Annotated in this window: 48 protein-coding genes (1 of these 48 only partly in view); 22 read left to right on the top strand and 26 right to left on the bottom strand. The window is 64.1% G+C overall.

The genetic code is table 11. The features are described 5' to 3' along the window. On the top strand, nucleotides 1–710 hold the 3' portion of the coding sequence (gene queC, locus TSA1_RS17540) for a 7-cyano-7-deazaguanine synthase QueC (RefSeq protein WP_100177454.1). 4 nt of this gene lie to the left of the window's left edge; only the last 710 of its 714 coding nucleotides appear in the window; its start codon lies off the left edge, out of view; the stop codon is at nucleotides 708–710. Nucleotides 711–808: 98 nt separating this feature from the next. Here queC and TSA1_RS17535 read toward each other — a convergent pair whose 3' ends face one another. The 4 genes from TSA1_RS17535 to nthA all read right to left on the bottom strand — a co-directional run bounded on the left by TSA1_RS17535 (nucleotide 809) and on the right by nthA (nucleotide 4,316). Beyond that, nucleotides 809–2,533: a hypothetical protein gene (locus TSA1_RS17535; RefSeq protein ID WP_100177453.1), complete on the bottom strand. Its 1,725-nt coding sequence runs from the start codon at nucleotides 2,531–2,533 to the stop codon at nucleotides 809–811. A gap of 123 nt (nucleotides 2,534–2,656) precedes the next feature. Beyond that, nucleotides 2,657–3,034 (bottom strand): nitrile hydratase accessory protein, encoded by a 378-nt coding sequence (locus TSA1_RS17530; RefSeq protein ID WP_174718943.1) that lies wholly within the window; start codon nucleotides 3,032–3,034, stop codon nucleotides 2,657–2,659. Then, nucleotides 3,034–3,693: a nitrile hydratase subunit beta gene (gene nthB, locus TSA1_RS17525; RefSeq protein WP_100177451.1), complete on the bottom strand. Its 660-nt coding sequence runs from the start codon at nucleotides 3,691–3,693 to the stop codon at nucleotides 3,034–3,036. The genes TSA1_RS17530 and nthB overlap by 1 nt, the downstream gene beginning before the upstream one ends. Then, the gene (gene nthA, locus TSA1_RS17520; RefSeq protein ID WP_100177450.1) at nucleotides 3,690–4,316 is read right to left on the bottom strand and encodes a nitrile hydratase subunit alpha; all 627 of its coding nucleotides are present in this window, start codon (nucleotides 4,314–4,316) and stop codon (nucleotides 3,690–3,692) included. Before nthA ends, nthB begins: the two co-directional genes overlap by 4 nt. 62 nt (nucleotides 4,317–4,378) lie before the next feature. Here nthA and TSA1_RS17515 point away from each other — a divergent pair, with 62 nt between their 5' ends. The 9 genes from TSA1_RS17515 (at nucleotide 4,379) to TSA1_RS17475 (ending at nucleotide 15,880) form a co-directional block, all read left to right on the top strand. Beyond that, entirely contained in the window at nucleotides 4,379–5,137 is a 759-nt protein-coding gene (locus TSA1_RS17515) for a hypothetical protein (RefSeq protein WP_100177449.1), read from the top strand. Between the two features lie 30 nt (nucleotides 5,138–5,167). After that, nucleotides 5,168–5,974, top strand: coding sequence for an enoyl-CoA hydratase/isomerase family protein (locus tag TSA1_RS17510; RefSeq protein WP_100177448.1), 807 nt, complete (start codon nucleotides 5,168–5,170; stop codon nucleotides 5,972–5,974). Between the two features lie 127 nt (nucleotides 5,975–6,101). Continuing rightward, nucleotides 6,102–7,574, top strand: coding sequence for a DASS family sodium-coupled anion symporter (locus TSA1_RS17505; protein WP_100177447.1), 1,473 nt, complete (start codon nucleotides 6,102–6,104; stop codon nucleotides 7,572–7,574). Between the two features lie 239 nt (nucleotides 7,575–7,813). Continuing rightward, a complete protein-coding gene (locus TSA1_RS17500) occupies nucleotides 7,814–8,953 on the top strand; it encodes a methionine ABC transporter ATP-binding protein (RefSeq protein WP_174718942.1) in 1,140 nt (379 codons plus the stop codon). After that, the gene (locus tag TSA1_RS17495) at nucleotides 8,943–9,608 is read left to right on the top strand and encodes a methionine ABC transporter permease (protein ID WP_100177446.1); all 666 of its coding nucleotides are present in this window, start codon (nucleotides 8,943–8,945) and stop codon (nucleotides 9,606–9,608) included. Before TSA1_RS17500 ends, TSA1_RS17495 begins: the two co-directional genes overlap by 11 nt. Nucleotides 9,609–9,852: 244 nt before the next feature. Continuing rightward, on the top strand, nucleotides 9,853–10,917 hold the full coding sequence (locus TSA1_RS17490; RefSeq protein WP_100177445.1) for a hypothetical protein: 1,065 nt from the start codon (nucleotides 9,853–9,855) through the stop codon (nucleotides 10,915–10,917). A 721-nt stretch (nucleotides 10,918–11,638) separates the two neighbouring features. Further along, on the top strand, nucleotides 11,639–13,630 hold the full coding sequence (locus TSA1_RS17485; protein ID WP_174718941.1) for a TonB-dependent siderophore receptor: 1,992 nt from the start codon (nucleotides 11,639–11,641) through the stop codon (nucleotides 13,628–13,630). A gap of 58 nt (nucleotides 13,631–13,688) precedes the next feature. After that, complete coding sequence (gene fsrB / locus TSA1_RS17480; RefSeq protein ID WP_100177443.1) at nucleotides 13,689–14,978, top strand: siderophore utilization protein FsrB; 1,290 nt, start codon at nucleotides 13,689–13,691, stop codon at nucleotides 14,976–14,978. A gap of 86 nt (nucleotides 14,979–15,064) precedes the next feature. Continuing rightward, nucleotides 15,065–15,880 carry a hypothetical protein gene (locus tag TSA1_RS17475; RefSeq protein WP_100177442.1) on the top strand — a complete coding sequence of 272 codons (816 nt, stop codon included), beginning with the start codon at nucleotides 15,065–15,067 and terminating at the stop codon, nucleotides 15,878–15,880. Between the two features lie 41 nt (nucleotides 15,881–15,921). Here TSA1_RS17475 and TSA1_RS17470 read toward each other — a convergent pair whose 3' ends face one another. The 7 genes from TSA1_RS17470 to TSA1_RS17440 are packed head-to-tail and all read right to left on the bottom strand — an operon-like array spanning nucleotide 15,922 to nucleotide 24,878. Next, a complete protein-coding gene (locus tag TSA1_RS17470) occupies nucleotides 15,922–16,917 on the bottom strand; it encodes an FAD:protein FMN transferase (protein WP_100177441.1) in 996 nt (331 codons plus the stop codon). Beyond that, nucleotides 16,914–17,483, bottom strand: a complete 570-nt coding sequence (locus TSA1_RS17465; RefSeq protein WP_100177440.1) for a nitrous oxide reductase accessory protein NosL — start codon at nucleotides 17,481–17,483, stop codon at nucleotides 16,914–16,916. The genes TSA1_RS17470 and TSA1_RS17465 overlap by 4 nt, the downstream gene beginning before the upstream one ends. Then, on the bottom strand, nucleotides 17,480–18,307 hold the full coding sequence (locus TSA1_RS17460; RefSeq protein WP_100177439.1) for an ABC transporter permease: 828 nt from the start codon (nucleotides 18,305–18,307) through the stop codon (nucleotides 17,480–17,482). The genes TSA1_RS17465 and TSA1_RS17460 overlap by 4 nt, the downstream gene beginning before the upstream one ends. Next, a complete protein-coding gene (locus tag TSA1_RS17455; RefSeq protein ID WP_100177438.1) occupies nucleotides 18,304–19,224 on the bottom strand; it encodes an ABC transporter ATP-binding protein in 921 nt (306 codons plus the stop codon). The genes TSA1_RS17460 and TSA1_RS17455 overlap by 4 nt, the downstream gene beginning before the upstream one ends. Continuing rightward, nucleotides 19,221–20,579 (bottom strand): nitrous oxide reductase family maturation protein NosD, encoded by a 1,359-nt coding sequence (locus TSA1_RS17450; protein ID WP_100177437.1) that lies wholly within the window; start codon nucleotides 20,577–20,579, stop codon nucleotides 19,221–19,223. Before TSA1_RS17450 ends, TSA1_RS17455 begins: the two co-directional genes overlap by 4 nt. Nucleotides 20,580–20,614: 35 nt before the next feature. Continuing rightward, on the bottom strand, nucleotides 20,615–22,561 hold the full coding sequence (gene nosZ, locus TSA1_RS17445; RefSeq protein WP_100177436.1) for a TAT-dependent nitrous-oxide reductase: 1,947 nt from the start codon (nucleotides 22,559–22,561) through the stop codon (nucleotides 20,615–20,617). A gap of 22 nt (nucleotides 22,562–22,583) precedes the next feature. Then, nucleotides 22,584–24,878, bottom strand: coding sequence for a NosR/NirI family protein (locus tag TSA1_RS17440; protein WP_100177435.1), 2,295 nt, complete (start codon nucleotides 24,876–24,878; stop codon nucleotides 22,584–22,586). Nucleotides 24,879–25,055: 177 nt separating this feature from the next. On the opposite strand from TSA1_RS17440, the gene TSA1_RS17435 reads away from it, so the two are divergent. Together TSA1_RS17435 and TSA1_RS17430 are read left to right on the top strand one after the other, a co-directional pair. Further along, a complete protein-coding gene (locus tag TSA1_RS17435; protein ID WP_100177434.1) occupies nucleotides 25,056–25,934 on the top strand; it encodes a ferritin-like domain-containing protein in 879 nt (292 codons plus the stop codon). 53 nt (nucleotides 25,935–25,987) lie between these two features. Next, nucleotides 25,988–26,683 (top strand): VIT1/CCC1 transporter family protein, encoded by a 696-nt coding sequence (locus TSA1_RS17430; RefSeq protein WP_100177433.1) that lies wholly within the window; start codon nucleotides 25,988–25,990, stop codon nucleotides 26,681–26,683. A gap of 269 nt (nucleotides 26,684–26,952) precedes the next feature. Here the strand turns inward: TSA1_RS17430 and TSA1_RS17425 are convergent, their stop codons facing one another. Then, nucleotides 26,953–27,855, bottom strand: a complete 903-nt coding sequence (locus TSA1_RS17425; RefSeq protein WP_283814403.1) for an AraC family transcriptional regulator — start codon at nucleotides 27,853–27,855, stop codon at nucleotides 26,953–26,955. A 109-nt stretch (nucleotides 27,856–27,964) separates the two neighbouring features. Here TSA1_RS17425 and TSA1_RS17420 point away from each other — a divergent pair, with 109 nt between their 5' ends. The 8 genes from TSA1_RS17420 to TSA1_RS17385 all read left to right on the top strand — a co-directional run bounded on the left by TSA1_RS17420 (nucleotide 27,965) and on the right by TSA1_RS17385 (nucleotide 40,083). Next, nucleotides 27,965–28,951: an amidohydrolase family protein gene (locus TSA1_RS17420; RefSeq protein ID WP_100177431.1), complete on the top strand. Its 987-nt coding sequence runs from the start codon at nucleotides 27,965–27,967 to the stop codon at nucleotides 28,949–28,951. Nucleotides 28,952–29,003: 52 nt separating this feature from the next. Further along, on the top strand, nucleotides 29,004–30,506 hold the full coding sequence (locus TSA1_RS17415; RefSeq protein ID WP_100177430.1) for an amidase: 1,503 nt from the start codon (nucleotides 29,004–29,006) through the stop codon (nucleotides 30,504–30,506). A gap of 49 nt (nucleotides 30,507–30,555) precedes the next feature. Further along, the gene (locus tag TSA1_RS17410; RefSeq protein WP_100177429.1) at nucleotides 30,556–31,866 is read left to right on the top strand and encodes an MFS transporter; all 1,311 of its coding nucleotides are present in this window, start codon (nucleotides 30,556–30,558) and stop codon (nucleotides 31,864–31,866) included. Nucleotides 31,867–31,985: 119 nt separating this feature from the next. Further along, on the top strand, nucleotides 31,986–33,143 hold the full coding sequence (locus tag TSA1_RS17405) for a serine hydrolase domain-containing protein (RefSeq protein WP_245448319.1): 1,158 nt from the start codon (nucleotides 31,986–31,988) through the stop codon (nucleotides 33,141–33,143). 716 nt (nucleotides 33,144–33,859) lie between these two features. Beyond that, nucleotides 33,860–34,891 (top strand): TRAP transporter substrate-binding protein, encoded by a 1,032-nt coding sequence (locus tag TSA1_RS17400; protein WP_100177427.1) that lies wholly within the window; start codon nucleotides 33,860–33,862, stop codon nucleotides 34,889–34,891. A gap of 30 nt (nucleotides 34,892–34,921) precedes the next feature. Then, on the top strand, nucleotides 34,922–36,811 hold the full coding sequence (locus TSA1_RS17395) for a TRAP transporter large permease (protein ID WP_100177426.1): 1,890 nt from the start codon (nucleotides 34,922–34,924) through the stop codon (nucleotides 36,809–36,811). A 22-nt stretch (nucleotides 36,812–36,833) separates the two neighbouring features. Further along, nucleotides 36,834–38,483 (top strand): acyl-CoA synthetase, encoded by a 1,650-nt coding sequence (locus tag TSA1_RS17390; RefSeq protein ID WP_174718940.1) that lies wholly within the window; start codon nucleotides 36,834–36,836, stop codon nucleotides 38,481–38,483. 250 nt (nucleotides 38,484–38,733) lie between these two features. Further along, nucleotides 38,734–40,083 (top strand): autotransporter outer membrane beta-barrel domain-containing protein, encoded by a 1,350-nt coding sequence (locus TSA1_RS17385; protein WP_145984329.1) that lies wholly within the window; start codon nucleotides 38,734–38,736, stop codon nucleotides 40,081–40,083. Nucleotides 40,084–40,123: 40 nt separating this feature from the next. Here TSA1_RS17385 and TSA1_RS17380 read toward each other — a convergent pair whose 3' ends face one another. From TSA1_RS17380 to TSA1_RS17335, 10 genes are all read right to left on the bottom strand, one after another. After that, on the bottom strand, nucleotides 40,124–41,101 hold the full coding sequence (locus TSA1_RS17380) for a TRAP transporter substrate-binding protein (protein WP_100177423.1): 978 nt from the start codon (nucleotides 41,099–41,101) through the stop codon (nucleotides 40,124–40,126). 32 nt (nucleotides 41,102–41,133) lie between these two features. Continuing rightward, nucleotides 41,134–42,447, bottom strand: a complete 1,314-nt coding sequence (locus TSA1_RS17375) for a TRAP transporter large permease (RefSeq protein ID WP_100177422.1) — start codon at nucleotides 42,445–42,447, stop codon at nucleotides 41,134–41,136. A 2-nt stretch (nucleotides 42,448–42,449) separates the two neighbouring features. Then, entirely contained in the window at nucleotides 42,450–43,082 is a 633-nt protein-coding gene (locus TSA1_RS17370) for a TRAP transporter small permease (RefSeq protein ID WP_100177421.1), read from the bottom strand. Between the two features lie 128 nt (nucleotides 43,083–43,210). Beyond that, nucleotides 43,211–44,008 carry an MBL fold metallo-hydrolase gene (locus TSA1_RS17365; protein ID WP_100177420.1) on the bottom strand — a complete coding sequence of 266 codons (798 nt, stop codon included), beginning with the start codon at nucleotides 44,006–44,008 and terminating at the stop codon, nucleotides 43,211–43,213. Between the two features lie 13 nt (nucleotides 44,009–44,021). After that, nucleotides 44,022–44,798: a TatD family hydrolase gene (locus TSA1_RS17360; RefSeq protein WP_100177419.1), complete on the bottom strand. Its 777-nt coding sequence runs from the start codon at nucleotides 44,796–44,798 to the stop codon at nucleotides 44,022–44,024. A 185-nt stretch (nucleotides 44,799–44,983) separates the two neighbouring features. Then, nucleotides 44,984–46,900 carry a hybrid sensor histidine kinase/response regulator gene (locus tag TSA1_RS17355; RefSeq protein ID WP_161497240.1) on the bottom strand — a complete coding sequence of 639 codons (1,917 nt, stop codon included), beginning with the start codon at nucleotides 46,898–46,900 and terminating at the stop codon, nucleotides 44,984–44,986. 361 nt (nucleotides 46,901–47,261) lie between these two features. After that, entirely contained in the window at nucleotides 47,262–49,262 is a 2,001-nt protein-coding gene (metG, locus tag TSA1_RS17350) for a methionine--tRNA ligase (RefSeq protein WP_100177417.1), read from the bottom strand. A gap of 110 nt (nucleotides 49,263–49,372) precedes the next feature. Continuing rightward, the gene (locus tag TSA1_RS17345; protein ID WP_100177416.1) at nucleotides 49,373–50,419 is read right to left on the bottom strand and encodes a DNA polymerase III subunit delta'; all 1,047 of its coding nucleotides are present in this window, start codon (nucleotides 50,417–50,419) and stop codon (nucleotides 49,373–49,375) included. Beyond that, nucleotides 50,416–51,102 carry a dTMP kinase gene (tmk, locus tag TSA1_RS17340; protein ID WP_100177415.1) on the bottom strand — a complete coding sequence of 229 codons (687 nt, stop codon included), beginning with the start codon at nucleotides 51,100–51,102 and terminating at the stop codon, nucleotides 50,416–50,418. The genes TSA1_RS17345 and tmk overlap by 4 nt, the downstream gene beginning before the upstream one ends. Before the next feature lie 2 nt (nucleotides 51,103–51,104). Beyond that, nucleotides 51,105–52,367: a D-alanyl-D-alanine carboxypeptidase family protein gene (locus TSA1_RS17335; RefSeq protein ID WP_100177414.1), complete on the bottom strand. Its 1,263-nt coding sequence runs from the start codon at nucleotides 52,365–52,367 to the stop codon at nucleotides 51,105–51,107. Nucleotides 52,368–52,520: 153 nt separating this feature from the next. On the opposite strand from TSA1_RS17335, the gene TSA1_RS17330 reads away from it, so the two are divergent. Next, nucleotides 52,521–53,477, top strand: coding sequence for an alpha/beta fold hydrolase (locus TSA1_RS17330; protein ID WP_100177413.1), 957 nt, complete (start codon nucleotides 52,521–52,523; stop codon nucleotides 53,475–53,477). On the opposite strand, the gene TSA1_RS17325 is transcribed toward TSA1_RS17330, so the two are convergent. From TSA1_RS17325 to TSA1_RS17310, 4 genes are all read right to left on the bottom strand, one after another. After that, nucleotides 53,474–53,992, bottom strand: a complete 519-nt coding sequence (locus tag TSA1_RS17325) for a GNAT family N-acetyltransferase (protein WP_174718939.1) — start codon at nucleotides 53,990–53,992, stop codon at nucleotides 53,474–53,476. The genes TSA1_RS17330 and TSA1_RS17325 overlap by 4 nt on opposite strands. A 9-nt stretch (nucleotides 53,993–54,001) precedes the next feature. Then, on the bottom strand, nucleotides 54,002–54,544 hold the full coding sequence (locus TSA1_RS17320; RefSeq protein ID WP_100177412.1) for a phage tail protein: 543 nt from the start codon (nucleotides 54,542–54,544) through the stop codon (nucleotides 54,002–54,004). A gap of 37 nt (nucleotides 54,545–54,581) precedes the next feature. Next, nucleotides 54,582–55,109: a phage tail protein gene (locus TSA1_RS17315; RefSeq protein WP_100177411.1), complete on the bottom strand. Its 528-nt coding sequence runs from the start codon at nucleotides 55,107–55,109 to the stop codon at nucleotides 54,582–54,584. 119 nt (nucleotides 55,110–55,228) lie between these two features. Then, the gene (locus TSA1_RS17310; RefSeq protein WP_100177410.1) at nucleotides 55,229–55,765 is read right to left on the bottom strand and encodes a phage tail protein; all 537 of its coding nucleotides are present in this window, start codon (nucleotides 55,763–55,765) and stop codon (nucleotides 55,229–55,231) included. 519 nt (nucleotides 55,766–56,284) lie between these two features. Between TSA1_RS17310 and TSA1_RS17305 the strand changes: the two genes are divergently transcribed. Continuing rightward, nucleotides 56,285–57,671, top strand: a 1,387-nt coding sequence (locus TSA1_RS17305; RefSeq protein WP_174719312.1) for an IPT/TIG domain-containing protein, incomplete at its 3' end; no start/stop codon positions are given.

The raw sequence follows: 57,671 nt of genomic DNA, 5'->3' as shown, positions 1-57,671 counted from the left end.
GTGACGCATTTTCATCACAAACCGCGCTGGTGCTGTTCTCCGGCGGCCAGGATTCCACCACCTGCCTGGCCTGGGCGCTGAGCCGCTTTGCCCGCGTGGAGACGCTGGGGTTCGACTACGGCCAGCGCCATGCCATCGAACTTGCCTGCCGCGACCGGCTGTTCGCCGGCGTCAAGGCGCTGCGCTCCGATTGGGCCGCAAAGCTCGGTGAGAGCCATACGCTGTCGATCCCGACGCTGGCAGCCGTGTCCGAGACCGCGCTGACCCGCGACGTTGCGATCGCGATGGGCGCCGACGGCCTGCCCAACACCTTCGTGCCTGGCCGCAATCTGGTGTTCCTGACCTTTGCCGCCGCGCTGGCCTATCGGCGCGGCATCACCCATATCGTCGGCGGCATGTGCGAGACCGACTATTCCGGCTATCCCGACTGCCGCGACGAGACCATCCGCGCCATGCAGGCCGCGCTCTCGCTGGGGATGGCGAGGAAGTTCGAGCTGCATACGCCGCTGATGTGGATCGACAAGGCCGCGACGTGGAAGCTGGCGCAGGACCTCGGCGGCGACGGCCTCGTCGACCTCATCCGCGAGCACTCCCACACCTGCTATCTCGGCGAACGCGGCGCGCAGCACGATTGGGGCTATGGCTGCGGCGAGTGCCCGGCGTGCAGCCTGCGGGCGAAGGGGTGGCGGGAGTTTGCGGCGGGGCGCTAGCGTCACCCCCGTCATGCATCGCAAGCGACGGGTCGATCGCGGCTTACGGGACCGATCCTTGCTGAGGGCTTCACCTCACTTGCCCAAGGGCATGGACATCAGCCGAACGGCGGCGTCCGAGACACCAAGCTGGTCTTGATCTCCTCCCAGGGCTTCCACGGATCCGAACGGTCACCACAGCCTGATTTGTAGGCTGACGAGACGGCAGCCAGGCTCGCCGCGGTCGGTTTCTCGATCAACATATTCCCGACCAGAAGTCCGTCGACATTGGTCGCTTTAGGGTCCGTGAAGCCCACAATGAGATTGACGAGTCTCCGGTTACCACCTCCGGAATCGAGCAAGACCAGCATCTGGGCCGAATATTTTGTGAGTAGTTGCTTGTCCGGCGCAAGGAAACATCCATACCGGATCGACGCACCGATCGGCCAGGCAGCGATCTTCGCCGCGAGAGAATCCCTGAGGACCCCGGTGCTGGGCGGCAGGAGATCAGGCGCGTCGAATGACTCAGTTGCGACCCTTGCATCGAAGTAGGGCGCCAGCTTTTTGGCACGAGCTTCAGGCGAGAGGTTCGCCGCGGGAATCGAACTGAGCGCGCGACCAAATTCGTTGAGAAACTCCCTGATCGCGCTCCAGCGGATCGGATCCGTAGCATCCTTCGCCGGATCTCGCGGGAGATCGCTGTTCTCCTGCGGCGCGGCGCGGGCGGCGAGGGGGTCTGCCAGTCCCATCGTCTTGAGAGCTTCACGTTCGATCGCCCTGAAGCAAGGATCCTTCAGATCCTTAACTGTATTGTCTCCGAACCTGTCGAACTCCTTGGCGAGAATGACGATCATCTCTTCCTTTGTGAAGAGGTATCCCAGCGCCTCGCGAATCTTGCCGCATCCTGTCCTCGACGTGTCGACATCCTTGCTGATGACCATCGTGTCCCAGTTGCCGGCCTTGGTCGTCAGATAGGCCGCAATATCGATCCCGGTCTTCTCTGATATGAGCTTCTGGAGGGGAGCGCCCGGCGCATTCAGTTTCGGGCCGTCGAACGTCAGGAAGGCAGAGCGTTTGCCGATTCGAGATATCGTGAATTTCGAGCTGTCGGAAAGAAGGAGCGTCACGCTCTTTTCGTTGACGTCGAACGTCGCCATGGGCTGTTGCGTGTTGACCTCGTCGAACGCCTTGACGATTTCGTCGATATCGCTCTTGTTGTCCTTGATGGCGTCGCTGATCTTCGTCGCTTCTCCTGCAATCGCGGCGCCACCGGGACCGGCGAACACGAAGCCAAGCACTTTCGAAACGATGCGGATGGCACTGTAAGTCGACGGATTGACGGTCGTCGTCTTCGATTGCAGCAGCTTGAATTTCAGCCTCAGCGTCGAATTGAACGAGATGTTCGTTGCAAGAAAATTGTCGCAGCCGGTCACCGTGGTATTCCCGCCGGCATCGCGCTTGATTTGCGCGATCAGATAAGTGAGCGGCTTGGGTGGATCGGCGGCGTTCCTGCTGATCTGCTCGATGTCGGCCGAAAGAGCGAATTCGCGATTTTCCGACAGCAGACCGACGGACCAGGCGCGATCGACAAACTGCCGTGCGAAGCGCTCGAGCCCTGCCGAATTGCAGTCTATCTTGATGTCCGCGTAGCTGAAGTCGCCGACCTCGCCAGGCTTGTAGAGAACCGAAGAACGGTCCGCGACGATCTGCTGAAGATTGGTGTCCTTCCGAGGTGTCTTGTCCAGACAAAGCCACTCAGGAACGTTGCAAGCCGCTCGGCTCGGAGTCGGAAAAGCGGAAATGGCGGCAAGCAGCAACAGAAAGGTCGCGATTCTTGCGAACATGATGCCTCCCAATACGCAATTCCTGATTGAAATGAGCCGCTCGCGTACGCCGCGATATTACAACCGCCGATATGAATTTGAAGGGTCTTTTTGTCAGCGATCCGAAATAGCCGGGCTTGCCCGTCAGCCAAAATCCTCCGGCCGCAGCTCGATTGGCTTGCCGTGCGGCGTGCGATCAGCCGCGTGGTCCCAGGCGTCGCGATAGCGGTGCAGCGTGTCCATCGAGGCAACGCCCTTGCGCGCGACCAATCCCTCCAGCGTGGCGAGCCAGTGCAGGTAATAGGTCTCACCCGTGTCAGGGTCGCCGGCGGCCTGCGCGCGCTTGATCTCGGCGGCCAGGGCCGCTGCCCATTCCGGCCAGGTGAACACGCCGCGCTCGTGCAGCGTCAGAGCCATCGCAAAGGCATGCGCCTCCCAGGGCGCGCGGAACACCGGGCCGTCTTCATCGCGGGGAATGCTCGGGATGGCCGCCGTCGCGGCCGCAGCAGCGCTAGCACTCATCACGCAGGATCCAGATAGGGCTCGAAGGCGTCGATCGAGACCTTTAGCGTGGGATCGCCATCCTCGCCCCAGAGATCGCGGCCCTCGAACACGACGGTGTAAAGCCATTGCGGATGTTCGCCGCGCTCCATCGCTGCGGTGTCCGGAAACACGTGGCAGCCATGGTTGAGCTCGACGACACCGACATGGCCGCGCACGTAACGCGGTAGCCGCGTGTGCGTCACCGGATGGATGTTCTTGGCCCGCACGCGATCGCCGATGTCGAATTTCGCCGGTGCCGGAGCAGGGCGGGCGAACTTGCCGCGCACCATGATGCGCTCGACCTGGGTGAGATCGAACTTGCCGTGCTTGAGCGCCTTGCCGGGCTGCATCGCGTGGCCGGCAGCGACCTCCTCACGCGTGAGGTAGCCCTTCTCGATCAGCATCTCCTCGAGCCCGAGAAACCATTTCTTGTAGTAGGAGCTCGACAGATAGACGTGCGGCGGCAGCGTCTCGCGATAGAAGCGCGAGGTGTCGATGTTGAAGGCGCCGGCCGCGCCCATCGCGCGCACCATCGCCAGCACGCGCTCTTCCCAATGCGCGTGAAACACCGGCTCGTTCGGCTCGGGCTCGACCTTGCCGAACCCATCCATGCCGCCCATGTCGTGCACGCCGTTCATGACGGCGCTCCCGGCGTCCTGGGGAATCCGGTGCCGATCATGGAATCGCGCGTGACGAGCTCGGCGAGCTGCTCCTCGCTCCAGCCCTCGGTGCCCGCGGGGCGCATCGGCAGCACCAGGAAGCGGGTCTCCGCAGTCGAGTCCCAGACCCGGATCTCCATGTCCTTTGGCAGGGTGACGTCGAAATCGGCGAGCACGCCGCGCGGATCCTTCACGGCGCGGGAGCGATAGGGCGCAGCCTTGTACCAGACCGGCGGCAGCCCCAGCATCTCCCAGGGGTAGCAGGAGCACAGCGTGCACACGACCATGTTGTGCCGCTCCGGCGTGTTCTCGACGACGACGAGGTGGTCGCCGACGCGGCTGACATGGCCGAGCGTGCCGATCGCCTTGGAGCCGTCCTCCAGCAGCGCCTTCTTGAACGCCGGATCGGTCCAGGCCTTGGCGACGACGCGCGCGCCGTTATGCGGGCCGATCTTGGTCTCATAGGCCTGGATGATGGCATCGAGCGCGGCGGGCTCGACATAGCCTTTTTCGGTCAAGATCGTCTCGAGCGCGCGCACGCGCAGCTCGGTCTCGGACAGCTCGGAATGGTCGTGATCGTGGTCGTGATGATGTTCACTCATGGCGCGAAGATAGTCCCAGAATCCGGGCCTTGTCGAGGCGAAGACTCTGCTAACATCGCCCCATGGGCCGGGCTTCGCAAACCGCAATAACCGCCGCAATCGCGGCTCTTGCCGCATTGGCGGCGCAGGATGCGCGCGCCGCGAATGGCGCCTATGCAGTCGATGCCGCCGACATCTCCGAGGTCGGGTCCTGCAAGGTCGAGAGCTGGATGTCGGCGGCGACCAACACGGATGTCCTGGCGGTTGCCAATCCCTCCTGCGTCGTCGATCCCTTCAGGCCGGTCGAGCTCAGCATGCAGACCGTCCGCGCCCGCAGCGACGGCGACTGGAGCACGACGGTGGCCCCGAAGGCCAAGACCAATTTCATCCCGACCGGAATCGGACGCTGGGGATTATCCGCCTATGGCGGCGGATCGTTCGACGTCATGACCGGCGAGGCGCTGTCCGCCTTCGCGGTGATCCCCGCGACCTTCCGCCTGTCGGAGACGATGCGCATCAACGTCAATGGCGGATGGCTGTGGGATCGCACCGTGGATCGCCATTACCTGACTTATGGCGTCGGCTTCGATTGGAAGTTCACCGACACGCTGCAATGGACGATAGAGGCTTATGGCCAGGCCGGCGCGTCCGAGGTCGCGAGCGTCGTACAACCGCGCCTGCAGACCGGTTTGCGCTACCGGCCGAACGAGATATTTTCCGTCGACGTGATCTACGGCCGCAACATCACCGGAGAGAACGCCAACTGGATCACCATCGGGACCACGATTCGATTTCCGGTCCGCGGCAGTGAGCCGGAGCACCGGCGCACCGGGCATCTGTGATCAAGAGCAACAAGAACAGGGGGACTTCCGTTGACCAATTATGTGACGATCGAGAAGGGGCTCGGGCCCGAGGGACGGATCGCGGTGGTGCGCTTCGACCGCGGCGACGGCATCAACGCACTCTCGCCCGAGGCGCTGCGGCAGCTCACCGCGGCGGCCCGCAGTTTCGAGGATGACGCGACGACCTCCGTCGTGGTGCTGACCGGCAGCACCAGCGCCTTCAGCGCGGGCTTCGACCTGAAGGACGCCGAGGGCCGCTCGCGCAAGGAGATGGATCTCGGCACCTTGCGCCGGCACCTCAAGCTCGGGCCGCGCCTCACCCACGCCTGGCAGGAGATGGAGCAGGTCACGATCGGGGCGATCGAGGGATTTTGTGTCGGCGGCGGCGTCGCGCTCGCCGTGGCGCTCGACTTCCGCGTGATGGGGCACGACGCCCATCTGCGCGTGCCCGAGATCGGGCTCGGCATGAACATGAGCTGGCAAAGCATCCCGCGCATGCTGCACCTGATCGGACCTGCCCGCACCAAGCAGGCGGTGATCCTCGCCGACCAGCGCATCAGCGCGGACGAGGCCTATGAATGGGGCCTGGTCGAGCAGGTGACCGACCCCGGCCATGCCTTCGACGCCGCCATGGATCTCGCGCGCAAGATCGCCGCGCAGCCGCCGCTCTCGGTTGCGATGACGAAGCTGACCGTCAACCGGCTCGCGCACGCGCTCGACGATCTAGCCAGCCACATGGACGTCGACCAGTTCGCGCTCGCGAGCTTCAGCGAGGATCACAAGGAGGGCGTCGAGGCGTTCCTGGGCCGCCGCAAGCCACGCTTCAGGGGGCAGTAGACCGATGCCAGGACATTTGATGCCAGGCCATTGATCGCACTTCCGACAGTCCGTATACGCCGCACAGGGACACGAGCAGGCTCGGCCAACGGGCCGCACGAGGCGACGATATCAGAGGGGAGGGCCCATGACCGTCAGTTCGCAGGCGCCTGAGGCAAGCGGATTTCGCTGGAAACTGGTCGCACCGCTCGCGGTGTGGCTGGGGATCTATCTGTGGCCGGCGCCCTCCGGGCTCAACGTCAATCAGTGGCACTATTTCGCGGTGTTCGCGGCCGTCATCACCGGGCTCATCCTGGAGTCGATGCCGGTCGGAGCGGTCGGCTTCATCGGCCTGACCGTAGCGGGCGTTGCCGGCTATATCGATCCCGATCCCGGCAAGTCGCTGCGCTGGATGCTGGCAGGCTTTGCCGAGAGCACGGTCTGGCTGATCGTCGGCGCCTTCGTGTTCTCGATCGGCTATCGCAAGAGCCAGCTCGGACGGCGCATCGCGCTGGTGCTGGTGCAGCGCCTCGGCCGCAACACGCTCGGCCTCGGCTATGCCGTGGCGATGTCGGACTTCCTGCTCGCGCCGGCAACGCCGTCGAACACCGCGCGCAGCGGCGGCATCGTCTATCCCATCATCTCCAACATCCCGCGCATCTACGGCTCCGAGCCGGGCCCGACCGCCGGCAGGATCGGCACCTATGTGATGTGGACGGCGTTCGCCGCGACCGCGATCACGAGCTCGCTGTTCTTCACCGCCCTCGCGCCCAATGCGGCGGCACTGGCGATTGCCAAGAAGACCGTCGGGGTCGAGGTGAGCTGGGGGCAATGGTTCATCGGCTTCGCGCCGCTCGGCCTCCTGCTGATGATCGTGGTGCCGCTGCTCAGCTATCTGGTCTGCCGCCCCGAGGTGAAACGCAGCCCGGAGATTTCCGAATGGGCGGCGAAGGAGCTCACCGCGATGGGCCCGATGTCGCGCAACGAATGGATCATGCTCGGCCTGATCGTGCTTGCGATGTTCCTGTGGATCGCGGGCTCGAGCCCGGACATCCACGTGCCCGTGCTCGGCTCCAATTTCGTCAACGCCACCACCGTCGTGTTCATCGTGATCTCATTGATGCTGGTGACCGGCGTGATCGAGTTCGCCGACATCGTCAGCGAGAAGAGCGCCTGGGAGGTGTTCTTCTATTTCACCTCGCTGCTGACGCTGGCCTCCGGCCTCAACGAGATCGGCTTCATCAAATGGTTCGCGACCGAATACGCAAAGCCGCTCGCCGGGCTGGCGCCGTCGACCGCGATGCTGCTGCTGGTCGCGCTGTTCTTCTGGATCCACTATTTCTTCTCGAGCATCACCTCGCACGCCGCCGCCGTGCTGCCGGTGGTGCTTGCGGTCGGATCGGGCATCCCCGGTCTGCCGGTCACCACGCTCGCCATGCTCTGCATGTATTCGCTTGGCCTGATGGGCGTGATCTCGCCTTACGCGACGGGGCCGGCGCCGATGTATTTCGGCAGCGGCTATATCGGGAAGGGCCAGTTCTGGGGTTTTGGCCTCATCTTCGGGCTGCTGTACTTCGCCGGGCTGCTGCTGATCGTGTTGCCCTGGTTGCAGATGGGATGAGCCGGGCAGGCGGTTGATACCCCCGGCGAAGGAATATTCTTCTCCGGGGAGGGATTGGGGAATCTTCGTCCATCTCCTCGCAAATATCTGACATTGCAACAAAGACCGGAAAAGGCGAAGGTGTGTGCTGCGGTGCAGCGCGTGCCCTTTTTGAGGCGTTTGTTGCTGTTCCGCCTTCCAGTCGCTGATGCGACCCGGCTCTCGTTTGCCTTTTCGGGCGGGCGAGAGAACTATTGTGCATGAAGGCCGTCTCCATGAACGCCCACCAATCGCTCGCCGTCGGACAGCCGATTGCGCCGCCCGAAGCGATGTCACCTGCCGCGGCCGCGCCGGACGCCATGGTCCGCTTCGAAAGCATCTCGAAGACCTATCCGGCCTATCGCGGCAAGCCCGGCGTCAATGCGCTGCAGGACATCGACTTCGCGATTCCCCGTGGTTCCATCACCGGCGTGATCGGCCGTTCCGGCGCCGGCAAGTCGAGCCTGGTGCGGCTGATCAACGGGCTGGAGAAGCCGACCACGGGCCGCGTGATCGTGGACAACAGCGATATTTCGGCGCTGGTGGGCCGCGAACTGCGCCTCGCGCAACGCTCGATCGGCATGATCTTCCAGCACTTCAACCTGCTGTCGTCGCGCACCGCGGCCGACAACATCGCGCTGCCGCTCGAGATCGCCGGCTGGACCAGGGCCGACATCAAGGCCCGCGTCGCCGAGCTGCTCGCGCTCGTCGGCATCGCCGACAAGCACGACCGCTATCCCTCGGAACTCTCCGGCGGCCAGAAGCAGCGTGTCGGCATTGCCCGTGCGCTGGCGACGCGGCCGAGCGTGCTCTTGTCGGACGAGGCGACCTCGGCGCTCGATCCGCAGACCACGCGCGCGATCCTCGATCTGCTCGCCAGCATCAACCGCGAGCTCGGCGTCACCATCGTGCTGATCACCCACGAGATGTCCGTGGTGCGCCAGCTTGCCAGGGAAGTGGTGGTGCTTGATGCCGGCCGCGTCGTCGAGAGCGGCCATGTCGCCGACATCTTCACGCACCCGAAACATCCGATCACGCAGTCCTTCCTTGCGGAAGTCATCGGCGACAGCCTGCCGGTCTCGCTGGCGAGCCGGATCGTGGCAGAGCCGCCTGTCGGCGGGCAGGCCGTGATCCGCGTCCAGGTGCGCGGGGCAGGGGCCGGCGACACCGTGGTGGCACGGCTCGCCCGCGAGCTCGGCCTCGACGTGGCGCTGCTGTCGGCCCGCATCGACGAGATCGGCGGCCAGCATGTCGGCTCGCTCGTTCTGGGCATACCCGGCCGCGAGGATGCGCAGGCGCGGGTTATGGCCTGGCTCTCTCAATACCAATTCCCGGCGGAGCATCTCGGCTATGTCGCCTGAACTCATCAACCTGATCATCCAGGCCACGGGCGAGAGCCTGTACATGGTCGGCATCGCCGCGCTGCTCGGCACCGTCTTCGGCCTGCCGCTCGGCGTCTTCCTCGCAACCAGCCGGAAGGGCGAGCTGTTCGCGGCTCCGCTCGTCAACCGCGTGCTGGGCGCCATCGTCAATGCGACGCGCTCGACGCCCTTCATCATCCTGGTGGTCGCCATCATCCCGTTCACCCGGTTTGTCGCGGGCACCTCGATCGGCTCGACCGCGGCGATCGTGCCGCTGACAATCGCATCGGCGCCGTTCATCGCCCGCCTGGTCGAAGCGGCCATTCGCGAGGTCGACGGCGGCCTGATCGAGACCGCATCCTCGTTCGGCGCATCGCCCTTGCAGATCGTGCTCAAGGTGCTGATCCCCGAAGCGCTGCCCGGCCTGCTGCTGGCGCTGACGCTCGCGGTGGTCAGCCTGCTCGGCTATTCCGCCATGGTCGGCGCGGTCGGCGGCGGCGGCCTTGGCGACCTCGGTATCCGCTACGGCTATCAGCGTTTCATGCCGGAGATGATGCTGGCCGTCGTGGTCGTGCTGATCGCCTTGGTGCAGCTCGTGCAAAGCGCGGGCGATTATCTGGCGCGGCGGGTCAATCGCCGGCTGCGGCATCGCTGAACCAATTGTCCTGGCGCGCCACGGCAACGTGTTCGATCCCACGAGGCGGGTGCCGTCGCGCGAGCGCGACGCAGCGGCGGTAGGGACGAGCTTGACGCGGTGGAGGTAAAGCTCTGCCGGATGGAACGACGCTGCCCGGCGCTCTTGCACGCCCGGCATTGATCGAAATCAACGCAAAATTGTGCGCATCTCACGATACTCGTTTTCGCGAGGCGCACTCGGCGCGCCCTTCGGGGAGGCACACATGGCACGAATTGCGGCCTATTTCACGACCACCGATGAAGGTCACGACGTTTATCACAATCAGGATGATTGCCCGACCGGCTCGAAGATTTTCACGGAGAACAGGAGCAGCGGTGACATCGGCAGCCGGTCGCTCTGTGCGCAATGCGCCAAGCACGGTTACGGCCACTATGAGACCTGGCTCTCCGAACAGGAGGCACAGGGCGAAGCGGCGTTCAAGAAGGAGGCCGAAGCGCTGCAGAAGCTCAGCGACAAGCGCGACGCTGCCCGCAAGCGGGAGGATGCCTATCAGTCTTTGAACACGCAGTTTGAAGAGATCGCAAACGAGCGCAAGGCTCTGGAAAGCAACAAGAACCGCACCGCGGAGGAGAGTGAAAAGCTCGCGTCGCTCAAGGTCCAGTATAACGATCTCTATCGGACGCTCCAGTCGATGGCTGCGCAGCACAAGACCGACAGCGACGATCTCGTGCGTCTCGAGGGTGGCAAGAAAGACAAAAGCGGCAAGCTGGACGAAGGTCAGATCAAGAGGCACAAGAAGGCGTTGGACGGGCTCGAGAGCAACAAGGCGCGCTACGGGGAGGCTGCGTCCAGACTGGCGGCGGCCCACGCGGCCGCCGTTGCGGGACGGAGTGACCCCGAGAAGGTGGAGCTGATTGCCGACGTCGTCATGAACGAAGCCAGGGGAGAGGACCCCTACATCAAGAAGTGCCTCGCCTACGCCTACCTCAATTTGACAAAGGGAGACCTGCGGCCTCCACGAGGAGCCGAGATCAGCAATTTCACGCGGAGCGAGAAGCGCTTCGATGATCCCGACGAAGGCGATCAGGTCAAGTACATCAGGAGCGTGGCCGACAGCCTGGAGGCCGTTCGCGCGCGTCTGGATGAACCGAAGAGCGATCCGACCCACGGTGCCAACCACTGGGCCAGCCCGAAGAACTTGAGCAAGAAGAGGCGTGCCGAGTACGAGAGCAAGAGCGGCGAATATGAGTGGCTCAATCGCGCCGTCAAAATTCCGATGAAAGACATTCCGGACGAGACTTTCACGTTCTGGAAGACCGACGATTGAGAGAACGCCACCGATTCCCGAGCGTGCCGCCGACCAGCGCTTGGCGTGTTGAAGCCGGAGCCTGGGTCATGCTGCCACGAGGCTGGCGGAGCAGGGCGCCGACGCACCAGACGGCGCTGGATCCGCGCCGGATCATCCCGCCACCAGTATAGCCACGCACTTCGCGTGCGCGGGCGGCTTGGCGGGCGGCTTGCGTGTCACTGGTGCTCGCGCCTCGTCGGCTGACCATCCTCGTTCAGAATGATTCCAAATCTGCGCGCCTCTCGCCGCGGCTGAGTGCATTCGCCGCATGTGCTGCGCACAGGTCTGGAGAAGTTCTAACCCGGTTCCTATCGCGCTCCGAAATTGCCTGCGTTAGGGCGGGGCATCAAGAACGATACCGGCGAAGCCGGCAGTGCGTGGGGCCTCGAAAGACGTGAGCGACTTACAATTTTCTTCGTGTGGCGACACGCGTCGTCGACAGATTCGGGTGTTCTTCCTCGGGGCGGTCAGCACATTCTCTCTCGTCATTCCCTTCGCTTCCGTGGAGGCGCAGACGCAAATTCCTGCGGTCACCGTCGAGGCGCCGGCGCAGCGCACTCGTCCAGCGGCGACTGTGTCGTCGCGGCGGGCTGCAGCGACGCGAACCGCACGCGCCAATCGCCGCTCGCCGGCGCAACAGGCTGCGCCAACCCAGTCGGCATCATCGAATGGCGCCACAGGCGAACGCGCCAATGGTCCAGTGCGCGGTTTCGTCGCCACGCGAAGCGGCACCGCGACCAAGACCGATACGCCCTTGATCGAAACGCCGCAGTCGGTCTCGGTGATCACGACCGACCAGGTCAGGAACCAGGGCGCGGTCTCGATCGGCGAGGCGCTGCGCTACACCGCCGGCGTCAGCGGCGACGTCAATGGCGGCTCCGACACCCGCTTCGGCGGCCTCCAGATCCGCGGCTTCGACATGACTATGCCCGGCCTCTATGTCGACGGCCTGCGCATTCCCTCCAGCAATTACGTGCATTTCAACGGCCTCGACCCCTACGGCGCCGAGCGCATCGAGGTGCTGAAGGGGCCGTCCTCGGCGATGTATGGCGGCAGCGGCACCGGCGGCCTGCTCAACTACGTGACGAAGCTGCCGACCGCGCAGCAGTTCGGCGAGGTCTCGATCTCCGGCGGCAGCTTCAACCGTTATCAGGGCCAGTTCGACATGGGCGGCCCCGCCAACAAGGAAGGCACCGTGCTGTGGCGCCTGACCGGCGTCGTGCGCGACGGCGAGACCCAGGTCGACTTCACCAAGGACAATCGCGTCTTCATCGCGCCGGCCGTCACCTTCAAGCCGAATGAAGACACCACGCTCACGATCCTCGCCAATTATCAGCGCGACCGGGCGGGGTGGGGCCTCCAGTTCTTGCCGGCCTCGGGCACGGTCTGGCCGAACAATGGCCGCACCATCCCGGTTTCTTTCTTCGCGGGCGTCCCGAGCTTCGATGCGTTCAACACGGAGCTTGCGACCGCCGGCTACCAGTTCTCTCACAACTTCACCGATAACATCACGTTCCGGCAGAACCTGCGTTATGCCTACCAGCACAACGAGGAGAAGGTCTTCTACGGCGCCGGCTACACCAACGAAGCCGCCGGCGACTATGCCCGCGTCGGCAGTTACAGCAATTCGTACATCAACTCGTTTGCGGTGGACAATCAGCTGCAGGGCAAGTTCGCGACCGGCTTCCTGCAGCACACCGTGCTCGCCGGTATCGATTATCGCAACACCAGTTTCCGCGACACCGCCTTCGGCGTGACGACCTCGTCTCCCACGGTCAACGTCTTCAACCCCGTGTACAGCTACGACTACGCCGTGGACACCACGCCGAGCGACAAGACCGGCGTCAAGCAATCGCAGACCGGCCTTTACCTGCAGGATCAGATCAAGCTCGGACGGCTGTCCTTCCAGCTCGGCGGCCGCCAGGACTTCGTGACAACGCAGGTCGACAACGGCATCGCCAACAATTCGATCTCGAAGGATGCATCGGCCTTCACCGGCCGCGCTGCCGTGATGTACAATTTCGACAGCGGCATCGCGCCTTACGTGAGCTACTCGGAATCGTTCCTGCCGGTGCTCGCGACGGCCAGCGGCCAGCTGCTCAATCCTGAAACCGGCGTGCAGTACGAGGTCGGCGTCAAGTACCAGCCGCTCGGCTGGAACGCGCTGTTCACCTTCGCGGCCTTCGACCTGACGCGCGACAACGTCGTCGTCTATGCGCCGCCGACCTATACGGCCTCGCAGCTCGGCCAGGTCAAATCGCGCGGCATCGAGCTCGAGGGCACGATGTCGCTCGCCGACGGCTGGAACCTGCGCGCCGCCTACGCCTATGTCGATGCCGAGCTGTCGCGGGATCCGGTCAATCTCGGCAAGGCGCCGACGACGGTGCCGCTCAACCGCGCTTCGCTGTGGAGCGACTACACGCTGCAGAGCGGCCAGCTCGCCGGGCTGCAATTCGGCGGCGGCATCCGCTATGTCGGCGCGACCTGGGGCGATGACGCCAACACTTTCAAGGTGCCGTCCGCAACCGTGCTGGATGCGCTGCTCGCCTATAGCAGGGACAATTGGCGGCTGTCGCTGAACGTCACCAATCTGACCGACCTGCGCTATGTCGCCGCCTGCTACGGCGCTGCCTCGGGTTGCTTCTACGCCGAGGGACGCAAGGCCATCGGCAAGCTGACGTATCGCTGGTGAGATCGACGTAACGACGGTCCGGCCACGGGAGCCGGACCTTTGAAGTGAGACTTGAGCGATGAGAGCGATATTCGGCAGGCTGCATCGCTGGGCGGGACTGCTCACGGCCGGATTCCTGTTCTTCTCCGGCATCACCGGCGCCATCATCTCCTGGGACCATGAGATCGACGACGTCCTGAACAGTCATCTGTTCGACGTCTCGACAAAGGGGCCGGCCATTCCCTCGATCGAGCTCGCCAGGATGATCGAGCAGCGCGATCCCCATGCGCGCGTCGTCTATCTCTTCATGACGCCGGAGCAGGGTCACTCGCTATGGTTCTTCGTGATGCCGCGGATCGATCCGGCGACCGGCAAGCGCTATCCGCTCGACTACAATCAGGTCTTCCTCGATCCCAACACCGGCGTTGAGCTCGGCCGCCGCTACTGGGGCGCGGTCTGGCCGGTGACGCGGGAGAATTTCGTCTCCTTCCTCTACAAGCTGCACTATACCATGCACATTCCCGAATTCTGGGGCAGCGACCGCTGGGGCATGCGCGTGCTCGGCGTGATCGCCATCATCTGGACCATCGACTGCTTCGTCGGCTTTTACCTCACGCTGCCGTCGCGCCGCCGCGCCAAGGCGGCGCGGGCGCCAGCCGTCGTGCGCCAGCTCGAACGCGGCTTCTGGGCGCGCTGGGCGCCGGCCTGGACCATCAAGACGTCCGGCAGCGCCTACCGGATCAATTTCGACATCCATCGCGCCTTCAGCCTGTGGACCTGGGGCGTGCTGTTCGTCATCGCCTTCACGGCGTTCTCGCTGAACCTCTATTTCGAGGTGTTCTCGCCGCTGATGAAGATGGTGTCGAACTACACGCCGACGCCGTATGAGCAGCGGCCTTATCGCGATCTCGACGATCCCATCGAGCCCAAGATGACGTTCGCCGAGATCGCCGAGCGCGCCGCCGCCGACGGCAAGGCGCGCGGCTGGACCGTTCCGGTCGGCTCGATCAATTACGGCCCGGCCCATGGCGTCTATGCCGCCGCCTTCTTCCACCCCGGCGACGACCACGGTGCGGGCGGCGTCGGCCCGGCGCAGCTCTATTACGACAGCGAGGACGGCCGCCCCATCGGCGAGCGGTTGCCCTGGGTCGGCACCGCCGCCGACATCTTCGTCCAGGCGCAATTCCCGCTGCATTCGGGCCGCATCGTCGGCCTGTTCGGCCGCATCCTCATCTCGATCATGGGGCTCGTGGTGGCCGCGCTCTCCGTCACCGGCGTCGTGATCTGGTGGCGCAAGCGCCGTGCCCGGGTGCGCGTGCGCGAGACCGCGGCGCTGCGCCTGAGCCGGCAGCTCACGCCGGCGGAGTAGGGCCGGCGCACCGGACCTTGCTGATGAACCTCGCCGCAAGGTAAGGGCACAAAGAAGGGAGGTTGCTCCCCGATTCCGGAAATCTGATGAAATCGCTTGCCTTGCTCTGCCTGCTCGTCCTGGCGACGCCCGTCCATGCCGCCACGCCCGAGCAGTCCTATCTCGACCTGCGCGATCGCTACATCGCCAAGTTCTCGAAGGCCAAGGAGGGCGAGGAGATCTACAAGCAGCATGATGCCGACCTGAAGGAGCTGGCAGGCGTGTTGCGCGGCCTGGTCGGACCGGTCGCGATCAAGGGGCTTCCCGCCGAAGGCAAGTCGAACGCTGACACGCTCTTCAAGGGCGATTCGGGCTTCGGCCATCTCGACGGGCTCGGTTTCGCCTCGGTGGGCGACAAGAGGCAGGCCGTGGTGACCACCACGGGACTGCTCAAGCACTGGCTGCGCGAGCATCGCGAGGGCGGCATGCCGCAGGAGATCGGCGCGGCCTTCAAGTCCGACCGCTTCTATTATCAGGCGATCCAGGACTCCGCCTTCGCCAAATATGCCGAGCTGCCGATCGCCAAGCCCGCCTCCGCGAGCACTGTCGCTGCCGTGCTGGGGGTGCGCGGCAATGGCGACCTGAAGGGAGCGCCGCACGAGATCGACGTCGTCGCGATCCAGGGCGACAAGGTCTTCTTCCTCGCCGACACCGATGCCGTGAAGACGGCAGAGATCCCGGCCTGCGAAAAGGTCTGGAAGCAGATGATGGCGAAGAAAGTGCCAGAGGATGCCATGGCCAAGGAAGACCTGGCGATGGACGCCTACACCAAGTGCTTCGCCAAGGAAGCACCGAACCAGGGCTGGTACCCAGCGGTCGTGAAGAAGGCGCAGAGCCAGTTGGAGCTGCTGCTATCGCGATAGCGCGACCCCGGCGCTGTTTTCTCCGCGCCAGCGTGGAGCCACTACACGGACAATTCGACCGACCTGCCGGCCGCGTCGATCAGATGCACGCGGTCGATGTCGGCACCCGGCAGCAACGATCTGATCTGGTCTTCCGGCATCAGGCTGAACGCCGTCGACAATGCGTCCGCGGCGGTCGCGCAGCGGGACACGGTCGTCACGCTGCGATAGCGCTGCGCGCAGAGGCCTGATCGCGGATCGAACAGGTGGTTGAAGCGCGCCGCGGGATCGAACTGGCAGCCGTAGCCGCCCGAGGTGGACACGGCGCGGTCGATGATCGGCAGCACCGCCTTCGTGCGGCCTACAAGGTCGGGATCGGCGATGCCGACATCCCAGGGACGTCCGTCCGGACGCGACCCGATCGCGCGGGCCTCGCCCATGTCGACCAGGCTGTGAGAGATGCCGTTCGCCCGCAACAGCTCGACCACCTTGTCCGTGACGTAGCCTTGCGCGATGCCGTTCAGGGTGACCGCCATGCCCTTGGGCATCACGATCCGGTCGCGGCTGATCGACAGCCGGCTGCTGCCGACACGCGCGCGCGCGGCCTCGATCGCGGCGGCCGCAGGGCCGGCCGGATCTGCGTCATCGCGCGCGAAATGGCCGGCATAGAGCTGCCACAGCGGCTGCACGGTGACGTCGAACAGGCCGCCCGTCAGCGTGGAATAGCGCTGCGAGGCCGAGAGCAGGTCGACCATCTCGACGGCGGGATCAAGCAGGATACCGGTCCGGTTCAGCGCGACCAGGGCGGAATCGTCGAGGTAAAGACTGAACAGCCGCTCGAGCCGCCGCGCCTCGGCGCAGGCCAGCGCGATCAGCCGCTCCGCCCGGCTGCGATCCTCGTCGTGGATCTCCATCGTCGCGACCGCGCCCAGCATCGTGCCACGCCAGGTCGCCGGCGCGATCTCGGCACGAACGGGATAGCCTGGAGACAACACGCCAAGGCCAGCTGCCGCCGCGCTAATCCGGATGAAGCGTCGGCGCGTCAGGGTTCGCGTCATGGCGTCCTCCTTCCTCGTTCGCCCGGCGGGGTTTCCGCCTCGTCCGCCGCCACGGCAGCGCCGGCGTTCGCCGACGACAAGACGTAGTCCCGGGGTACCTCGTTGAAGCCGACGATCCTGCCGCCGTTCTGCGCGGCGAACTTCTCCGCCGCCGCCCGGTCCGAGAACGGAACGGCCTCGTCGCCGCCCATGCCGCTCTTGACCCGGCTTTCGATCACGAACAACGCCTTGCGCGCCTCGATCCAGTTGTCGGCGCCGGGCTTGTCCCAGTCGGGCGCCTTGCCCATGTCGGAGACGTAGATCGCCTGGATGTCCTTGGGCTCGTCCGGGAGCATGGTGAAGGCGATGGTGTCACGCACCGAGGAGAACCACACTGGCTCCATCAGGCTCGCGGCGAAGATATGGCCCTTCGGTCCCGGATGCTCCAGCACGTTCATGCCGCAGTAGTGGCCGATGTCTTCGGCGGTCATCCGGTGCGGTGAGGGGATCTTCGCGGCCTGCTTCTCGTTGCAGCCCGCGAGCGCGAGCGGCACGAGCAGGGCGAGCAGGAACGTTCGGCGCCTCATAGCTCCCTCCGCGAGAAGGCGAGCGCGGCGAGCCCCAGCGGCAGCAGCGTCCAGCCGAGCAGGGCGCTCAGCAGGACCGGGATGGTCAGGGACGAGGTTTGGGCAAGGCCAGCCATGCCGGCGAAGGTGCTGACATTGGCAAAGCCGGTCAAATTGATCAGCCGATAGGCGTCGGTCGGGTTCGCCAGCAGCATGGCGTTGAGGGCGGCGGCCGAGATGCTGCGTCCCTGATCGAGCGCAAGCACGCCCAGCAGCGCCATGTCGTAGATCAGCACCAGCAACAGCCACAAGCCGATACATATGCCGGCGGCCGTTCCGCGGTCGCGCACGAGCGCGCTGATCAGATAGCCGATCGCGACGAACGCGGCGCCGAGCAGCACCGAGGAGCCCACCATCGCCGCGAAGGCCAGGAAACTATCGCTATCGATCTGGCTGCCCGTCGCGGCCAGCGCACCGACCGCCGCGCCGTAGCCGAGGCAGGTCGCAAAGGCGAGGACGGCGAGATGGCCCAGGAATTTGCCGAGCAGCACCTGCCATCGGGCCACCGGATAGCTCAGCAGCAACAGCATCGTCCCGCGTTCCATCTCGCCGACGATGGCGTCATGGGAGATCAGAAGCGCAATCAGCGGAACGAGGAAGATCGTCAGGCTCGACAGGCTGACGACGACCACGTCCAGCGTGCGAACGCCGACATTGCCGGTCGGCGCACTGCCGAGAAAGGTCAGCGACAGTGCCAGCCCGGCGAGCAGGAGCGTCGCGGCGAGCACCCAGCGATTGCGGATGGCCTGGTGGATTTCCTTGGCGGCGATGATCAGGATGTTCATGGCGCCTGCTCCGATTGCCGGAGGAAATGAGCATAGAGCTCGTCGAGGGTCGGCGGAACGACGTCGACGTCCTCGACCGCATTGCCGGCGGCCGTGGCGCGGTGCAGCAGCTCGATCTTCCGCTCCGGCGCGGCATCGATCTCGACGATGTGACCGTTCAGGCGGCGGCAGGTCGCGTCTGCGGGAGCCCAGGGCGGCATCTCGCTCGGCGCGAGGCCAGCCACTTTGAGGCGGATCCTGGTGGGCAGCCGGGCGAGACGACGCAGCTCGTCGATCGACCCGTCCGCGACCTTGATGCCGCGATTCATGATGATGACCCGGCCGGCGCGCTCCTCGAGCTCGGTCAGCGCATGCGACGACAGCAGCACGGTGGTGCCCGCAGCGGCGAGCCGTGCGATGATGTCGTAGAAGGTCTGGCGTAATTCCGGATCGAGCCCGGTGGTGGGCTCGTCCAGCAGCAGCACGCGCGGTGCGCCAAGCAGCGCCTGGGCAAGGCCGAGGCGCTGACGCATGCCCTTGGAATAGGTGCTCACCCGGCGGCGGCTGGCGGCTCCGAGCCCGACGGCGTCGAGCAGATCGAGGGCCTTGGCGACAGGCTCCCGCTTCAGCCTGGCATAGAAGGCCTGGGTCTCGCGGCCGGTGAGGGCAGGGTCGAAGGAGACGTTTTCGGGGAGGTAGCCGAGCTGTCGTCGCCCCGCGAACTCGCCGGCGGCAGGATTGTCGCCGAGAACCTCGATGGCGCCGCTGGTCGGCCGGATCAATCCCAGCATGAGCTTCATCAGCGTGGTCTTGCCGGCCCCGTTGTGGCCGATCAAGGCGACCAGCTCGCCCTGGCCAAGCGCGAATGACGCGCCGCGCACGGCCTCGACGCGGCCATAGGCCTTGGTGACGTCGCTGACGCGTACCGTGCTGGTCATCGCGTCTCCTTCGGCGCAGGAATGCGCGGCGGCGACACCAGCGGATGGCTGTCGACCACACCGCCCGGCAGCAGCGCCGGAAACTGCGCCTGCGCCCAGCGGATCACCTGGACAGCTGGGCTATTGATCAGGACCTTCGCGGCGGGTGCCGTCCACAACACGCGGTCGATGAGGTCGTTCGGCCGGTACGCCGTGTCGGCGATGCCGTCTCCGTTCAGGTCGAATGCCGGATTGTCGCTCCAGTAGTTGCCGCGGCCGCCGGTCGACCAGTCGAGGTGGCGGGTGCCGACATATTTCACCTGGTTGGCGTTGCTGACGAAGGCGTTGCCGGTGATCTCGTTGCCTTCGGAGCCGGCCGTGAAGTGCACGCCGATGGCGCAGCGCTCGAACCAGTTGTCGCGGAACTTGTTGTGATTGGTGTTGTAGATGAACACGCATTTCTCCGGGCCGCTCTTGAGCGTGCTCTCCCGTTTCGCCTGCGGGAGCATGCCTCGCTCGTCGTCGGGACTGTCCTGCGTGCCCTGTATCGTCGAGCTCAGGGGGCCGCCGATTACCCGGTTGTCCTCGATCTGGGCATAGTTCGCGTAGTTGAAGAGGAATCCATAGTCGCGGTCGTGGTCGGAGGAATTGCCGCGGATCACCAGGCGGTTCGAATACATGATGGCATATCCGACATGGTTGCCGACCGAGACGTTGCCGCTGATTTCGCTGTCGTTGGTGTACATGTAGTGGACCGCGAAGCGGACCTGCTCGAAGCGGTTGTCGACGAAGCGGTCCTTGCTGCTGGAGATCGAGAAGATGCCGTCGCGGCCGTAGCGGAACATGTTGTTGGCGATGGTGACGTCGGGCGCGTTCCACAGCGAGACGCCGTTGCCGGCCTCACTGAGACGGACCCCGTGCAGGCCCTCGATCTCGTTGCGGACGACGCGGGATCCCCTGGCGCCGTGCACATAGACGCCGAACAAATTGCCCACCAGGCGGTTGCCCTCGACCGTCGCGCGTTCGGCCGTCTTCTGCAGGAAGATTCCGGAATTCATGGCCTGAAGATCGCGGCCGGAGGCCCGGATCGTCAGGCCGCGAACGGTGACGTCGGGCGCGGTGACAGTGATGACGTTGCCGGAGCCGTCTCCATCAAGCACCGCCTCGCGGCTCCCGATCAGTTGCAGGGGACGGTCGATCCGGATCGAGCCGTGATATTCGCCGGGCGCGAGCGCGATGACGTCGCCGGCGCGCGCACCGTCCAGCATGGCTTGCAGCGACTGGCCGGGCGCAGCCGTCAACGTCGCCGCATGGGCGAAGCCGGACAATCCGGCGGCGACGAGCGCCGCCGGACACATGCGTAACGGTAGACCCATGAGGTCGCTCCGATCAGACCGGCTTCAAGCCGGCGTCAAACTGACTTGGGCTCGACGAACATCCGGCCTTTCATCTCCATGTGCATGGCGTGGCAGAACCAGGAGCAATAGTACCAATAGACGCCCGGCTTGTCGGCCTTGAACGAGACGGAGGCGGTGGCCATCGGTGCCACTTCCATCTGGATGCCGTAGTTCACGATGCAGAAGCCGTGCGTGAGATCCTCGACTGCGTCGATGTTCGTCACGAAGACGGTCACTTCGTCGCCTTGCTTGACCTGGAACTGTTCGAGGCCGAACGCCGGCGCGGTGGACGTCATGTAGACGCGCACCTTGTTGCCGTCGCGAATGACCTTCGAGTCCGCTTCCAGATTGATGCCGTCCGCCTTGGCCTGCTTGACCGCATCCGCAAACATCGGATCCGCGCGGTCCCAGATCGAGATCGGATTGATCTTGGAGCGGTGGACGATGGTCGCGTCGTGCGGCTCGGCGAAGCTCGGGCCGTCATGCACCAGCTTCATCTGGTCGCCCGAAATGTCGATCAGCTGATCGTTCTCCGGCTTGAGCGGCCCGACGTTCAGGAAGCGATCCTTCGAGAACTTGTTCAGCGAGATCAGCCATTTTCCGTCGGCCTCCTTGGTCTGGCCCATCGAGGTATGGTTGTGGCCCGGCTGATAGTGCACGTCGAGCTTCTGGATGATGGGATTGACCTTCTCGCCCTTGAAGGCCCGCTTGGCGAGGTCGATGTTCCACTTGCAGACCTGGCTGTCGAGGAACAGCGTGGTGTAGGCGTTGCCCTTGCCGTCGTAGGCGGTATGCAACGGCCCGAGGCCAAGCTCGGGCTCTGCGACGACGACGTCGCGCGGCTTGATCTTGTCGTCGAACAGCTGGTCGAACAGGCGCACGTCCATCACGGTCACGGTCGGCGAGAGCTTTCCGGCCGCCACGATGTGGATGCCGTCGGGGGCCGTGTTCATGCCGTGCGGATTGTTCGAGACCGGCACGTAACGGGTGTAGGCCGAGCCCTTGCGGCCGTCGATGACCGGCACGCCGTTCATTTCCTTGAAGTCGCCCTTCTTCACGGCCTCTTCGATCCGCTTGATGTTGAAGATGACGACCCAGTCCTGCTCGCTGGCGGTCATCTCCGCGAGCGTGACCCCTTCCTCGCCGTTGTAGCAGGTCGCGAAAGCGTATTTGCCCTGGTAGTCGGCATCGACATTGTCGAGGTTGCCGCTGACGATCACCTGCCAGGCCACCTTCATCGTGTCGCCGTCGACCGCGCTCAGGATCGAACGATATTGCTTGGGATCGTCGAGGACTTTGCCGTCGTTGGGCAGGGGCACGCCATCCTCGCCGTTGGCGAACACGTAACCGGTGCGCGGATATTTCTGTACCCGCAGACCATGGACGGTATGCTGGTTCGGCAGTTCGACGATCTTGTCGCATTTCATGACGTCGAGCCGCACCCGCGCGACGCGGCTGTTGGCCTTGTCGTTCATGAAGGCGTAGCGTCCGTCGTAGGTGCCGTCCGTGAACGAAATATGGGGATGGTGGAGGTCACCGTTCGTGTAGGTGCCGCCGCGGGTCTTCAGGAATTCGCGGGTCGCGGGCTGCAGTCCCTCGGTCAGAACCTTGAGGCTTTCATTGGTCTGGCCCCAGCCGGTCGCGCTGCAGCGGTTGAACACCGGAACACGCATCAATTCGCGCATCGAAGGAAGGCCGACGATGCGCATCTCGCCGGACTGGCCGCTCGAGAAGAACACGTAATATTCGTCGAGCTCGCCGGGGGCGACCTCGGTCTTCAGCACGGCCGACCGGGCAGGAGGGGCCTTCGGTGCAGCCGCCTTGGTCTGTGCATCCGCAGACGAGACGAAGCCCCCGTCCTTCAGCGCCACGCCGCCGGCAAGGCCGACGCCCGCCGCGGCCGCCGTCGTTCCCAACACTGTTCGACGGCTGACGCCCTTGGCCTGTTCGTTCTCGCTCATGATTGCCTCCTCGGCTTTCGGTTCAGTTAGGTGGTGGAGAGACAGTGGGTGACACGCCAACAGGCTTGCCGCCGGCGGTGATGACCGTTGCGGGACCCTTGCCGCCTGAGCGCATCGTGGGGGACGACATCGCCGCGAACTTCTCGCGCTTGAGCCGCACCTGGATCATGTGCGGGCAGCGGTGATCGTCGTGATAGAGTTCCTGGCAATGCATGCAGTAGATGCACTCATTGACGTTGATGTGACCCTCGGGATGGATCGACTGCACCGGGCATTCCTTGGCGCAGCGTTGGCAGGGTGATCCGCATTCCTGCCAGCGGCGGAGCCATTCGAAGGTCCGCATGCGGCCGGGAATTGCCAGCGCCGCGCCGAGCGGGCAGAGGTAGCGGCAGAAGAAGCGCTCGATGAAGAGGCCGATGACGAGCAGGGCGACGGCATAGGCGACGAACGGCCAACTCCGCGAAAACTTCAGGATGATCGCAGTCTTGAACGGCTCGACCTCGGCGAACCGCTCGGCCATGTCGACCGAGTAGAGCGACAGGCCGAACAGTCCGAGGAAGATGATGTATTTGATCGGCCAGAGCCGCTCGTGCAGTCCCCACGGCACCGTTATCTGCGGCACCTTCAGCCATTTCGCCGCCGTGTTGGTGAGCTCCTGGAGTGCGCCGAACGGACACAGCCAGCCGCAGAATGGGCCGCGGCCCCAGAACAGAAGCCCGCCCGCCGTTGCGGCCCACAGAATGAAGATCAGGGGCGCTGCCAGGAAGAACTCCCAGCGGAATCCCGTCACCAGCGCATTGATGAAGGTGACGACGTTGACGACGGAGAGCTGCGCGTTGGCGTACCAGCCGAGCCAGACCAGAACGAAGGCGAGATAGCCTCGCCGCACCCAGGTGTACAGCACCGGCCGGCGCACGAGCAGGTTCTGAAAGAAGAAGATGCCGGTGAGGGCGGCCAGCATGAACGCGGTGATGCCGATCGAGACCGTGCTCGACCGCCAGATCCGCATCCAAAGCGGCTCGTCTACCTCAGCAGGCGGTGTGATCGCCGCCTTTGCCTGCGAGGTTGAAGGCGCCGCGCTCTCCGGCACTGTCACGGCACGCTGCTCGCGACGAATGTAGCCGTCGGGCAGGGTGTAGTTGAGATCGAAAGTCAGGAATGCCTTGTCGCGGCCGCCGAGGCTCCGCTGCACCAACAGCTGAACCTGCCAGGGCAGCGTCGGATCCAGGGTGAACTCAGGCGGGGTGACGAACAGGCCGATTTCCCTGAACTCGGGCGCGCCGACCGCGTCCAACGCTCCAAGGCGCGTATGATTGCGATCGCGGAAGCGGGTGCTGTTGCCCTCCTGCAGGATCTCGATGCGATCGAAGATGCCGCCGCGGACATAGGCCGATCCCTTGAAGGAGTAGGGGCCGTTGCCGGCGACGATGATCGCCTGCTGCCCCGGCTTCAGGCCGTCCTTCAGCCGCCGATAGCCGTCGTCGCCGAGCAGGCTGCGGCCGATCGTGGGCGCGCTCACGAGCGCGACATAGAGGTCGACGAAGGTGTCGCCGGCCTCACCCGGTTCGGGGTACTGGGTCGCCGTTGCGCTGCCGGATTTTGCAAAGGCGTCGTTGATGTCGCCGACGCTGAGATGAAGCCGGCGTATCGAACCGTCGCCGACGAGACTCTCCCAGTCGCGGACTTCACTGTGTTCGAGATCGAGCGTCTTGATGACGGGGGGCAGGGCTGCCGCAACCGCTGCGCCGCCGACGGCCCCAACGCGACCGCTTCGGATCAGCTTGGACGCGGCGCGGACGATACTGTCGCCCATCACCAGCACGGTGACGGTTGCGCCGCTCACGATGTCGACCTGCGGCGGCTTCTCGGCACCACTTGCGACAGGCTTCATGTCCTTCCCGATCAGGCCATTCACGGCGGCGACGATGCGGGCTTCCGGAATGCCGACCAGCACGATCGGCTCCTTGTGATCGACGAGCTTGATGCCGGTGATGACGCCCTTCGGATCGATCCCGGCCAGCAGGTGGATCGGTTTGCCGGAGTAGCCGACCGAATTGGCCAAATCGGAGTTGAGGAAGACAAAGCCCTGGAGCTGGTCACCGCGGTACACCGGCACGATGGGCGGATCGCCTTGCGGCGGGCCGAAACGATCCGCTCCCGGGAAAAAGTCCGCAGGTGTGATCTTCGGCAGGTATGTCGGTAGATCGCCGGCGGCGCATGCGGGCGAAATATAAGTCAGACACAGCAGTAGCACACCTGCGAGCGCAAGCGCCGCACGTCGTGCGAAGGCGGTGTCGTCATCCGGTCGCTTCAACATGTCGATTCAAATGCAATCTGCGCGACCAACCGGGCCGCGCGCGCCTTGATATCTTCGTCGATGATTTGTCGCCGCTGACGTGCAACACTCATCGCGTACGACTGCCTCTGTCAACCCCGTGGGCGAGATTTGTGTTCGCGAGGACCGGATCGGAAGTCTGCATGTGGAGTCCTTGCTATGCCATTTCTACGCACGTCATTGCTCGGTGCCGAGCCCGCCGGTGTATTGGAGTCGCTCGACGAGCTCTTTGCGCTAGCGCATGCAATGGAGCAGGAAGCAGCCGACAAGTACGAGTCTCTGGCCGAAGATATGCGCGGGCAGGGCAATGATGATCTGGCGGAGGTGTTCGCGCGACTCGCGGACGCCGAGCGCGAGCACGCGGACAGTGTGACGCAGTGGTCGCAATCGCGCCGCGGCAAGCGTCCGGATCCCGCCATGGTGCGCTGGGAAGCGCCCGAAACACTCGCCCCTGAGGCTGCGGCCGAGGTGAAAACGTCACGATTGATGACGCCCTACCGCGCGCTCGCCATGGCAGTCCGTAACGAGGAGCGCGCTTTCGCCTTCTGGTCCTATCTGGCAGCCTTCTCGCATGATCCCGAGGTCAAGAAGGCGTCCGAAGCGATGGCCAGGGAGGAACTTGGCCACGTGGCGACGCTACGGAAGGAGAGGCGGCGCGCTTATCATCGCGAGCACGACCTGGTCAGTGCGGAAGTGTCGTCAGCGCCTGGGTCGTCGCATGTCGATGCACAGCGGCTCGAGCTGCGCCTCGTTGCCCAGCTCGACGACATGGAACCGCGTCTGAACGGGCCAACCGCGGCCCGAATCCGGGATTTGCGCCAACAATCGATCGAGATGGCCGCCGCCGCCGCCGGCTTCGGCAGCTTTCCCGCATCCATCGAACGCAAGGGCCCATTGGAGATCGCCGAAGCGCTCGTCGACGGCTACCTCGACGGTGCCGAGCGGTCGAACGACTCGGCCCGTCTCGAAAGCCTGCAGCGGCTTGCCGAACGCGCGATCTCACGTCTGGCCTGGCTACGCTCGCTTGCGGCCGAGTGACGCGCTTACGGCAACCATCAGAACTTGCGATCTTACCCATTGGGAAAGCGGCCATGCATCCGATTCATCGTGAAACGCATCTCATTGAGCGTATCGGCTGGCTGCGTGCTGCCGTGCTGGGTGCGAATGACGGCATCATTTCGACTGCCAGTCTGGTTGTAGGCGTCGCTGCGGCCGCCAATTCCTCCGGCGAAGTACTGGTGGCAGGGGTCGCAGGGCTTGTCGCCGGAGCGATGTCGATGGCCGCCGGCGAATATGTCTCGGTCAGCTCTCAGGCCGATACCGAACAGGCGGATCTGGCCCGAGAGCGCAAGGAACTCGCTGATACACCCGAGTCCGAGCTAGACGAACTGACAAAAATCTATGTTGATCGCGGTGTCGAGGTCGCCTTGGCCCGGCAAGTTGCTGAGCAATTGACAGCGAAGGATGCATTCGCTGCGCATGCAAGAGATGAGTTGGGGCTGTCGGCCCATGTAGTCGCCCGACCGGTGCAGGCTGCATTGACCTCTGCTCTGACGTTTTCGGTCGGCGCAGCTTTGCCGATCGGCATCGTGCTGCTTGCCCCCTCAGGTTCAACATCCCTGATCGTGTCTGGCGGATCTCTATTTTGCCTGGCGTTGCTCGGGGCTCTCAGCGCTCGCATTGGGGGCGCAGGCATTGTGAAGCCAACGCTACGAGTCACGTTTTGGGGGGCCATCGCGATGGCCGCCAGCGCCGGCATCGGCGCGCTCGTAGGGCACGCAGTCTAGTCGCTCCTAATTCTGTACTTGCGGTGCTGCAGTTCGCCGACGATGGCATCGCACTCGAGAGTAGTTCGCACCATGTGTCGTACCTGAAAGTTATCCCCTCGCTTCCTGTAGCGTTCGATGGCAAGCCAGGCGCGTCTCTTCACCTAACCCTACGCGCTTGCCGGTCACCGAATGATCACGGGGACACAGCGGGCGACATCAAGGACCGAGCGGATGCTGGCGGCCAGGAGAATAAAGCAACACTTCTCGATAGTCCGATGAGCTACAGCTCAATTTTGGGCAGGACGCAGATGCGACGGCGGGCAACCGACATGACGGGCGAAAGCGACGCTGAAACCGCTTGCCGACTGATAGCCGCAGGCGAAGGCTATCTCCGAAATCGATACCCCTTGGCTGATCATTTCTTTGGCCAGCGCCATCCGCCATTTGAGAAGGTATTGCATTGGCGGTAGGCCGACGACCTCGCAGAAGCGCTGTGCGAAGACCGATCGGGATGCGCCGGCGGCCTTCGCCAACGTGGCGACCGACCAGTCGCGGGACGGATCCTGGTGTAAGGCTTCCAGGCATGCAGCGATCTGCGGATCGGCAAGACCGGCCAGCAGGCCGGGGTTCACGTTCGCCTGCTCCTCGCCCTGGTAGCGCATGACCTCGATCAAAAGGATTTCCAGCAGACGTTCGATGACCAGGGCGGAGCCCGGTCGACCCTCCCATGCTTCCGTGCCGAGCATCTTCAGGAGCGACGCCACGCGTGTTGCGCCCGATGTCGCAAAACCGATCTCGACCACGGAGGGGAGTATGTCCTTCAACAGTCCCAAATGCGTGCGGTCGAACGAGAAGCGGCCGCCCAGCAGCTTGAATGTGGGAGCCGTGCTCGATGGATCGGTGACGATCGACCGTGCCGACGGGTTGGATTGAGGAGGCTGGAACCTGATCGGCTTGGTCTCCTCGCTGTCCCCCATCATCCATTCTTCAGGCGCCGTCATCATCAGGAAGTCGCCGGTGACCATCGTGCGCGTCGGTCGGCCAGGAAGCTGAAGCCTGGCGTTTCCCTCGGTGACCAGAACGAAAATCGTGTCCTGGAGCGAGGGATAGCGAATGGCCCATGGGCCTCGCGTGTCGAGCTGCTTCCAGAGCAGCGCGCGGGGTTTGAGGAGCCGGACGACCTGGGTCAGGGGATCGGAAATAGGACGATCTCGAAAGAATTGCGGACGCCTCGATATAGAGCATCCTGAAAGCCGTCGCTAGGGTCTCGCTACAGGATGCCCCTAGAAGAGTAGGTCGATGAAAAGCCTTGCTGACGGCTTCGAGGCGCAATGGATCGACGTCCATGCGCATTTCATGGTCCCGCAGACCGAAGAGGAGCTCAAGCGAAGTGCCACCGCGCGCTGCGAGCGATGCTTCCTGGCTCCCGAGCTTTACCAGTGGACTGCGGAAGCCGCGATCGCACACATGGATGGCACCGGTATCGCCATGCAGATGCTGAGCAACATCCCGAAATCGCTCAAGGCTTTGCAACGATCAAACGAACATGGCGCATCGATCGTTGCTCGCTATCCGTCCCGCTTCGGACTTCTGCTTGCCCTCCCCACGGACAATCCGGACGCTTGTCTTGTGGAGATCGATCGCACGGAGAAGCTGAAGGCGGACGGCTTCGCCGTAACTTGCCGTTACAATGACGTGTACCTGAGCGACATCAGGCTCGAACCGGTTTGGCAAGCACTGCAGCGGCGGCAAGCGACAGTTTTCGTGCACCCGGACGCCTACGGCGAGCCGTCAATGGGACGTCCGACGGCTCTGCTGGAAGTGGCGTTCGAAACCACGCGAACGGTGATCGACATGCTGTATGCCGGCATCTTCCGTCGCTATCCGAAAATCAAATTCGTCATCGCTCATTGCGGCGCTGCCCTGCCGGCGCTGGCGGGACGTCTTTTGCTGTTGGGCACGGAAAGCTGGGTCCCCAACCCGCAAGGCATCACCAAAGCCGAGATGAAGGCGCAATTGGCGGCGCTCTATCTCGACACAGCAGCGACGGGATCGGCGAACAGCCTGGCGCCCGCCCTTGCGATGACGGCGGCCGATCACCTCGTCTACGGCTCCGACTGCGGCGTGCTGTGTTCGAGCGAGGCCACCATGCAGGAAAATATTCGGTCTCTGAGAGCATTCCCGGGTTTGACGAAGCTGGAGATCGACGAGATCGGCCGCGCCGGGGTGAAACTGTTTCCGTCGATTGCAGCGCGGGTTCAGCCGGTCTGTGAGGCGGTGGAATAGGCCGAGCGTGCCGCATTGATCCAATCCCCTTCTGATCCGGAACATGACTGACATGAGCCTGAAAGCTCCCAGCCACGAGGAATTCGAGCACCTGGCGTCCGAACTCGGCTTCTCGCTGCGCGCGGCGGAGCGCGACACGTTTCACAGCATGCTCTCCGGCAATCTCGAGCTCATGAAATTGTTCGATGTCGAAGTGACGGACGTCGTGCAGCCCCCGCGATATCCCCGATCGGCAGGCTACAGACCAGATCACGGCGAAGATCCGCATCATGCCTGGTACGTCAAATCGGAGATAAGGGGCGCAGCAGAAGGGCCGCTCTCTGGCCGTACCGTTGCGTTGAAGGACAATATCTGCCTGGCCGGCGTTCCCATGATGAATGGCTCGTCGACGCTCGAAGGTTACGTGCCCGATTGCGACGCCACGGTAGTAACGCGGATCCTCGACGCCGGCGGCACCATTCTCGGCAAGGCCAATTGCGAATTTTTCTGCTTTTCGGCGGGCAGTCACACCAATGCGACTGGCCCGACGCACAATCCGCACCGGCGCGGATATAGCGCCGGAGGCTCGTCATCGGGATGCGCTGCCGCAGTCGCGGCAGGCGAAGCCGACCTCGCCATCGGCTGCGACCAGGGTGGCTCGATCCGCGCACCGGCATCGTTCTGCGGCATCGTCGGCATGAAGCCGACGCACGGTCTCGTGCCTTATACGGGCATCATGCCGATCGAGCCGACGCTCGACCATGCCGGCCCGATGACGCGCACCGTCGCCGACAACGCGCTGCTGCTGCAGACGCTTGCGGGTCCGGACGGCCTCGATCCGAGACAATGCACGAGCGCGTCGGGCGACTACCTTGCCGCCCTGTCTGCCGGCGTCGCCGGCATGAAGATCGCGCTCGTTCGGGAGGGGTTCGGCCTGCCTGTCTCGGAGCGCGACGTCGATGCCGCAGTGCTTGCGGCGAGCGACGTCTTCAAGCGGCTCGGCGCCGCCGTCGAAGAGATATCCATCCCGATGCATGCGACCGGCCGGACGATCTGGCGCGCGATAGCCGGTGAGGGCGGCACGAATACCCTGATGAAGGGAAACGCGTTCGGCACCGGCTGGCGCGGGCTGTACGTGACGAGCCTGCTCCAGGCCCATTCGCATTGGCGCGAACACGCCGACGAACTGCCGCCGTCGCTGAAGCTGTCGATGCTGACCGGGCATTATCTTTCGAAGCGCTACGGCGGACTCTACTACGCGCGAGCGCAAAATCTGAATCGCAGCTTGCGTGCAGCCTATGACGAGGTGCTCTCGGGTTACGACCTCCTGTTGATGCCGACGACACCGATGAAGGCAGGCCCGATGCCCGCGGCTGATGCGCCTCTATCGGAATTGATCCGCCTGTCGGGGGTGCCGCTCGCCAACACGATGCAATTCAATTGCTCCGGTCATCCCGCCTTGTCGATTCCCTGCGGCGAAAGCGATGGCCTGCCGATCGGCATGATGCTGGTCGGAAAGCACTCTGGAGAATCATCGATCTATCGCGCAGCCGCGGCCTTCGAGGCCCGTCGCTGAGTGTTCCGGGCAAACGGTTCGGGGCTTTTGAAAGAGGGGGATATTCACCATGGCGTCAACCAACATCGCACGGCGGTCCGCCTTTGCCAGCCTGATCGGGACATGCATCGAACTCTACGATTTCTACATCTATGCGACTGCGGCGGCGATCGCATTTAACACGCTGTTCTTTCCGACCTACGATCCGGTTGTGGGTACGCTGCTGTCGTTCGCGACCTTCGCCATCGGCGCCATCATGCGCCCTTTGGGTGGAATGGTCTGCGGCCATTTCGGCGATCGCATCGGCCGGAAGTCGATGCTCGTCTTCACGCTGATGACGATGGGCGTCTCGACCTTCTTGATCGGTTTGCTGCCGACCTACGGACAAGTGGGAATTCTGGCCCCCATCATGCTGGTGATCCTTCGTACCGTTCAGGGATTTGCCTTTGGCGGGGAGTGGGGTGGCGCGGTGCTGATGTCCGTGGAGCATGCACCTGCCGCCCGAAAAGGCTTCTACGGCTCGTTCACGCAGATGGGCTCGCCCATCGCCTTGTTCTTGTCCACTGGGACCTTTTCGCTCCTGTCGACACTTCCTCAGGATAGTTTCCTGAGCTGGGGCTGGCGGATCCCATTTCTCGCCAGCGCGCTTCTCGTGATCGTCGGCATGATCATGCGAATCGGATTGGTCGAGTCGCCCGAATTCGCCGCTCTTGCCAAAAACAACGAGCTCTCGAAGCAGCCGGTCACCGAGGTTTTCCGTCAGAATTGGCGGGCCATCCTGATCGGAACCGGGGTAGTCCTGAGCACCGTGGTCGCATTCTACGTGCAGACTCTGTTCGTCGTATCCTATGCGGTGCAATCGGTCGGAATTCCGCGGCAGACAGTGCTCAATGCCGTGCTCGTCGGATCGGCCTTTACGCTGGTTATCATTCCAATTTTTGCCTTGCTGTCGGATCGCTTCGGACGCAAACCGATCGCTCTGTTCGGCGCTCTGATGACTGTTGGTGGCGCTTTCCCGTTCTTTGCTTTGGTCCGCCTCGGCACTTTCGAGGGCGTTACGGCGGCAGTTTGCATGGCCTTGTTTGGTACGAGTGCGCTCTATGCCGTGCTTCCGGCCTACGTCGCGGAATTGTTCAACCCGCGGGTCAGATATAGCGGAATATCGATCAGCTACAATTTCGCCTCCGGATTGATCGGAGGTTTCAGCCCTGCAATCAGCGCTGCTCTGTTTGCTTGGGCCGGCGCAACGTGGCCGATCGCGCTCTATCTCATGGGCATCGGCGGTATCAGCGCATTGTCGCTCTGGGGCGGTCGACATTTCGTCGCACAAGCCACAGAAGACGAGCCCGATTTGGCGCTGGCGAGTCAGGTGCGCCCGTGAACCGGCGTGAATTGTTGGCTGCGGCTGCTGGAGGTTGCCTTCTTCCACTGTCCACCCGAGCTGACGCGACGGTGATGCGTCACGTGCCCGCTACCCCGCCGAACTGGAGAACGATCGCGATGGAAGCCGATGCCCCTCAGCCGGATGTGAACCTGTCGAACTGGAGGCAATCGCCTCAAAATCATCGCGCGTTCCATCACCTCCCGTCCGAAATCGCAACAGCACGCGTCCGATCCGGTAGCAAAGGAGCCCGGTTTCCGAGCTCATCGGAGTCCATCGAGGCGTTTTCGCTCCGGTTACCCAATGGCTCGTCCATGGGCCTCGAGCCGTTTCTGGCGGCGACGTCGACCGACGCCATGATCGTGCTGCACGACGGGCGGCTTGTCTACGAGGCTTATCGCAACGGCATGGAGCCTAACTCGCACCACATCGCGATGTCCGCGACCAAGGCTGTCATTGGGCTGTTGACGGAGATCCTGGCGGCGGATGGAGCAATGAGGCTCGATAGGCCCATCACCGCCTATGTGCCGGAGGTCACCAACTCGGCCTACGCAGCGGCGCGGGCGAGGGACTTGCTCGACATGCGCGTCGCTGTTCTTTTCGACGCGACGCAGGAGAAGAGCTACGCACGATCGGTCGGATGGGAACCGCCCGGCGATCCCAAGACGGATATCCGGAGCTTTTTCTCCCGGCTCGGTGGCCCGGCTTGGCCATGCGGGGGCGGCTTTACCTACCATTCCGCAAACACCGATCTGCTTGGATGGGTCATCGAGAGAGCAACCTCCGCGAAGGTGCAAGACCTGCTTTCCGAGAAATTATGGACTCCGATAGCCAGCGATGATGCCGAGCTCACCCTGGATTGGGACGGCTTTGCCCGCAGCGCAGGCGGGCTCTGTGCAACAGCCCGCGACCTGGCGCGGCTCGGGCAGGTGGTTTGCCTCGACGGATCCTCCGGCAGCGCGCAGATCTTCCCGAACCACATCGTGCACGGTCTTGCGACCGGCGGTGATCGCAAGGCGTGGAGCTCCGGTCAGTGGGGTGAATCGTTCGCTCCCATCAGCCGAAGCATGAGCTATCGCAGCGGATGGTATACGGTCGACACCGATCCGGAAATATTGTTCGCGATGGGCATCCACGGTCAGAATCTGTTCGTTGATCGCAAGAACAAGATCGTCATGGCCAAATTCTCATCCTGGCCGCAACCCGTCGATGGTCGAACGATGTGGCTGACGCATGCCGGGTTTGACGAAGTGCGCAGGTGCCTGCGATCGAGCTGATGACGCCTCGGCACTAACCTTGCCTCATGCGGCCGGGAGTAGGGTGGTGATCGACCTCCACGGCAGGCTCGATCTGGTCCGTTGCCATAGCGTGTACGGCCGCCCTGCGCCGCGTTGACTTCCAGGTTGAGCTGACCCGCCTCAACGCGGCTTGGGCGGACCTGGACGCCACCGCCTCGCCGAATGGCGACGCCGAGATCCAGCATCGGACGTCTCGAGCTTCGAGGTTCCTGTTTGTCCGTCCTATTCTGGATTGTCCGTCCTGTTCTGGCACCATGAAACCCTGCAGTCGTGCTCTCGAGCGGGAGCCGGAATAGGGCTCACCAGACTCGACGACCGCGACTTCCATTTTCGTGCTGGTCTTATGTGGAGGACGATCAGGCAAAGGGTCAATACCCGATTCGCATAAGGTATATTATGGAATATATTTATATACAATCAGATCAAATATTTAGGCGACACTCCTATCATTATTCCTTCGCTTCCGGCCGTTTTCGGTGCTCGCACCGATCGTCATCTCCGCACTTGACGGCTACTGTGCATGGGGTTGTTTTTCAAATTCTGCATCCGGCTCATCTCGCCGAAAGCCGATATTGCCGTCACCTTGTCCGGCTGCAATAAGCGAGACCTCGCGAGATCGCAGATGACCTTCTGACCTGACGTCCGTATAGGTTTGCATCTCAGAACAACAACAAACCTTCCGAGGAAGCAGACCCATGGTCTTTTCGACGCGCTTTTCCCGACGCACGCTTCTCAAGGCCTCCGCCGCGACCGCGGTCCTGGGCGGCCTCAGTGCGCCCCATGTGGCCCGCGCCCAGAGCGCCGAGTTCACCTACAAATACGCCAATAACCTGCCCGATACCCATCCGCTGAACGTCCGCGCCAAGGAGATGGCGGCGGCGATCAAGAGCGAGACCAACGGCAAGTTCGACCTCCAGATCTTCCCGAACAACCAGCTCGGTTCCGACACCGACATGCTGAGCCAGATCCGCTCCGGCGGCGTCGAGTTCTTCACGCTGTCCGGCCTGATCCTGTCGACCCTGGTGCCGGCGGCGTCCATCAACGGCATCGGCTTCGCGTTCCCGGATTACGACACGGTCTGGAAGGCCATGGACGGCGACCTCGGCGCCCATGTCCGCGGCGAGATCAAGAAGGCCGGCCTCGAGGTCATGGACAAGATTTGGGACAACGGCTTCCGCCAGACCACGTCCTCGACCAAGCCGATCACCGGGCCCGACGACCTCAAGGGCTTCAAGATCCGCGTGCCGGTGTCGCCGCTGTGGACCTCGATGTTCAAGGCGTTCGACGCCGCGCCCGCCTCGATCAATTTCAGCGAGGTCTATTCGGCGCTCCAGACCAAGATCGTCGAAGGCCAGGAGAACCCGCTGGCGATCATCTCGACCGCCAAGCTGTACGAGGTGCAGAAATACTGCTCGCTGACCAACCACATGTGGGATGGCTTCTGGTTCCTGGCCAACCGCCGAGCCTGGGAAAAGCTGCCTCAGGACGTGCGCACCATCGTCGCCAAGAACATCAATGCCGCTGCCGTCAAGGAGCGTGAGGACACGGCCAAGCTCAACGCCAATCTGCAGCAGGAGCTGGCGACCAAGGGCCTGACCTTCAATCAGCCGGCCGTGGCGCCGTTCCGCGACAAGCTGCGCACCGCCGGCTTCTACGCCGAGTGGAAGGGCAAGTATGGCGACCAGGCCTGGGACCTCCTGGAAAAGGCCGTCGGCAAGCTGTCGTAACGTGTCGGGGCCGTCGAGGTTCGTATCAGGATGGCTCATGTCGAGGTCGAGGTGACCGCAGTGGTGGGCGAGGTGGCGTTTCAGTCCCCTCGCCGACCTTCGCTGCTGGCTTCGCTCGAGCGCATGCTCGGTCTTGCCGTCGAAATCCCGGCGGCAATCCTGGTCGTCGCCGAGATCGTGATCCTGTTTGCCGGCGTGGTCGCACGCTACGGCCTGCACCGGCCGCTGATCTGGTCGGACGAGCTCGCCTCGATCCTGTTCCTGTGGCTTGCCATGCTGGGCGCGGCGGTCGCGTTCCGCCGCTCCGAGCACATGCGCATGACCGCGGTCGTCGCCAGCGCGCGGCCGGCCATGCGGGCCTATCTCGATCTGGTCGCGACCTCTGCGGCCCTGGCGTTTCTGATCCTGATCGTCTGGCCGGCCTGCGACTACGCCTACGAGGAAAGCTACATCACGACCCCGGCGCTCCAGATTTCCAACATGTGGCGCGCCGCCGCGCTGCCGGCCGGCATCGGCCTGATGGCGGCCTTCGCCTTGCTGCGGCTGCTGCGGGCGGCCCATTGGCGGATGGTCGCGGCCGCTATCGTCAGCGTTGCCGTCATCATCGGCCTGTTCTGGCTGGCGGAGCCTTCGCTGCGGCCGCTCGGCAATCTCAACCTCGTCATCTTCTTCGTCGGCGTCGCAGGGTTCTGTGTGTTTGCCGGCGTTCCCATTGCGTTCGGCTTTGGCCTTGCGATCTTCGGCTATCTCGCATTGACCACGCGGACGCCCGTGATGGTGCTGGTCGGGCGGATGGACGAGGGCATGAGCCACCTCATCCTGCTTTCGGTGCCGCTGTTCGTATTCCTGGGCCTGCTGATCGAGATGACCGGCATGGCGCGGGCCATGGTGGCGTTCCTGGCGAGCCTGCTCGGCCATGTCCGCGGCGGCCTGAACTACGTGCTGGTCGGCGCCATGTACCTGGTCTCGGGCATATCAGGCGCCAAGGCCGCCGACATGGCGGCCGTCGCGCCGGTGCTGTTTCCGGAGATGAAGCAGCGCGGCGCCAAGCCCGGCGATCTCGTCGCGCTTCTGGCGGCCACCGGCGCCCAGACCGAGACCATTCCGCCGAGCCTCGTGCTGATCACGATCGGCTCGGTCACCGGCGTGTCGATCGCCGCCCTCTTCACCGGCGGCTTGCTACCCGGCGTCGTGCTCGCAATTACGCTCTGCATGCTGGTGTGGTGGCGCTACCGCCACGAGGACATGAGCCACGTCCGCCGCGCCACGGGTGGTGAGATCGGCAAGACCTTCATCGTCGCCCTGCCCGCGCTCGCACTGCCTTTCGTGATCCGCTACGCCGTCGTCGAAGGCATCGCCACCGCCACCGAAGTGTCCACCATCGGCATCGTCTATGGCGCCCTGGTCGGCCTGCTCGTCTACCGCCGCTTCGACTGGCGGCGGCTGTTTCCGATGCTGGTCGAGACTGCGGCGCTGTCGGGAGCCATCCTGCTGATCATCGGCACCGCGACCGGCATGGCCTGGGGCCTGACCCAATCCGGCTTCTCGCGCTCGCTTGCGGCGGCCATGACCGGACTGCCCGGGGGAGCTGCGACCTTCATCGCCGTCTCGATCCTGGCCTTCACCATTCTCGGCAGCGTGCTGGAGGGCATTCCGGCAATCGTGCTGTTCGGACCGCTGCTGTTTCCGATCGCCCGGGCCGTCGGCGTGCACGAGGTGCACTATGCGATGGTGATCATCCTCGCCATGGGCATCGGACTATTCGCCCCGCCCTTCGGCGTCGGCTATTATGCCGCCTGCGCCATCGGACGCGTCGATCCGGCAGAAGGCATCAAGCCGATCTGGGGCTATCTGCTGGCGCTGCTGGTGGGATTGATTGTCGTCGCGATCTTCCCCTGGATCTCGATTGGATTCCTTTGAGGCGTTTTGACGGAGGGTGTCGATGAGTGAGCGGCAGAACCAGTACGATATCGGTCTCGACAAGACGCCCGCCAATTACGTGCCGCTGAGCCCGCTGAGCTTTCTCGCGCGCAGCGCCGCCGTTTATCCCGATCACGTCAGCACGGTCTATGAGGGCCGCAGCTTCACCTGGGCGCAGACCCATGAGCGCTGCAGGCGTTTTGCGTCCTGGCTCGCCGGCAAGGGCATCGGCGTCGGCGACACGGTCGCGGCGATGCTGCCGAACATTCCGGCGATGAACGAGGCGCACTTCGCCGTGCCGATGACCGGCGCCGTGCTCAACGCGCTGAACATCCGCCTCGATGCGCCCTCGATCGCATTCCAGCTCGACCACGGCGGCGCGAAAATCATCCTGGTCGATCCCGAGTTTTCGGGTGTCGTCACAGACGCGCTGGCGCAGATGAAGGGCCCGAGGCCGTTCGTGGTCGACGTCGACGACGCATCGTTCAAGGGCGGCAGCCGGATCGGCGAGATCGAATATGAAGCGGCCGTCGCGCAAGGCGACCCATCCTTCGCGGCGATCCCGCCGAAGGACGAATGGGATGCGATCGCGCTGAGCTACACCTCGGGCACGACGGGAAATCCCAAGGGCGTCGTCACCCATCATCGCGGCGCGTACCTCAACGCCGTCAGCAACATCCTCGCCGGCAATCTCGGCCAGCATCCGGTCTATCTCTGGACGCTGCCGATGTTCCACTGCAACGGCTGGTGCTTTCCGTGGACCATCGCGGCATCGGCCGGCATCAATGTCTGCCTGCGCAAGGTCGAGCCGACGAAGATCTTCGACCTGATCAAGCAACACGGTGTCACCCACATGTGCGGCGCGCCGATCGTGTATAACGTGCTGATCAACGCCCCCGATGCGCCCAAAGGCAAAGCCGCGCGCCGCGTCGTCGGCCTGATCGCCGGTGCCGCGCCGCCGGTCGCCGTGCTGGAAGGCGCCGAAAGCATCGGCATCAAGCTGACTCATGTCTACGGCCTGACCGAGGTCTACGGCCCCGCCTCCGTCTGCGCCGAGCAGCCGGGCTGGGACGAGCTTCCGCCTGCGGAGCGCGCGCGCATGAAACGCCGGCAGGGCGTGCCCTACCCGCTCCAGGAACGCGTTACCGTCATCGATCCGCAGACCATGCAGGAGGTGCCGCGCGATGGCGAGACCATCGGCGAGGTCATGTTCCGCGGCAACATCGTGATGAAAGGCTATCTCAAGAACGAGAAGGCGACCACGGAAGCGTTCGAAGGCGGCTGGTTTCACACCGGCGATCTCGGCGTGCTCGACGAGCACGGCTACGTCATCATCAAGGACCGCTCCAAGGACATCATCATCTCCGGCGGCGAGAACATCTCCTCCGTCGAGGTCGAGGACATTCTCTACAAGCACCCGGCCGTGCTGTTTGCCGCAGTGGTCGCAAAACCCGATCCGAAATGGGGTGAAGTGCCTTGCGCCTTCGTCGAGCTGAAGGACGGCGCCAGCGCCAGCGAAGCCGACATCATCGCCTTCTGCCGCAGCCACATGTCGGGCTTCAAGACGCCGAAGGCCGTCGTGTTCGGACCGATCCCGAAGACCTCGACCGGCAAGATCCAGAAATTCCTGCTGCGCAGCGAGGTCGGATCGGCGAAGGCGATCACGGCCTGAGCCTGCCGGGCCGCAGACACATTTGGAAACATAGACTGCGTATTCGCGACATGCGTCGCATCGCCGGACATCGTTTGCGCGCCTTCGACGACATCGCGACACGTCAGGAAAAGATTGGAAAACCTTAGAGACGCATTTACGATTCCACCTCACCGGATTCGCTGATTCCAGAAGATTCGCCGCGCGGGCTGCGCGGCTGGCGACCGGCGCGGTTGGGGCGCTTCATGCGGTTGGTGTCGTGAGCACGGACGTGCGTGTCCGTCTGGCGCTGCTGCTGTTGGCAGCTGGCCTGCTGCTGCCGAAGCCGGCCGTAGCGCAAACCATGCGCGAGTTCGGCGCGTTTGCGGGTGCGCCAGGGTTGGGGCCCGGCAATTCGAATGCGCCGGGCTACAACAATTTCTCAGGCACGGCGTTTGGCGGCCCGCCGCCGGCAGCATTCCCAGGCGCATCGTTCGGCAATGGCGGCGGCGGCATGCAGGCGGCCTATGGCTGGAATGGCGAGCCGCCCGGCTTTGCCGGCGCGGCCCGCTTCGGTATGCAGCAAGCCTTCGGCGGCGGCGATCGCATCCCGCAGGCCGAGACGGCCCAGGCGACGTTTCTTGCGATGAGGCAGTTCGCGCAGACCCTGCTCGACCCCGCCATTGACGGGCGCGGCGTTGGGCCCGCCGGGATCGACGCAGAACTCACGGCCTACGCCGATATCGGCAACGAGCGGACGCATGGCGGCATCGGACGCGAGGCCTATGGGGCGATCTACGGCAAGCCCTCGCCGGCGGCACCACATTGGAGCGTCTGGGCGGCCGGCTTTGGCGGTTCGCAGGTGTCGAGCGGCGGCAACGGATCGACCAGCCGGAGTTTCGGCACCGTGGCCGGGGCCGATTATTCTCTTTCGCCGCAGACACGCATGGGCTTTGCTCTCGCCGGCGGCAACACCGGCTTTGCCAGCAATTTCTCGAGCGGCCGCTCCGACCTCTTCCAGGCCGGCGGCTTCGTCAGGCACGCGGTCGGGTCGGCCTATGTCACGACTGGGCTCGCCTATGGCTGGCAGGCCATCACCGGCGACTATCAGGTCACGCCGGCGGGCACGGACCCGCTCAACGCAGTGGTCAACGCCAACGCCTATTCCGGCCGCCTCGAGGGCGGTTATCGCGTGGCCACGCGCTGGCTCGGCATCACGCCCTATGCGGCCGCGCAGATCACCAGCTTCCACCTGCCCTCAAATGCCGCGCAGCCGGCCCCGATGGCCGACAGGTCCGCGACGGCGCCCGCCAGCACCAGCTTCACCGACAGCCGCACCGAGCTCGGTTTGCGCATGAGCACGTCCGTAGCGCTGTTCGGCGGCATGATGGGCCTGCGCGGGCGGCTCGCCTGGGCGCATGATTTCAGCGCGGGACAGTCGATTCCGGCGGCGTTCCAGGCCTTGCCGGGTCAGGCACTGGTCGCGGGCAACGCCGCATTGGCGCCAAATGCAGCGCTGGCAGGCGTTGCGATCGAGCTGCGCGACCTGAACGGCTGGTCCGCCACGGCCAATTTCGACAGCGAGGTGTCGGACCTGCTACGCTCCTACACCGGCAGGGCCACGCTGCGTTACGCATGGTGACCCCGCCTCGAAATCGAGCCGGGCGAAAGGCCGCCCGTCCTTACATCTTCTTGTAGGCGTCGACGATCGCCTGGCCGTCCGCCCCGGCCTTCTTGAGCCAGTCGGCCGTGAGCTGCTCGCCGATCTTCTGGAAGCCGGCCTTGAGCGCCGGGCTTGGCGGCTCGACGTTCATGCCTTTCGCCTTGAGCTGATCGAGGTACCAGGTGCTCTTGTCCTGCCAGGCCTTCCAGCCGCGGGTCTCCGCCGTCGCAGCGGCCTTGAGGATCGCCTCCTGGGTCGGCTTGTCGAGCGCTTCGAACGCTGCCTTGTTGACGAACGTGTAGTCCTTGGGGATCCAGGCCTGCACGTCATAGAAATACTTCAGCGACTCCCACGCCTTCGCGTCGTAGCCCGTGCCGCCCGACGACATGAAAGAATTCACCACACCGGTCGCGAGCGCCTGCGGCAATTCCGCCGCCTGGATCGTGACCGACTGCGCGCCGACCAGTTCGCCGATACGCGCGGTACCGACATTGTAGGCCCGCCATTTCAGGCCCTTCATGTCCTCGACCGTGGCGAGCGGCTTGTTGACGTAGACCCCCTGCGGCGCCCAGGGCACGACGAACAGCAGCTTGAGCCCCTGCGCGTCGAGCTTCTTGGCGATCGCAGGCTTGGAGGCCTGATACAGCTTCATCGCGTCCGGGAAGCTGGTCGCCAGGAACGGGACGACGTCGATGCCGAACAGCGGATCCTCGTTCTCGTGGATCGAGAGCAGCACCTCGCCCATCTGCGCCTGCCCGGTCATCACCGCGCGCTTGATATCTGGCGCCTTGAACAGCGAAGCACCGGGATGAACCGTGATCTGGAGCTTGCCGGACGTGGCGGCATCGACATCCTTGGCGAAGGCGACGAGATTTTCGGAGTGCGGGTTGTCCGCCGGATATGCCGCCGGCAAATTCCATTTGGTTTGGGCCAAGGCGGGGGTCGCAATCGCCATAACGCCCGCGATCAAGGACGCGTGCAATAAACGAGACATCATCGGACTTCTCCTCACATTCGATTTGATTACGCTCAGTCTGGGAAAGCGAGCTTGGGCAGGAACATCACGATTTGCGGATACTCCGTGATGATGAACACCGCGGCGAGCAGCAGGACGAAGAACGGAAATGCCGCGCGCGCAACCGTGAACGTGTCGCGTCCACTCATGTTCTGCAGCACGAACAGATTGAAGCCGACCGGCGGCGTGATCTGCGCCATCTCGACGTGGATGATGAGGTAGACGCCGAACCAGACCAGGTCGAGACCGGCCTGCTTGACCATCGGCAGCACGATGACGGCGGTCAGCACGATCATCGAGATGCCGTCGATCAGGCAGCCGAGGATGATGTACATGATGCTCAGATACAGCGCGAGCATGCCCGGCGTGAGCTGCTGCCCCTGCACCCAGGTGGCGAGTGCGGCCGGAATGCCGGTATAGGCCATCGCCGCCGTGGTGTACGCCGCGCCTGCCAGGATCAGCATGATCATGCAGGTCAGGCGCGTCGCGCTCATGATGCTCTCGAGGAAGTTCTTGCGCGTGAGCGTGCCGCTCCACCACGCCAGCAGCAGCGCGCCCGTCACACCCCACGCAGCGCATTCCGTGGCGGTCGCGAAGCCCAGCACCAGCGAGAGGAACACCGCCATGATCAGCAGCAGACAGGGCGCGAGCTTCGCCGACTCCTGCAGCTTCTTCCGGAATAGCATCGGCGGATCGCGCGGCGGAACCTTGTTGGGATTCAGCAGCGACCAGATGATGATGTAGCCCGAATAGAGCACCATCACGAGCACGCCCGGCAGGAAGCCGCCGAGGAACACCTGAAGCACGGAGACATTCGCCGTGACCGCGTAGACCACCATGGGGATCGAGGGCGGGATCAAGAGACCGAGGGTCCCCGAGCCTGCGAGTGAGCCGAGGCTCAAGCCCTTGTCGTAGCCACGCTTGTCGAGTTCGGGCAGCGCGATCTTGCCGATCGTCGCGCAGGTCGCGGCCGACGATCCCGAGACGGCGGCGAAGATGCCGCAGCCGATCACGTTGACATGCGTCAGGCGCCCGGGGAGCCACTGGACCCAGGGCGACAGTCCCCGGAACATTTCTTCCGACAATTTGGTACGGAAGAGGATCTCCCCCATCCAGATGAACAGCGGCAGCGCGGCCAGCGTCCACGACGAGCTGGCGCTCCAGGTGGTGGTGGCAAGCACGGCGCCGAGCGGCAAGCTGGTCGTCAGCGCCATCGCCACGAAGCCGACGAGCCCGAGCGAGACCGCGATCCAGACGCCGCTTCCCAGCAGCAGGATCATGACGCCGAGCAGGACGAACGACAGCTCGATCATGCCAAGATTGGCCATGGTCAACCCCCGCCGCCCTGCGAGATGCGTTCGACGAATTCTTCCGGCGTCTCGTCGGGCGAGCCCAGCTCGTAGCTCGGCCGGTTGCCACTGACGACGCTGATCATCTCATCGATCAGCGCGATCGACAGGATCGCGAGACCGCCGGCGAAACCGAGTTGCGGAATCCAGAGCGGAAGCGCGACCACACCCTGCGCCACATCGTTGAAGCGCCAGGAATCGTAGGTCATCTGCACGGCATAGCGGGTGAAATAGAGAATGAAGGCGGTGGCGATACCGAGCGCCACGATCTCCGCGATCCACTTGGTCCGCCCGTGCAGCCGTTCCAGCAGCAAGCCGACGCGGATCATCTCTCCCCGCTTGAAGGTATGCGCCAGGCCGAGAAAGGCCATCGCGGCCATGCACCAGGACGCAAAATCGTCACCGGCGGGAATGTTGATCGCAAATTGGCGGCCGACCGACATGGTCATCATGATCGCAAAGATCGCAACCAGGAAGACGCCGGCGGCGTAGCCTGCTCCGAGATAAAGGAGATCCAGCGCACGGCGCACCGGTCCCCCAGCCGTTAGGTCATCCCCTGCCACGCAATCCCCATCTTCATACGAGGCGTTTCGGTCGACCCGGCGATCACGCATCGCTCGCCGCCGATCCAGCCTCAATATCGCCCTTGGCCAACGCCTGTCTTTCAGACGTTAGATCAACATGATGGGGCCGATGCAAGCAAGGACTATGCCTGCGGTGCGGCGGAATTTCTACCGCAGGTTCAGCGCGTCTCCAGCCGCAGCCCGTCATAGGCCGGCACCACGCCGGCGGGCAGCGATTGCCTGATGACCTCGTAGTCGACGTCGGCGGTCATGTTGGTGATGACGGCGCGCTTCGGCTTGAACCGCTCGATCCAGGACAGCGCGTCGTTGATGCTGAAATGGCTGACATGGTTGGTGTAGCGCAGCCCGTCGACGATCCAGAGGTCGAGATTCTCCAGTGCACCCCAGCTCTCGCGCGGGATGTCATTGAGGTCGGGCGTGTAGGCGGCGTCTCCGATACGATAGCCGAGCGCGGGAATGGCGCCGTGCTGAACCAGGAACGCCGTCATCGTCACCGCGCCGCCCTTCCCCAGGATGATCTGGCTCTCGCCCGCCTCGATCGAATGCCGCGTCAGGATCGGCGGGTAGTCGCTGCCCTCCGGCGAGATGAAGCAATAGGAGAACCGCGCCATGATGTCCTTGGCGGTCGACTGGTTGAAGTAGGTCGGGATGCGGCGGCGCATATGCATCACGACCGAACGCAGATCGTCCATGCCGTGGGTCTGGTCGGCGTGCTCGTGCGTCAAGAAAACCGCGTCGATGTGGTCGACATTGGTCGAAAGCAATTGCTCGCGCAGATCCGGCGAGGTGTCGATCACGATGCGTGTGGTGCCGTGCTCGGAGGTCCGCTCCACCAGCAGCGAGCAGCGGCGACGGCGGTTCTTGGGATTGTTGGGATCGCAGGCGCCCCAACCGAGCGCCGGGCGCGGTACGCCGGCGGAGGAGCCGCAGCCCAGGATCGTCAGCGTCAGCGCCATGCGGCTCCCAATTTCAAGCTTTCACCTTCGAGAACAGGCGGAAGAAATTCTCGGTGGTCTGACGCGAGATTTCATCGAGCGACACGCTGCGTGTCTCGGCCAGCACCTTTGCGACCTCGATCACATAGGCCGGCTCGTTGCGTTTGCCGCGGAACTTGCCCGGCGCAAGATAGGGCGAGTCCGTTTCGACCAGGATGCGATCGGATGGCAATTCGGCAGCAAGCGCGCGCAAGGCTTCCGACTTCTTGAAGGTCAGGATTCCCGTGAATCCGACATAGAGCCCGAGCGACACCGCCTTCAGCGCCAGCTCACGCCCGCCCGTGTAACAATGCAGCACGGCGCGAAACGAACCCTTTGCCGCCTCGTCTTCCAGGATGCGGGCGCAGTCCTCGTCAGCTTCGCGGGTGTGGATCACCAGCGGCAGGCCGGTGGCGCGGGCGGCGGCGATGTGGGCGCGAAAGCCCCTCGCCTGCGCTTCCGGCGAGCCGTTGTCGTAGAAATAGTCGAGCCCGGCCTCGCCGAGCGCGACGACCTTGGGATGCCGCGAGAGCGAGATCAGCTCGTCCGGCGAAATGCCGTCCTCCTCATCCGCGTGGTGCGGATGAGTGCCGACCGAGCAGTAGACGTCGTCGTAGCGCTCAGAGATGGCTAGGAGCTGATCGAGCTTTCGCACCCGAGTCGAGATCGTGACCATGCGACCGATGCCGGCCGCGCGCGCTCGCGACACGATCCCGTCGAGATCCTCCGCAAAATCGGGGAAATCCAGATGGCAGTGGCTGTCGACAAGCATTATCGAGCGTCGCTTTCCAAAACCCAGAGGTCGGCCGTCCGCGGTCCCGACCTTCGACGGTGCTGGATGGCTGTCGACGGGGGCCTCAACTCACAGGTAGGGCTAGTGCGAGGAGACGTCAACCGGACCGCCGATCGCGCGCTCCGGCCGGTTCCTGCGCGGCCAAGCGCCGTGGGCAATCAGGATCAGAGGTCCAGTGCCTCGCGCACCTTCTGCGCCAGCTTGTCGCTCCTGTAGGGTTTTTGCAGCAGATGCACCCCGGCATCGAGCCGACCATGATGGACGATCGAGTTCTCGGTATAGCCCGAGGTGAACAGAACCCGAATGCCTGGGAAGCTCTGTCCGATCCGTTCCGCGAGTTCACGTCCTGTCATGCCGCCAGACATCACGACGTCCGTGAACAACAGATCGGGCGCTCCGGAACGCGAAACCTCAAGGAGCGCGGACGGTCCGTCGGCGGCCTCCGTCACCCGATAGCCCAGGCGACGCAATTGCTGGACGGCAAACATCCGCACGTGAGGATCGTCCTCGACGACGAGAATGGATTCAGAGCCGGTCGCGGTTGGTTCCGGAGCTTGTGAAGACGGGACACCGGTCGTCGCGCCGGCTTCGGCGCGCGGCAAATAGATCTTGATGCACGTGCCGTGGCCGACTTCGCTGTAGACCTGGATGTGTCCGCCCGTCTGTTTGACGAAGCCATACACCATGCTGAGTCCGAGTCCCGTCCCCTTGCCGACCGGCTTGGTCGTAAAGAACGGCTCGAAAATGCGGTTACGCATCTCCGGGGCGATGCCGCTGCCCGTGTCGGACAAGGCCACCATGACGTACTGGCCTGGATTGACCTCCAAGTTGTGCGCGGCATAATCGTCCGAGAGATCGACATTGGCCGTCTCGATCGTCAGCTTGCCACCCTGCGGCATCGCATCGCGCGCATTGAGGACGATATTGAGAATGGCAGTCTCGGTTTGACGGATATCGGCGGTCACGCTCCACAATGACTTCGCAAGTCGAAGTTCGACTTCGACATTCTCGCCGATGGTACGCCGCAGCAGCGCGTTCATGTGCGTCACGACCTCATTCAGATCGAACGTGCTGGGCTCGAGCGCCTGGCGGCGCGCGTAGGCGAGCATCAGTTGCGTCAGGCTCGCGCCGCGCTCGGCAGCGGCGATGATCGGCTCGACCAGCTTGCGAAGTTCGTCGCTATTGATCTCCTGCTTGAGGACCTCTGCGTTGCCGAGGACGACGGTCAGCAGATTGTTGAAGTCATGGGCGATGCCGCCAGTCAACTGGCCGATAGCTTCCATCTTCTGCGCCTGTGCGAGTTGCGCTTCGATTCGCTTGCGGTCCGTGATGTCCTCCGTCAGGAAGGCGACGCCGCCGATGTTGCCGAGCGCATCGAACCAGGGGCGCACCTCCCAGCGCAGCCATTGCAGCCGTCCGTCGGATCTCGTGAACGAATCCTCGTCGGCATGAAGCGTCTCGCCCGCAAGGGCGCGGCGGTGAATCGCGCGCCAGCGTTCCGGAATTTCGGGAAAGACTTCATAATGTGACAGCCCGCGCAGATCGCGCCCAAGGAGACCGTAGTCGACCAGCCAGCGGTCGCTGTAGACGATGTAACGCAGCTCATTATCGAGCATCGCGATCGCGGCGGGTGAGTATTTGATGAAATATCTTAGGCGCTCCTCGCTCTCGCGCAAGGCTTCCGCTGCTCCTTGCTGGAGCGCTTCGAGAGTTCTGCGGCTGGAAACGTCCCTCACTGCAGCGATCGCGGCATACCGGTCGGCCAAAATGATCGGACTGATGCTGATCTCGGCCGGGAATTCCGTCGTGTTTTTACGACGCCCATACAGCAGCAATCCACCACCCATCATTCGGGAGGTCGGCTTCCGGAAATAAGCCTTGAGCTGATAGGAGTGTTCGCCGCGAAATCGTTCTGGGATCAGCACCTCGATCGAGCTGCCGACAAGCTCGTCGGGCGCGTATCCGAAAATGTCGGTGACGCGGTCGCTGGCGAATTCGATCACGCCAGCGGCGCTGATCATGATAACGGCGTCCGGACTGGCCGCCAGGACCCCTCTGAACCTCGCTTCGCTTTCGCGCAAATCGGCCGCTATGCGGTCTCGATGAGCCGGTCCCTGCCCCCAACTCAGGTTAAGCAGTCGCTGCCAAAATCCGGGTCTGCGCGACCTCCCAAGCTTTTTTGGCGACTTGCCGTCGTCCTTGATATCCGGTGGACCCAATTCTCACCTATCTTGCCCAGGTGCGAAAAGCAGAGTCCGGCGCTGAAGTTGCATTGATCTGGATCAATGACACGAATCGAATCGCGTGCGCGGCGTCGGTCGCGCGGCTAGCCGCCCATCTAAATACCTGTCAGCAAGGGGCTGCAGAGGTCCCGGCATCCCGCGCAAGCCCTCCCAGGCAAGCGTAAGGCCGGGCGCCCGGCGCCGAGTCTCTGAGTAGTGTTTAAGCCGTGGGCTCGATATAGCGCGGGAATGCCGGCGTCGGCGCAGGCAGCGTCGAGCCCGGCGCGATCCGCTTGGCCCCGCCGAGCATGGCGAAGGTGCGCTCGGATTCGGGGACACCGAGGCTGTCGAGCAGCTTGCCCGAAGCGGCCGGCATCGCCGGCTGGGCCAGGATCGCGATCTGGCGCACGACTTCGGCGGTGACATAGAGCACCGTTTTCTGCCTGATGGGATCGGTCTTGGCGAGCGCCCACGGCGCCTCGCCCGCGAAATAGCGGTTGGCCTCCGCGACCACGGCCCACACGGCGTTGAGCCAGTGATGGATCTGCTGCGTTGCCATGGCCTCGCGCGATGCGGCCACCATGCCGTCGGCCATCGCCAGGATCGCCTTGTCGTTGTCGCTGAATTCGCCGGGCTCGGGCAGCACGCCGCCAAGTTGCTTGGCGATCATCGACAGTGAACGCTGCGCCAGATTGCCGAGATCGTTGGCGAGGTCGGCGTTGATGCGTGCCACGATGGCCTCGTGGTTGTAGTTGCCGTCCTGGCCGAACGGCACCTCGCGCAGGAAGAAATAGCGCACCTGATCGACGCCGTACTGGTCGGCGAGGTTGAAGGGGTCGACGACGTTGCCGACCGACTTCGACATCTTCTCGCCTCTGCTGAACAGGAAGCCGTGGGCATAGACCCGCTTCGGCAGCGGGATGCCGGCCGACAGCAGGAACGCCGGCCAATACACCGCGTGGAAACGGATGATGTCCTTGCCGATGATGTGCACATCGGCCGGCCAATAGCGCCAGTTCTTGTCGCTCTCGTCGGGGAAGCCGACGCCGGTGATGTAGTTGGTCAGCGCGTCGACCCAGACATACATCACGTGATCCTCATCGCCGGGCACCTTGACGCCCCAGTCGAACGTGGTGCGCGAGATCGAGAGATCGCGCAGGCCGCCTCTGACGAAGCTCACCACCTCATTCTTGCGGGAGTCCGGGCCGATGAAATCAGGATGATCCGCATAGAGCTTGAGCAGCTTGTCCTGATACGCCGAGAGGCGGAAGAAATAGCTCTTCTCCTCGACCCATTCGACCGGCGTTCCCTGCGGGCCGAGCCTGACGCCGTCGTCGTTCACGCGTGTCTCGTCCTCGGCGTAATAGGCTTCGTCACGGACCGAGTACCAGCCCGCATAGGTGTCGGCGTAGATGTCCCCGTTCGCTTCCATACGCCGCCAGATCTCCTGGCTGGAGCGATGATGCTGCTCCTCGGTGGTGCGGATGAAGCGATCGAACGACACGTTCAGGCGCTGGTCCATCTCCTTGAAGCGGCCGGCATTGCGGGTCGCGAGGGCTGCGGCGGACATGCCCTCGCCGGCCGCCGTCTGCACCATCTTCTGTCCGTGCTCGTCGGTGCCGGTCAGGAAGAACACGTCCTTGCCGTCGAGCCGGGCAAAACGCGCCAGCACGTCTGTCGCGATCGCCTCATAGGCATGGCCGATATGCGGGCTGCCGTTGGGGTAAGCGATTGCGGTCGTGATGTAGAAGACGTTGTCGCGCGCCGGGGCGGCAATGGGCGCGGCGGCTTGCGGAGCTGCGACGGGCTTCGGCGCAGGCCGCACCTGGGGCTTCGACACTTTGGGCTTGGCAGCCTTCGGCGGCACGACGACGGCAGCCGGCGCCGCGATCGCAGCAGGTGCAGTGGCCTTTGCCGTCTTGGCTACTGTCTCCGCCGGAGCCTTCGCTGCTTTCTTGGCCGGTTTCTCGGCTGGCTTCTTGGCCGCTTTCTTCACTGCCTTCTTGGCGACGACCTGCTTCTTTGCAGCCTTCTTGCCGGCTCCCTGTGCCGACTTCGCGACGCTCTTCTTCACGCCCTTCTTGCCGGTAGCTTTCTTGGCCTTCTTGACCTTCTTGGCGGCTTTGCGCGCAAGCGCTTTCACGGCCTTCTTGGCGGTTTTCTCGGCGGCCTTCTTCGTAGCCTTCTTGCCCTTGGCGGTTTTCTTAGCTCGCGTTGCCACGACGAATTCCTTTACCGGCTTCTCGAAATCTGGAAACGAACCTGAGTTCGACTATTGATTTGCGCATGATCCTTTTCGGAAAACCGCTGCGCACTGTTCCGGATCATGCTTTAGCGCGTTGCGTCCGCCAGCCAGCCGAACACCGAGAAAACCAAGGGCTTGCGCTCCAGATTGTAGGTTTCGGTGTCGCGCGCGGCGCGGACGATCTTTTCCCATACCTCGCTTAAGCGCGCAAGGCGCGGCAGGTTCTGGTTGGCATTGGCCTCGTCCGCATGCAGCCGTTCCGCAATCCAGCGATCGATGCCGTCGATGAAGGCGGCGAGCGCGACGCGGTCGCTGGTGGGAAGCGAATCGCCGAGCGTGTGCAACTCGCGCGGATCGACCTGCGGCAGGCGCGCAAGCAGCGCCGCCGTGCGTTTCTGGAGCTTCAGCGCGTCGCCGCCGAGCAGCGTCAGGGCTCGTGCAACGCTCCCCTCCGAGGCCTCCGCCGCCTCGCGCAGCGCATGATCGTTCGGATCGAGCTCGGCCGCTGCAGCCGCAGCCCCGATCACATCGTCCGTTGCGAGCGGCCGCAGGCGGAGCTTGCGGCAACGCGACTGGATCGTGGCAAGCACGCGCGCGGGCGCGTGGCTTACCAGCAGGAACAACGATTGCTGGGGCGGCTCCTCCAAAATCTTCAGGAGCGCGTTGGCCGCATTCGGGTTGAGCTCGTCCACGGTGTCGACGATGCAGACGCGCCAGCCTTCTGCCGCCGCGGTCGAGCCGAAGAAGCCGATCGTCTCGCGCGTCTCGTCCACGGTGATCACGGTGCGCATCACGCCGCGATCGTTGGCGGTACGCTCCAGCGTCAGCAGGCCGCCATGCGAACTCGCCGCGACCTGCCGCGCCACGGGGTCGTCGGGATCGATCGCGAGGTCCTCGGCGCGCTGCACGGCTTCCGCGAGCGGCTGGCCATGAGCGAGCACGAAGCGCGCCATGCGATAGGCCAGCGTCGCCTTGCCGATCCCCTGAGCCCCGCCGATCAGCCAGGCATGCGGAATCCGGCCGCTGCGATAGGCCGCCAACAGCGCCGCCTCGGCCTCGCGATGGCCGAACAGACGGCTCGTCTCCCGCGGATGCGGAATGGCGCTTTCGCGCTCGGTCTGACGCGGGCTCATGCCGACACCACCGAAGCCGGCGTCGGAAGCAGGCGATCGCGCAGCGCAGTCCAGACGCGGCCTGCGACCGTGTCAGGGTCGGAATTGGCGTCGATCAACACGCAGCGCGCGGGATCGTCCGCGGCGATCTTGCGATAGGCCTCGCGCAGGCCTTGGTGGAAACTGAGCTGCTCGCTCTCGAACCGGTCGGGCGTGCCGCTGCCGCGGCGCGCGGCGGCGCGCTGCAGGCCGATCTCGACCGGCAAATCGAGCACGATGGTGAGATCCGGCTTGAGATCGCCGATCGTGACCCGCTGCATCGCGTTGATCAGCCCGGCCGGCACGCGGCCGAGGCTGCCCTGATAGGCCCGCGTCGAGTCGGCGAAGCGGTCGCACAGCACCCATGTGCCCTGGTTGAGCGCCGGGAGGATCACGGTGCGGACATGGTCATCGCGCGCGGCGGCGAACAGCAGCGTCTCTGCCTCGGGGCCGAGCAGCCTGCCCATGCCCGACAGCACCAGATGACGCATGATCTCGGCGCCCGGCGAGCCGCCCGGCTCACGGGTGACTCGGATGCGCAGCTTTGCCGCCTTCAGACGGTCGGCGAGCTTCTTGATCTGGGTCGATTTGCCGGTGCCCTCACCGCCTTCAAAGGTGATGAAGCGTCCGCGTCCGGACGGCCGCTGTCCCGCGCTCTCACTCATGATCAGAGCTTCTCGGCGCCTGCGCGGAACATGCCGATCACGAGCTCGCTGGCGCCGTCGATCGCCCGGCGCACGGTCGAGCCGGTGCCGATCGCTTCGGCGGCATAGACCGGCGTCTCCACCGCGATGTTGCCGCTGCGCCAGACCCTGACCACACCGACCCGCTGGCCGGCCTCGACCGGCGCCCGCACCGGGCCGCTATAGACGACGCGCGCGATCAGCTTGTCGCTGCCGTTCTTGTGCACCATCACCTTCACCGGAGTCTTGGCGACGAGCTTCACCGAGCGACTCTCGCCGCCGAACACCTTGGCATAGCCGACGGGCTGGTCGGCCGCGATCAGCGTGCGGGTCTCGAAATTGCGGAACCCCCATTCCAGCATTTTCTTGGCTTCCGTGGCACGATCCTCGGGATCTTCCAGCCCGTTGACGACGACGATCAGCCTCGTCCCGTTCTGCACCGCCGAACCGACCATGCCGTAGCCGCCTTCCTTGGTGTAGCCGGTCTTGAGGCCGTCGGCGCCTTCCATCGAATTGAGCAGCGGATTGCGGTTGGGTTGGCGGATCTTGTTCCAGGTGTACTCCTTCTCGCCGAACAGTTTGTAGAATTCGGGGAAGTCCAGGATGATGTGCCGGGCGAGGATTCCGAGTTCGCGCACGGTCATTTTGTTGGCGGGGTCGGGCAACCCGTTGGAGTTGCCGAAGGTCGATCTGGTCATGCCGAGCTCGCGGGCGCGCTTGGTCATGAAGTCGGCCGCGAAGATCTTCTCGTTGCCCGCCATGGCTTCGGCGAGCGCGATGCAGGCGTCGTTGCCGCTCTGGATGATCGCGCCGTGCAGGAGATCGTCGACCGAGACCTTGCTGTTGATGGCGGCGAACATGGTCGAGCCGCCCGAGGGCGCGCCGCCCCGGCGCCAGGCGTTCTCACTGATCCGGTACTCGTCGGTCAGCTTGATGTCGCCCTTCTTGATCGCATTGAAGACGACCTCCGCCGTCATCAGCTTCATCATGCTGGAGGGCGCGCGCAGCTCGTCGGCATTCTTCTCGAACAGCACGCTGCCGCTCGTGGCCTCGATCAGGATCGCGGTTGGGGCATCGCCGTCGAAGCCGGAATCCTCCGTTTTCTTCGCGCCCTGGACGCTCTGGTTCGCGGCCCAAAGCGCCCCGCTCCAGCCGATGCTTGCCGCCAGGACCGCCGCGATCAGGCCGCGCGCCAGCGCTCCGGCGGTGAACCGGGTGCGACGGTGGGAAGGAAGACGACATACCATGGCCAAGCCCTGAGAGCAGCGTTCTAACAGCTGGAATCGGTGCGAACAACGCGGGGGTTGGACACCTGCCCGAAGATTGCACGATTCTCGCCGCGCCCCTATCGTGGCACCTCATGTTTCCCGACCAAACCCCTGAAACAAGGCGGAAAAGCGATGTCCTCCACCCGCGTGATCAAGGCCAACGGCATCGATCTCTTCATCCGCGAAGCCGGCCAGGGGCCCCTGGTGGTGCTTTGCCATGGCTGGCCGGAGCTGTCCTATTCCTGGCGCCACCAGATTCCCGCCCTCGCCGGGGCCGGATTTCACGTCGTCGCCCCCGACATGCGCGGCTACGGCCAGAGCGCGGCGCCGCCCGACGTGAATGCCTATTCGATCTTCGACACGGTCGGCGACGTGGTTGGCCTGGTGCAGGCGCTCGGCGAGACCAGGGCGATGGTGGTCGGGCACGATTGGGGCGCGCCGGTCGCCTGGCACGCGGCGCTGTTCCGGCCGGACATCTTCGCGGCGGTCGCGGGGCTGAGCGTGCCGCCGCCGTTCCGCGGGCGCGGTAGGCCGCTCGACCTGTTGCGCCAGGGCGGCGTCACCAACTTCTACTGGCAGTATTTCCAGGCCCCCGGGGTCGCCGAGGCCGAGCTCGAGCGCGATGCCGCCCGCACCATGCGCATCGTGCTCGGGGGACGCGGGCTCGCCGATCCCACTGCCGCCATGTTCGTGCAGGAGGGCCAGGGCTTTCTCAGCCACGCGACCGCCGAGGAGCCCCTGCCCGCATGGCTCAGCGAGGAAGATCTCGCCTATTTCACCGAGAGCTTCCGCAAGTCCGGCTTTCGCGGCGGGCTGAACTGGTACCGCAACATCGACCGCAATTGGGAGCTGACAGCGCCTTGGCAGGACGCACAGATCCGTCAGCCCTCGCTGTTCATCGCCGGCTCCCGGGACGCCGTCATCACCGGCCTGATCGGCGCCAAGCGCGTCAACGAGCTCGAGCGCGTGCTGCCCAATCTGAAGCGAAAGCTGATCATCGAGGGCGCCGGCCATTGGGTGCAGCAGGAACGGCCCGACGAGGTGAACGCGGCGCTTGTGGAGTTCCTGCGCCAAGCGTCGGCGCGCTAGCCGATATCCTTTCTCATCGCAATGTACGCGGCGCCCGCAGCCTCCCGCTCGACAAATCCGTGCCGCAGGTAAAACCGGCGCGCCCTCACATTGCTCGCGAGCACCGTGAGCGTCAGCGCACCGACACTCTGCTGCCGAGCGCTAGCTTCGAGAGCGTCGAGGATCTTCGCGCCGGCGCCGCGACCGCAAGCGGCCGGCAGCAGCGCGATGTCGATGATGTGCCAGTGCCCGCTTGCGCAATGAAGCAGCAGACGACCGATCGCGCCCCCGTCTCGTGTGACGATCAACGAGATCGCGTCCGGAAACTGCACGGCATAGCCGTTCGTCTGGCCGCGGAATTGTTGTTCGAGAACCTGCTCGAGGATCGGCCCGGACAGTCCTGCGGCTATGAATTGCCTGCTCCTGGCCTCGCGGAACAGCTGCCGCGTGAACGGCTTATCACCGGGATCGGCTGACCGCAGGCGCAAATCCGGATCGCCAGGGACAATGTCGAGCCGCGCGCCGCCGTCGATCATGCGTGGGCGCTATGGAAAGCTCGGAAAGATACCCGCATAGGCAATGCACATGATCAGGGCCTGGGTCGGCTGCATGTTGTCGTGAGGCAGGCTCTGCCCGGTGAACGTGACCGCGTTGGGCGAAAAGGTGAGATTGCCGGGCGGATCCACGAAGCCGTTGAACACCGGATTGAGCGCGACCATGTTCATTCCCGTCCCGGGACCGGGCGCGGCATTTTGCGCAGTGTTGCTGCCCAGTTGCAGCGCGTGCGTGTGCATCGCCATGTTGTCGCCGATCAGGCTGACCTGGGAGCTGCCGATGGACTCGCCGACGACGCGCGGCTGCAATCCCGGCCCGGTACCCTGACTGATCGTCACCGCGCCGTTGAGATTGGGCAAAGCGAAGTTGGTCGTGCCGTTGCCACCGTAATTGGTGCCGATCAGCGCAAACAACGGCGTGAAGGCTTGAACGGCGACAAGCTGTCCGAAGCACGGCAGCCAGGCATTGTTGAAGCCGCCAACCGCGAAGGCAAACGGGAACGCCTGAATTTCGCCGACGTAGGGAGTTGACATGTTGCTTTCCTTGAGACGAGCCCAGTACCCGGGCGGCCTAGCCCGGTGACGGAAAAATGCCGTTGAAGCAGATGCAGTAGTTGGCGACGACGGTCGGCATCATGTTGTTGTGTCCGATGTTCTTGCCTGCCGTGGTGACGCAAGGAGCCATCGTCGCGTAGGGCGCGGCATTCATGACCGGCGCGTAAAGATTGCCGGTTGAAGCCGTTGCCAGGTGCACGGTCGGTCCCGGTGTTGCCGTGTCGGCGGTGGCCGTGGACGACATCAGCGAATGGCTGTGCACCGGCATTTCCGCTTCGATCAGCGTATGATCTTCCTCTCCCGCCATTTGGCCAAGCGCATAGGTAGGGAGGCCCTGTCCGGTGCCCTGGCCGATCGGAACGCGACCGCGCAGATCGGGGAGATTGAAGGTCTGCACTCCGTCGCCGCCATAGGTCGTGCCGATGACCGCATAAAGGACGTCGTATTGTGAGATCGCCAGCGACTGTCCGCTGCAGGCCAGCCAGCCATCCGGGACTCGCGGAAAGCCGAACAGACGTATCTCGCCGATAAACGGATCTGCCATCGCAAAACTCCCCTCTCTCTCTGTGCACGCCAGCCTGATTGTGCCGATGGACAAGACGCGCGATAGGTTCGAAGCGTTGAAATTTGATCTGGTCGGTGGAGACCCGATCCGGGGAGTTGCTAGTTTCGCGAGGGGTAGGTGCCCTGCATCGCGATCAAATAGTTGATGACGAGATAGGGCTGCATGTTGTTGTGCGGTTGGCCGCTGCCCTCGTTCACCAAATTCGTGCCGGTCGCGAGCGGGGTCTCGGCACTGCCTGCGGTCAGGAAGATATTCTTCCCGGCCGGCGCTGTGCTCGTCGCAAAAATGTTGTTGTCGGGCGGTGCACCGCGTCCCTGGCCGTTCGCAGCCGTCGCCTGGATGAGGTGATTGTGCTGCGGCAGCTGGAGCGCGGTCATGTTGACCGACACCGATCCGCCGAGCGCGCCGGCCGGATACGCCCCGGAGCTGCCGCTCGAACCAAGAATGGCGCGGCCGCGCAGATCGGGAAGCGCAAACGTCGTCACGCCGTTGCCGCCATAATAGGTACCGAGCAAAGAGAACAAGGCCTGATTGGGCTGGATCGCGAGCAGCGCTCCGTTGCAGAGCGCCCAATTCCTCGGGATCGTTGCGCCGGCGAAAGGCATGATCTGCCCCAGAACAGGCTCGTACGGCATAACCCCTCCCCCAAAAAATCAAGTGATCTGTCGCGTGACCATGCGAACGACGACGGCAATACCTAAATTAAAGAATGAAATTATAGAACCGCACTCGCTTAGATTGTTAACCAGGCTGCGTTGACAGTCAAGCAGGCGCACAACCATAAATCGACATCCCCGGCGATCATTGCCGAAGCACGCATTTGTTGCCGCAATGCCACGGTTCGCCGGAAAGTAGTCCTCCTGGATGACGTTTCGGGGCGTTCAGGCCTGCATGCGCTTGCATTGTTTCCGGCATCAGACCCTAAATGCACGCAAGAATTTACGCGATCAATTGCACAATCAGGGATTTCAGCGCGGAAGCTCTTATGTCGGGAGCTGCCGCAAGGGGGGCCGGTGAGTCACGCTTTTGCTGTGGCCGTGCCAGTAACAGCCCGGGAATGGGCGGGCTTGGCGTACAACAGCCGGACCGGGCATCGGCGCATATCGCGGACCCTTTGGCGCGCGGTTCAAAGCATCGGCCTCGCGGCCGTCTTGATGATTGGTACCATCGCGGCAGCGAATGCGGCGTGCACTGTCACGACCGGCTCGACAAACGCTGCAACGATCACGATCAACGGCACCGGCGGCGGCAACACCGTCGGTCTTTGTGTCACCAACAATTCCGTGGCGTGGGGTCTTTACGGCTCATCGAACGGCAGCAATCCCAACGTTGATGCCTTCAACAACTATCCGATGACGGCGGGAGGCCTCACCCCTACGAATCTGAGTTACACGACGAGCAAGGGAACCTACACGCTCGTTCCCGTGCCGGATGGCGGTTTTACGTCGTTTCCCGAGTACGACATCACGCTCAACTCGCAATCGGGCGGGGGAACCGACACGATTGTGATCTGGTACGCAAGCGCCTGCACGGTGGCCAACCAGTGCAATTTCAATCCCGAGCTGACTGACACGTCCTTTACGATCACCGTCAACCTTCCAACGCCAACGGTAACGGCTGTCTCTCCGACCGCGGGACCGACCGCGGGCGGCAACAGCGTCGTCATCACCGGCGCGAATTTGACCGGCACAACCGGGGCCGGCGGCGTCAAGTTCGGCGCCACCAATGCCACCAGCTACACCGTCAACTCCGCGACGCAGATCACGGCAGTCGCGCCGGCTGGGGCCGCCGGTACCGTCGACGTCACCGTCACCAACAATGGCGTGACGTCTGCGACATCGGCCGCTGACCAGTACACTTATGTCAGCCCGCCGACGGTGACCTCGGTTTCTCCGACCCAGGGCCCGCAGACCGGCGGCACGACCGTGGTGATCACCGGCACAAACCTTTCCGGCGCGAGCGCGGTCACGTTCGGAGCAACGGCCGCAACAGGCTTCACGGTCAATTCGGCGACCCAGATCACGGCGACGTCACCCGCCGGCACGGGCACGGTCGATATTACAGTGACGACCGCCGGCGGGACATCGGCAACCTCGGCGGCCGACCAGTTCACTTACGTGCCCGCGCCAACCGTCACCTCGATCTCACCGACGTCGGGTCCGGGTGCGGGCGGCACCACCGTCACCATCACCGGCACCAACCTCTCCGGTGCAACGGCCGTGACCTTCGGCGCAACGCCGGCGACCGGCTTCACGGTCAATTCCGCCACCCAGATCACGGCCACATCGCCGGCCGGCACCGGCACGGTTGATATCAGGGTGACGACCACCGGCGGCACGTCGGCCACCTCTGCTGCGGACCAGTTCACCTATATCCCCTCGCCGACCGTCACCTCGATCTCGCCGACCGCAGGTCCGACGGCCGGTGGCACGTCGGTGACCATCACCGGCACCAATTTCACCGGCGTCACAGCCGTGACGTTCGGTGCCACGGCGGCGGCCGGCTTCACCTTCAATTCGGCGACATCGATCACGGCGACCT

It is taken from the genome of Bradyrhizobium nitroreducens, assembly GCF_002776695.1.
Classification (GTDB): domain Bacteria; phylum Pseudomonadota; class Alphaproteobacteria; order Rhizobiales; family Xanthobacteraceae; genus Bradyrhizobium; species Bradyrhizobium nitroreducens.
This window is presented reverse-complemented; position numbering and strand designations above follow the sequence as displayed.

Coding starts and splice junctions, on each gene's coding strand:
- TSA1_RS17535 (WP_100177453.1), bottom strand. CDS start 2,533: ATGTTCGCAAGAATCGCGACCTTTCTGTTGCTGCTTGCCGCCATTTCC.
- TSA1_RS17530 (WP_174718943.1), bottom strand. CDS start 3,034: ATGAGTGCTAGCGCTGCTGCGGCCGCGACGGCGGCCATCCCGAGCATT.
- nthB (WP_100177451.1), bottom strand. CDS start 3,693: ATGAACGGCGTGCACGACATGGGCGGCATGGATGGGTTCGGCAAGGTC.
- nthA (WP_100177450.1), bottom strand. CDS start 4,316: ATGAGTGAACATCATCACGACCACGATCACGACCATTCCGAGCTGTCC.
- TSA1_RS17515 (WP_100177449.1), top strand. CDS start 4,379: ATGGGCCGGGCTTCGCAAACCGCAATAACCGCCGCAATCGCGGCTCTT.
- TSA1_RS17505 (WP_100177447.1), top strand. CDS start 6,102: ATGACCGTCAGTTCGCAGGCGCCTGAGGCAAGCGGATTTCGCTGGAAA.
- TSA1_RS17500 (WP_174718942.1), top strand. CDS start 7,814: ATGAAGGCCGTCTCCATGAACGCCCACCAATCGCTCGCCGTCGGACAG.
- TSA1_RS17495 (WP_100177446.1), top strand. CDS start 8,943: ATGTCGCCTGAACTCATCAACCTGATCATCCAGGCCACGGGCGAGAGC.
- TSA1_RS17490 (WP_100177445.1), top strand. CDS start 9,853: ATGGCACGAATTGCGGCCTATTTCACGACCACCGATGAAGGTCACGAC.
- fsrB (WP_100177443.1), top strand. CDS start 13,689: ATGAGAGCGATATTCGGCAGGCTGCATCGCTGGGCGGGACTGCTCACG.
- TSA1_RS17475 (WP_100177442.1), top strand. CDS start 15,065: ATGAAATCGCTTGCCTTGCTCTGCCTGCTCGTCCTGGCGACGCCCGTC.
- TSA1_RS17470 (WP_100177441.1), bottom strand. CDS start 16,917: ATGACGCGAACCCTGACGCGCCGACGCTTCATCCGGATTAGCGCGGCG.
- TSA1_RS17465 (WP_100177440.1), bottom strand. CDS start 17,483: ATGAGGCGCCGAACGTTCCTGCTCGCCCTGCTCGTGCCGCTCGCGCTC.
- TSA1_RS17460 (WP_100177439.1), bottom strand. CDS start 18,307: ATGAACATCCTGATCATCGCCGCCAAGGAAATCCACCAGGCCATCCGC.
- TSA1_RS17455 (WP_100177438.1), bottom strand. CDS start 19,224: ATGACCAGCACGGTACGCGTCAGCGACGTCACCAAGGCCTATGGCCGC.
- TSA1_RS17450 (WP_100177437.1), bottom strand. CDS start 20,579: ATGGGTCTACCGTTACGCATGTGTCCGGCGGCGCTCGTCGCCGCCGGA.
- nosZ (WP_100177436.1), bottom strand. CDS start 22,561: ATGAGCGAGAACGAACAGGCCAAGGGCGTCAGCCGTCGAACAGTGTTG.
- TSA1_RS17440 (WP_100177435.1), bottom strand. CDS start 24,878: ATGTTGAAGCGACCGGATGACGACACCGCCTTCGCACGACGTGCGGCG.
- TSA1_RS17435 (WP_100177434.1), top strand. CDS start 25,056: ATGCCATTTCTACGCACGTCATTGCTCGGTGCCGAGCCCGCCGGTGTA.
- TSA1_RS17430 (WP_100177433.1), top strand. CDS start 25,988: ATGCATCCGATTCATCGTGAAACGCATCTCATTGAGCGTATCGGCTGG.
- TSA1_RS17420 (WP_100177431.1), top strand. CDS start 27,965: ATGAAAAGCCTTGCTGACGGCTTCGAGGCGCAATGGATCGACGTCCAT.
- TSA1_RS17415 (WP_100177430.1), top strand. CDS start 29,004: ATGAGCCTGAAAGCTCCCAGCCACGAGGAATTCGAGCACCTGGCGTCC.
- TSA1_RS17410 (WP_100177429.1), top strand. CDS start 30,556: ATGGCGTCAACCAACATCGCACGGCGGTCCGCCTTTGCCAGCCTGATC.
- TSA1_RS17405 (WP_245448319.1), top strand. CDS start 31,986: ATGGAAGCCGATGCCCCTCAGCCGGATGTGAACCTGTCGAACTGGAGG.
- TSA1_RS17400 (WP_100177427.1), top strand. CDS start 33,860: ATGGTCTTTTCGACGCGCTTTTCCCGACGCACGCTTCTCAAGGCCTCC.
- TSA1_RS17395 (WP_100177426.1), top strand. CDS start 34,922: ATGGCTCATGTCGAGGTCGAGGTGACCGCAGTGGTGGGCGAGGTGGCG.
- TSA1_RS17390 (WP_174718940.1), top strand. CDS start 36,834: ATGAGTGAGCGGCAGAACCAGTACGATATCGGTCTCGACAAGACGCCC.
- TSA1_RS17380 (WP_100177423.1), bottom strand. CDS start 41,101: ATGATGTCTCGTTTATTGCACGCGTCCTTGATCGCGGGCGTTATGGCG.
- TSA1_RS17375 (WP_100177422.1), bottom strand. CDS start 42,447: ATGGCCAATCTTGGCATGATCGAGCTGTCGTTCGTCCTGCTCGGCGTC.
- TSA1_RS17370 (WP_100177421.1), bottom strand. CDS start 43,082: ATGCGTGATCGCCGGGTCGACCGAAACGCCTCGTATGAAGATGGGGAT.
- TSA1_RS17365 (WP_100177420.1), bottom strand. CDS start 44,008: ATGGCGCTGACGCTGACGATCCTGGGCTGCGGCTCCTCCGCCGGCGTA.
- TSA1_RS17360 (WP_100177419.1), bottom strand. CDS start 44,798: ATGCTTGTCGACAGCCACTGCCATCTGGATTTCCCCGATTTTGCGGAG.
- TSA1_RS17345 (WP_100177416.1), bottom strand. CDS start 50,419: ATGAGCCCGCGTCAGACCGAGCGCGAAAGCGCCATTCCGCATCCGCGG.
- tmk (WP_100177415.1), bottom strand. CDS start 51,102: ATGAGTGAGAGCGCGGGACAGCGGCCGTCCGGACGCGGACGCTTCATC.
- TSA1_RS17335 (WP_100177414.1), bottom strand. CDS start 52,367: ATGGTATGTCGTCTTCCTTCCCACCGTCGCACCCGGTTCACCGCCGGA.
- TSA1_RS17330 (WP_100177413.1), top strand. CDS start 52,521: ATGTCCTCCACCCGCGTGATCAAGGCCAACGGCATCGATCTCTTCATC.
- TSA1_RS17325 (WP_174718939.1), bottom strand. CDS start 53,992: ATGATCGACGGCGGCGCGCGGCTCGACATTGTCCCTGGCGATCCGGAT.
- TSA1_RS17320 (WP_100177412.1), bottom strand. CDS start 54,544: ATGTCAACTCCCTACGTCGGCGAAATTCAGGCGTTCCCGTTTGCCTTC.
- TSA1_RS17315 (WP_100177411.1), bottom strand. CDS start 55,109: ATGGCAGATCCGTTTATCGGCGAGATACGTCTGTTCGGCTTTCCGCGA.
- TSA1_RS17310 (WP_100177410.1), bottom strand. CDS start 55,765: ATGCCGTACGAGCCTGTTCTGGGGCAGATCATGCCTTTCGCCGGCGCA.